The organism is Elusimicrobia bacterium HGW-Elusimicrobia-1, assembly GCA_002841695.1.
Lineage (GTDB): Bacteria > Elusimicrobiota > Endomicrobiia > PHAN01 > PHAN01 > PHAN01.
This window is the reverse complement of sequence record PHAN01000010.1, coordinates 1-50,011: the sequence shown is the minus strand read 5'-3', so window position 1 is coordinate 50,011 and position 50,011 is coordinate 1. Positions and strand designations below refer to the sequence as shown.

Below are 50,011 nucleotides of genomic sequence, written 5' to 3'. Positions count from 1 at the left end.
CGCTTTTTCCGACGAACTCAAAGGTTTCAAGTTTCATTGACACTATTATACTTTAGTGCCAAATCTTTTACAATCACCTTGTTTTTTATATGGTCATACAGAACTTTATTTTCCTTGAATCCCTGGTCTGATTTTACAACATTCATTATATAATCTGCCGCCTTCTCGTACTCTTTAGCCAGAAGATAAGATATTGTCTTTGAAGGTACAGAATAGTCTTTTTTAGTGTTTTTGCTTTTCCAATAATTACAGATTAATTTCAACTTATCGGACGGCACAATGCCGACAATAGGCATGACTGTGGGATCTTTACCGAGGATTACAAAACAGTAAAAGAAACATTTATCACAGATTGAATCATTAAGGCCGAGAAAATAATTATTAACTTTCAGCCCTTTAACATCGAATTTTAGGGTTTCTTTACTTTGTGTATAAACTAATATGTCTACGGCCTTTGCATTTCCTAAAGTAATTACAGCATTGAGTTCTAATCTGTGCAATTGTGAGTAAACAAAAAATTCGGCAGATTGACTTGTGTGGTATCGTGTTGAACCCATCATCATCCTCCTTCTTGCCCATACCCCGAGATTACTTTTGCAGATTCTTCAAGCTTTCTTTTATTTGTTTCTGCGCATTGCTTATAACTGCCATTAACTCGGCAGTCGCTTTTGTCGGACAAATCGGGTGCACTCTCGTCCTTTAGGGCTTTTTTCTTTCATCCGATTGAGCACAGCAGAGCAGTGCTGCTACGCTGCATTGATTTGTATTTGGAGTTCATAGTGGAGAATGAATACCAGTGTACAATGTAACCGAATCTTGCCCCCGTTGTAATCGAAAACTGACCCCGCCCGGCCATTGACGATTATAGCAGAATCAAATGCCGTTTCAAGCCGGGCTGACTCTCGTGTTTTAGCTGCCCAAATTCCTGTATCCTATCCATCCTTCCTCCCGCCGCACGTATTGCCGCTTCAATCGGGAGTATTTTACTCCATGGGTAAGGGCAACTTTACCTTCAGGGAGGCAGTTTTCAATTACATTTTACAGTCGGCTGGAACACGTTGTTAGCACCCGATTTTTGCGGGCGATTTCGCGTAAACGACGAAATGCTGGGAGAGTATTTCTACCGCGCGTCGCTGGATGTTGAACATTCTCAACTGGCGCCACGTTCCATTTCCAACTGGTTTCAGTTGACCAGAACCGATTATCATGCATTACAGCACCGAAAACCTTATGAATTCTCTCGCCGCAAGTTATGATAAGGTTCGGAGAAATTATGGCAACCTGTCGCCGAATGAAAGCACGATCATGCCAAGCATGAAGGCCAATGCCAGCATAATCCGCCTTGCCTGAACCGCTAAATTTCTTAAGATTCATTATCGCGATCCGCCGAATTTGAACCTGCGACTTGCTGGGGCTCAAGACGTGATATCTTGATGAGCCATCCAGAAGCATTTGAGTCCAAAGCCCAAGATTCCGTGTTAAGGGTTTGTTAAGTTTTTCCTCCCCAAAGACTTTTCGAAGATCAGCGCCTCGATAACGAACGAAGCGACCGCCGGTGCTATTGGGTTCGGCAAGAACGAAAAGGATACGGTTAGGTTGCCGTGCGAACTCCCTCTCGGCAATAATTCCATCTCGATGAAATCCGTCGTGGGCCGTTTGCGGATAGGTCCGTATCCATCTAGTGAATAGCCGATTCAAAGCTTGTGTCTTCGTTTCCATTGGAGTTACTAACGATAGAACTCGCCTGTCCAAACCGCTTGCGATTTTGCTCGGGTGCAGTAATTGGTTAACCTATTCTTTCTCTTTAATCTTTTCCAGAATACGATTGCAACGATTTATTATCGTCTTGGGTATTGTGAAAGTCGGATCCGTGGGGTTTATTTTCTTTTCCATTCGGGCCTTCAGTGCTTGGACTGGCAATTCTGCTTTGCTGCCAAAAGTTGCAAGAAGATATTGAGCAGCTTCGGCTTTCTGTGGGGTCTGGTGAGTTTCCAAGACAGTAATGCATTTTGCAATGGCATCTGACGTAGATAACTTTTTGCATTGAAGCGTAAGCACTGTATGTTGAGCACCATATGTATTGACATCCGCTAATGCGCTAATAACATCATCGCCCTCGAACCTGCTGAGTTCTCTTCCTGCTGCGTTGATAACGCTGTGTGTGTGCTTTGTCTTGTTACCAGTTTCCGTGGCGATGGCAAGCAGGGCTTTCTTTTGGCTGTCCGGAGTTTTATTTTCAATGAGAATGATTGCGACGCCAAACTCGCCGGATGGCATACATGCAAAGCGAGAGTAGTGTTCGTCGTATTCCCGAAGGTTCGCCAAGGATTCTCTTGCACCAAGTCGTCCCAACTTGAGTGCAACATCCGTCTTGATGAAGAGGTGTGAATCTCTAAGGAGTTTTAGCAGGCCATTTACGTCTTTTTTAATGTACAACTCCTCGGCCATGGCAAGTTGTCTATCTTGCACATCGGGATCAAGTTCTTCAAGATCCGCTTTGGCGTTTACGGCTATAAACATCGCCGTAATGACGGCAAGCATAAAGTGACCGGGGTTCAGTTTCATATTTTTCCCGAGACTAACGTTGCGGATCAGGCGCGGCTATTTGCCGTCGCCTGCATCCGGTTTGTTAGGCGTTCCCTTTTTCTGCTCTTTCACGACAGCGCCAATTTCGTCAACGACGTCAGCAAGAGGCGTTCCCATCATCTCGAAACGGTTCTCACCACCCTTGAACCACTGAACCTGATCTTTTGCAATTGAGCGAATACCAAGATGCCAGTTAGAGCCCACCCAGAACCCTTTTTCCCTCCGGAGGAAGAGGATGAATCGTCCCGCCTCATAACGACACTGGGCACAGATGAAAGTTTCCATCCCGTAGATTTCGATCTCTCCTTTTGCATTCCCCTTCAGGCAACGCTCCACGGTGCCTAATACTTTCTGGCGGTATGTCCAGTGATTCCCCTTCTTTTCTGTCTCTTGTACCTTTGTGATATTGACGATGGCAATGACTTCGGCTTTCTGTATCATCTCCTTCTTTCCAGCATAGTACGCCTTGGCAAAACATGGGGTTGCGACACCGATGAGCAAGATAGACAACAGAATTCTTTTCATTATTAGTATCCCGAACGTTTGACATGAGCGGCAGACCGCGGCTTGCCGCGGGCTGTCCGCTCGATGGAAGGGTTAGGCGTATCTTTCACTTGGCACGCCCTCAGATGCGTTCGTCAATCTTGTGCATGAGCAGACTTGCCAAGCAGATCATATGTAACGCCTTCGAGCTATCTGGATTCAGGTTTTCGTGAGCCTTCGGATTGCGGATGCCCGTCATGGACCCGGCCATTATCTGCATGTATCCCTGTTGGATGCCGCGGTCCGTCTCGGTCAATAGCTCCGTAAGGCGAATGACCGGATTCTGTGGCGAGAAGGCTGTGCTCATTAGACTGGCGCCGTCCAACTCTCGTCCATCGGACTCGCGGACAATGCGCTTCACGGCGTCATTGACCTCCTTGAACGACGCTTCGACTGCGTCGCCGAAGAACCCGGCCTCATATCGTGGACGCGCGAGAGCGCATATTCTTGGATGCACGAACTGCCAGAACCACTGTGTTGGGCTAGGCGGGCTCTCAATGTCGGATACCGCGAGCAGTCTGCGTGCCTCTGGAATGACGAACCCCTTGATACGGCCCAAGGACTCAACGGCGTTACATTGAAGCGGTGTCATACCTTGCATATGGGCCACAAGTTCGGACCAGCCCAGTGTTTGGCAGAACGCGCGCAGGCTGTTGATCTTGCCCGAGAGAACGCTGTCGTAAACGCCTTGGGGTTCGGCATCGCCGTAGTAGGCGTTTAGGTCAAGTTCAAAGGCTGCAAGATCGTCAAGTATCTCACGCAAGGCTTCAGCTCTGGTGTTCGGCACACTGGCTCCTTGATACGCCTAACATATATTATGCAGTCCGTATAAGAAGTAAAAGCGGACTACGAAAGCCCAATCTTGATCGTTTGCATTGCGAAGATCATTTATATTACCGATAAATAAATTGGTATTTGGAAGTTGGATCATATTTTAAGTGATTTTTAATAATATTTTCTCAAAATTATTTTTTCAAGTTTTCAAATCTAAAAATGTAAAGCGTTCCCATTTTCCCCTTTATCTTTAGGCACCAATATTTCATTGAGGTTAATACCAATTCCAAAGAAGTTGGGTTGTAATATTAAGTTTCTTGCAGCAAATTTTTTCAAGCGAATAATCAACGTATCATTTCCATATTTACCACAAATAAAATCTAATAGCAAGGAACGAAAATCATTTGTCATCATCTGAAAATATGGAATGACTATTCGTAAATTTGCTAATTTCTTCTCGGTTTGGACAGCAATATTTTTGTCCTTATTTGTTAAAGCCACATCAACAAAGTACGATAAATAATCAATCTTTAAATTCTCTTCTAATTTATCGTACTTAATTTCATTAAGTACTTTTAATGCACTTTTTTGTTCTTCCAATTTCAAAAATACTTTTACAAGGTCTAATTGGTATTCATCTCTTTTATCTAATGCTAGTGACTTTAAAATAGATTCTTTGGCTTTATCAAGTTTTTTTAAACTAGTATATGCTTGCCCTATTGCATGGTATTGAGATGCTAAAAATTTCTTATCTTCCCGATATCTTAGAATATTCTGCTCACATATCTCTATTAGACTTCGATAGTATTTATCATCATTAAGAATTATGGCAACCATTTGGTATGTATCGGGCAATAAAGCATACACTTCTCGTGAATTACTTATATCCGCAGATGAAATTTTCCGTAATTCTTTTAAGAGTTGTTCAGCGCTTGTTTTAGCCAAATTAGTATCATTATGCATGAAAGCAATCCTTGCCTTTTGAGTTAAAAAATATAACATAGAGTAATAGTCTTCAGCTACTCTGAGTAATTTATCTAATATTTTGAAAGAAGTGACAGCTGGTAATCTCAAATGTAAAAAATACAAATAAAACACTAATGACTTTATACCGAGATACGTCAATGGTATTTCATCAAGTTCTTTGTTTAAATATCCATCCATAATTAGTACTGCTTTATCATTCATTTTGTCATAATCAAGCCAATATGCCCTTTGCGTATCAATATAAAAACGATATACAGAGTTATCAATAATATCAACTAAGTTCTCATATAAATGGTGTATTTCTTTGATTTTATTTTGCCGATACAATGCTTTAACAAGAAAATCAGCAATTTCATTGATTGCATCAATATCGATTAGATAGATATCTTTTGCGGCCTCAGGTTCTTCTTTATAAAAAGGTTTTGTTTGCTCGTTATACCATATTATATATTGCGTTAAATGTGCTCTAAAATATAGTTCTGCCTCAGCATATTGTTTCTTATTTAAGTATTTAATAGCTAAATCATCATAATCAGGAGTTTTGGAAATATTTTTTTGTCTTTCATCAATATACGGCTCACAGCATTTTTTATATTTCTTGCCACTCCCACATAAGCAGGGCTGATTACGCTCAACAGAATATTTTTGAACATATTTTTTCATTTGTTTTATATCAACCATAACAAATCTTCCTTTGCTTTATATGTTATTTGCGCAATCAGACTTAACTTTTTTTCTTCTCTTGCTTACCAATTATCGCCCACAAAACATATTTTATCCTGCTACAATTTTTTTCATCTTCGGTTATGTCGTATAATTTATAAACCATCTGGTCAATTTGGTGTTCGTATTTTTTAACTTTTACCTGTTTTTCTGGGCTTTGTAGAAAATCCCTCGCTTGTCCCTCTTTATTAAAGGGGGAATGAGGGGGGATTTGAGATGGCAAGGATTTTCCCAAATGATTCGTCCGTTACAAGGGCAAAATCAGGCCTATTCCCGGCGGCTACAATGGCATACGCAATCGGGCATAACGCTTTGGAAATATTCGAATAGTGTAAATAATCTATTTCTTTTTTCTTGGTGCGTGGAAACTGGCGACTCTGCCGAATTTCCCTTTCGAGATTATTATGCCCATTTTTTTGGCTTTTCTTTTAAGAGCTGCGTGACCTTTAATTGACCTTCCAAGTTTTGCCATTTCTTCCACCTCCGCCTTAGATTCTTTCACACATCAGAGCAAATCCTCAAGTTTCGTCGCCGTTTTGAAAGTCACGCCGGGGAGTTCTTTGAAGTGCGCCGCGCCGCATTTGATTTTGAGGTTTTCTCCGCCGCGAAGGTCTATTTTGTCGAGCGAGCCCTTGGTCTCGGCGACGAAGTAGAGTTTCTTTTCGTTTTTGAAAATCAACGCCCAGTCGGGGGTGTAATCGCCGAGCGGCGTCTTTATTTTGAAGCCGCGCGGAAGTTTGAAGAAAAACTCCACGTTTTCGGTGTTCTCGCAGTCCTCGGCAAACTTTCTTTCTATTTCCGACATAGAACTGATTTCTATGTGGTCGGCGATGGTCTTGTCTTGATTCTTGACTTTGTAAAGATTTCCTATGTAACTTTCTATTTCGACGTCCTTGAATAACATCATCGAGTATTCCTGACCGCCGATTTTCTCGTATTTGATGCCGTCGACCATCATTTCGTTGAGAATGTTTTTGATTTCGGCGACGGTCATATCGAGAAACAACTGCGGGTTTTTGAGCGCGTCGCCGAGGCGTCCGGATTTTTTCAAAATATCGAGTATCGTCGAGCGCGTGAGGTCGGTTTTACCCTGAATATATCCGAGAATGTCGGGCACCTCGATACTTGTGTCGTACGCTTCTCTTATGCTTATGCCGACCTGCTTTCCGCCGACACCTTCACGAAGCATCTCCAAATGTGTTTTAACACTTTTTATGACGGGAGCGCGCGCCGCCGGCATCTTGTTTATCGCCGACGAAGCCCTCTTAATCAGTTCGGCGGTTTCATATTCGACATTATAAGTCGTCTTGTGCTTGATTTTGTTCCAGAGTTCGATAAACCTTGCGTCGGCTTCGTAACCCTTCCGCAGCGAAACCTTTTTTCTGTCACGCTTGTCTTTCAATCTGCCGGTAAACTCCACGCCGCAATCTTCCTGGATTTCCTTCTGGAGTTTGGACGCGAAGTCGTCGTAACTTTCGTTCGCCACTACGGTCAGAATGTTGACGTTCTTGTCGAGTATCCTGTCGCCGTTCTGGTTGACACAGAGCCGCAAACCGCGGCCGATTTCCTGACGTTTTTTTAGCTCCGAGCGGGTTTCGTTGAGCGTGCAAATCTGAAATACATTCGGGTTGTCCCAGCCCTCTCTCAATGCCGAGTGACTGAATATGAACCTCAAAGAATTAGCGGGGTCGAGGAGTTTTTCTTTGTCCTTCATTATCAAATGATAGGCGTTGTCGTCGGCCTGCGTTTCGCGGTTTTCCGACGAGTCCTTGAAAATCCCCTTTTTGTCCTGGGCGAAATATCCGTTATGGACTTTGCCGGCGTCAAATGGAATCACACCCTTGAACGCTTCTTTTTCGGCGAGCGCCTTGTATATTTCTTCAAACCATAGCGCGAACTTTCCCTTTTGAGAATTGCCGGCGTCGTCGTAGGCGCGGTAGTTTGCCACGCGGTCTATAAAGAAAAGCGAAAGTACCTTGACACCTTTTTCTTTGTACTTTCTTTCCTTCTGAAAATGCTCTTCGACGGTCTTTCGCATCTGCTCTTTCATCACTTCGTCGCGCAGACCGCCGCGCGAGTCGCCCACGCGAAGCATATCGCCGCTCGAAAAGGTTACGCATTGATTGGAAACATCTATTTCGTTGACGATATAGCCGGTTTTGTAGTTCTCTCTTTTGTTCGATAATTCATAAAGGTCGTCGCCGACTTTTGCGGTCACGATTTTTCGCTCAACGCCTTTTTTGCCGTTAATGTCTATGCGTATTTTCGCCGATGTCCTGGTTTTCGTCGAGGAGACGCTTTCAAGTTGAACGAACGCACGATTGAAATCATTCTCCGTCAGAACCGAGTCCACCTCGATTTGTTTGACGAGACCCATATCGTAGGCGTTGACGGGATTCAAACTGTAAACGAGATTGTAAAGATTGGTGTGCGTGGCCGAATAGCGGAGAGTGCAGCAAGGGTTCAGGTTCGCTATGGCGGCCTTTCTTATTTGGGTCTCCATATTCTGCGGCTCGTCCACGATGACGACAGGCCGGACCGACTGTAGAAACTCCACGGGTTTTCTTCCGTTGAGTTTATCGTTGGGGCGGTTCATTATGTTTATATCTTTGGCGAATGAATCGATGTTTATGACGAGAATCTGAACGGAATTGCTGAGCGCGAAGTTTCTTATGCCCGACACCTTGGCGGCGTCGTAGACCTCGTAATTGGCCGGGGTTTTGCCGTAGAGAGAGCGGAAGTGTTCCTCGGTGATTTCAAGGTTTTTGAGCGCGCCCTCCCTAATGGCGACGCTCGGCACGACTATTATGAACTTCTTGAAGCCGTAGTTTTTATTTAGTTCGTAAATGGTTCTCAGATAGACGTATGTCTTGCCGGTTCCGGTTTCCATCTCGACGGAAAAGTTCATCCCGTCGAGTTCCTTCGACTGCCTGATGCCGTTTTTTGCCTGAACGACACGGAGGTTTTCGAGAATCTGTTTTTCGGAGAGAATAAGGTTGTTGCCGACGCCGTTTTCGCCGAAGAAAAGTCCGCCCGCGGCGGGTTTGAGCGAAAACTCAAAATCGCTCTTGTTTAGCGGCTGGCCCTCGAAGATGTCGACGACAGAGTTTATCGCCTCAATCTGGTATCGCTGGTTCGGGTCGAAGTGGAGTTTCATTCTTGCGTCTCACTAAATATTAACAAAACTATTTGCGTCTCATTCTGAGCCAAAAGCGAGACGCAAGATTGGTTGCGGTTCACTTATTGAAATGCAAAATTGCCCCTTTAATGCCCCTTTGGTGCCCCTTTTGCCCCTTTAGTGCCCCTTAGGGTGTAAAATGTCCCTCTGCCGGTTTTACCGAAACGACTTAGTATTTCTTTTTTCTCAAGTTCATTAAGGTCATTTGTCGCCTGTCGTTTACTGACCGTCAAAACTCGTTGATACTCGGTATTCGTGATGCGCCCATTTTGCTTGACATACTTGACCGCTTTCAACTGCCGCTCGTTCAAACCCATCCGCGACAAAGCGTCTTCCGTGAATAAATCCCTTGCCAAAATGGTTTTAAACTCAAGATTCCGCACCGACACGAACTGCGGCTCGGGAAGGCCGTGCTCTTTGCATTGCTTGAGCATCTCCAAAGTCCCGGAGCCCGCCTGCTGAATGTAGTCGGCAAGATACATCGCCGAAGCGAATAGCGGGTTTGACGGGTGAGAGCCGTGCGGTTTTTTGAGGTCGTCTATTTTAAGGTGAATGGGCAATGAGCCGGAATTCCAGATTTCCACACGGTCGAGAAAGACCATAACCTGAACCGACGATTTGGCGTTATAGTCGCGGTGGGCGACGGCGTTGACTATCGCCTCGCGGATCGCAAAAACCGGTATTTCGCGGGGACGGGCGACCGCCGTAGTGTGCTCCTGCTGAATCACGGGGAACTTGAGAATGTCCAGCACGAAGCCGACGGCTTTGTCCACCTGCTCAAAAAGATTCCCGTCGTAAATCTGATATGACACGAAAGGTTTTTCGACCTCGGTGCTCGGCAACTGAATACATTTGACGTTGGCCTGATCGAAAAACTTCCTCGGCTCTTTGCCGAACAGCAAAACCGCGGCGTTGGTGAGTTTGCCGTCCTTGAAAAGTTTCAGATGAGTGAAAACTTCCTGCGTAGTGGAGTTCAACCCCAGCGGGAAATTCCTCATCCGGCGGGCGACATTCAAAAACCATTTGACTTTTTCATCGTCTATATCGGCAAATCCGGCGCCGTCACAGATGCGGCGGTCGAACTCGGCGCGGCCAATGTCGCCTTTTTCCTTTAAGAAGTTAATCAAACTTTCGTAAACAAGCCCTGTCAGTTCTTCGACGGAATCAAACCGGCGATAACAATATCCCGCCGCGGGATTCTTGATTTCTTTGATAAGTTTCTGTACGCCCAATTCGCGGTTCTTGTCCTTGGCGCCCGCGCCTTTGATATAAATGAGTATGTCTTTGTCGCCGGCTTTTGCCGCGTGAAACTCCGTTTCCGTCGGAGAGATTTTATTCTTGCCGGCGGCGCCGTATCTGTCGCCGAGAATGCCGATATAAATATCGCTCTTGCGGACTTCGTCGAGATATGCCGTCTCGTCCGGGCGGCCCTTCGCCGGAGCGTCTTCGAACAGGAAGACGTCGAAATATTCGGAAAGAAGAACATCGCCGAGGATGGAATCCTTCACCGCCCGCCGCTCCGCGCCGAGTTCCTTCTGTGAGCCACTGATGAAGATGTGGTGTTTGGCCATTCTATGTTTTTATTATTTTACTGTTTAGGTCGGAATGGAGTTTCATAAATTATACTTTTAATTTAGACTTTTCTTTCTTGAGCAATAGTCGAATAGTGGCGTGGTAAGTCGCTAAATAGAAATGGAATATCCATGAGTACCAAATCGTATGGTCATAGTTTGTTTTTTGTAGCGAATTGTGGTGGCGAATACCAAAATTGTTTGCAATGTTAAATATCATCGATTCATCCTTTATCTTCAATACACTGCCGAGATTTTGGGTATCTTTGAGCCACTCAAACACATCGGCAAGTTCTTGTATGGCGTTCTTTTTTTCTGACAGGGACAAATGGCGGTTCCGCCATTTTGAAATTGCATTTCGAACCTTGCTATCAACATTTATCTCATCGTAAGGAATGATTTCTGCATCCAATATATGTTGAAGTCCGCCTGTTCCCAACGCCAAAACAATGCCGTCTTTGGTCAACTCAAATCCGGTCTTGTAGTCGGCGAGAAACGCATTGACCTTATCCCTGAATTCTTTTTGCCCTGCTTCGTCATCATAATCACCGTAATCGCGGTAGTTATATCCTGTGTCCGTCGTCATATCAGTCAATTCCCCTGGTTTGGAAGCATAGTCATAGAGGAATTCAAGGGTGTCAAAAATATGGTCTTCTGTGATGTCATCCGATGACCACTTTGCAATAGGGAATGGTTGAAAAGTAAGGGCGACCGCCGCTTCGTGTTGAATTGTATCGGGAAAATGAAACTCTGTGATACCGGCTTTCTTTTTGAAATAATCCTTATTGCGAAACATGAGATACAGATTCTGAATCTTGCGGTAGAGTTCCTCAAGGGTGATGCTCCCGGGTTTGGTTCTTAAGCTGTAATAGCGGCGGACCATTTCTCCTCACTTGTTTCTATGTTATTCACACCACCCGAAACTCCACACTCACGTCTTTAAGTATGCAGAAAATAGGAACCGCTCTATGGAAGCATCAAAACCGCTCTCGAATATTCTATCGAATTGTTATAAATACTTATCCAAAATTGTCAGACACATATAGCACCATTCAAGCGTATAGTTTTTAGCTACCCGCGCATACTCTTTGTCTGAAAAAAGCCTGTGTCCGGATTTATCTGAAAGCAACCCATAAAGTTTACTACATAAATCAATTTCTTTTTGTGCGAGGAAATTGACTCCATTTTTAACCAAATAGTTTAATGCTTCTTGATTTCTATTTTTGGTTCCTATAGAAGGTGGAACTTTAGTTTTTATGGATATCTTCTCAGCCAACTCCACATTAAAATTCTCCAACAAGCTTCTAATTAAATCGCACGAATGCTTGAAATCGAATTTAGTGCCAAGGCTATTTATTCGTTTTTCAATTTCCTTTAATGCCTCAGTAAAATCTTTTTTAAATTTGTACTTTTCAAAATAAGACAACACTTTTTCTGCATCTTTGACTATTTCATAGTTTTCATCTTCTACCAAGAAATGAATAATTCTAAAATGTTCTATCTGATCTATGACAAGCCCCAAAATCCGTAGCGATTCCTTCAATTTTACGTCTGCTATATTGTTTCTTTTGTTTATATATTTAGCCAATATCTTCAGAAATTTATCTGGTAACTTATTGTGCTCAAACCTTACAATGAACACCAAATCGTTGATAGCTTGAACATCTAAATTATTATGTTTTTTATTGAGTATTTTGCTTAAAACCAAATCGCAAAAATGGTTTCGAATTAAAAATGCCAAGAGCAACTTATGATAACCAGTTGCCACATCAAAATTTAAACTGGCCTCTAAATATTTAATAATAACGTTTTTTTGTCTTTCATTAACTTGCGAATATAATTTATTCAATCCCTCATAATTACAACCTATGGGATTATATTGCTGAGGATTTTCTTGTATTTTAGGCGTTCCGTGAAAACTGATGGTAAACTCGTACAGGGGCTTATATTTTTTAGAATACTCATCAAAAGTACCATAATCAAAACTTCTGTATCTTAATTCATCTGTTAAAAGACGACTTAAAATTTTTTTAATGTCTTTCACTTTCATTTTTGCCACTCAATATTGCTATTTGTAAGGATTTGTTTCACACCACCCTAAACTCAATCTCCGCATCCTTTAGTTGCAGAGCCGTGTTGGTCTTGAGTTGGTCATTGTCGTCGAAGGATGTGTCGAGGGTGATGAGTTTTTTCGGGGTTTGTTTTATGATTTCTTTTACGGTTTTGGCGTCGAGTTTGTCGAGGGCGATTATGGTTTCTCCGTCGGCTATGGAGTAGTAGGGTTTGCCGTCGGCGGTTTTCTTTTTTTCGATTCTGGTTGTGAGGTCGTAGCCGGATTTGATTATGAGTTCCCAGAGGATGTTCGTTTGGACGGCTGCGGGCTTGACGGGATATTTGAAGTTGTCTAATTGCTTTTCGAGATCGGCGCCGTTTTCGATTGTGTCGCCGCGCCAGAGTTTAAAGTTTGAGGGCTGGAGTTTGAATACTTTGAAGCCCAAATCCAGTTCTTTCTTGTCGAGTTTCAATTGCTTTTCTTCTTCTTTTATTTTTTTGATGACTCGGCGGATGCGCTCTTTGGATATGTCGGCGATAGTTTTGTAGCCGGCTTTGTATGCTTCCGAGTCCTCGTCGGTTTTTTCGGGGAGTTGAACGCAGATGAACTTTCTGTTTCCTCCGTCTTCTTTGTTCAGGTCGAGAACTGCGTGGGCGGTGGTGCCAGAGCCTGCAAAGAAGTCGAGGATAAGTTCTTCATTTTTTGATCCCACTTTTATTAAATATTTAAGATATCTCGTAGATTTGGGGTTATTAAAAACATCTTTATCAAATAAATCTTTTATCTCTTCTGTTCCGATATTGGATATACCCACAATATCTTTGGGGACTAAAGATGTAGGCGCCCCAGTGCCATCGCCCAAATATTTTTTAATGTAAATGTTATACCTTGCTTTATTGTCATTTTTATCTATTAGAGGGCTTGTGTTAGTTTCTTTAAAAACAACCATGTCTTTTTTCAACGCTGCTTCAAATGTTTCTTTTATAAATCTAAATAAATAACCTTCCTTAGGTTTTGCCATACTTCCATCCGGACAAGTAATGAAATATTTTTGATTGGGGTTATTCCCTTCATTTCTCCACGCGAAATCTTTTTCTCGGTAAATGCCTTTTTTATCCTTTTTGTTGTACTGTTTGACGGCTTCTAACGATAATTCAGCATAAAACATCGGCAAATTATCTATATTCTTTGCATAACAAACGGAGTATTCGTGACTCTGATTAACATACTTACTTCTTATTCCACCACCGGTTGATGAATTCCATATAAACTGAGATATAAAATTCTCCTCGCCGAAAATCTCGTTCATCATTAGGCGGAGGTTGTGGACTTCGTTGTCGTCTATGGAGACGAATATTACGCCGTCGTCGCGCAGGAGATTGCGGGCGAGGAAAAGCCGCGGGTAGAGCATCGAGAGCCAGTTCGAGTGATAATGACCGTTTTCTTTGGAGTTCTTGCGGAAGAACCCTTCTTTTAAGAGATAGCCGGACTCGTCTTTGTCTTCTATCCGTTTGAGATATTCGTCTTTTGACTCGGAAAATTTGTCGGGATAAATGAAACTGTCGTTGCCTGTGTTGTAGGGCGGGTCTATGTAAATCATCTTGATTTTGCCGTGGTAGGATTTCTGGAGGGTTTTGAGGACTTCGAGGTTTTCTCCCTCGATAAAAACATTTTGAGTGGCGTCGAAGTTGACGGACTCTTCGGGGGCGGGCGCGAGGGTGGCGGATGTGGGCGTCTGTATGGCTCTGAATGCCTCGGACTTGCCCGCCCAGTCGAGGTGGTAGCGCTCATCGTCGGTGTCGAGCGAGTCGCCGAGTGCAAGTTTGAGTTTGTCTGGGTCTACTTTGTCTTCGGAGAATATTTCGGGGAGGATTTGTTTTAATTGAGAGATTTTTTCGGTTTTAATGTCGGGAGAGAGGCCGTTCATCGCGGAACGGTTTTTCTTGGTGCTTTTTTTGTCGCTCATAAGGTCCCGCCTTTTGGTTTTTGTGGTGAGTGGATGGGTCAAGGGTAGTATACAAAAAAATACCGGTTTTTTTCTAAGGAACACAAAGACGGAAAATCAGAGGTGTGCCGCCGTGTTTCGGGCGGTTAAATATGTGACACTTCCCCATATTTAACCTATCTCGTCTCCGACTCAATCCACCCCTCAAAAGCGGCGTTCGCCCGGACCGGGATTTTCATTATGCATGGCGTCTCGTAGGGATGGAGTTTCTCGACGGCGGATTTTACTTTCGGCCAGTTGGAGGTTTTCGTCTTGACGATGGCGACGACTTCGCGGGCGGTTTCGATTTTTCCTTTCCACCAATAGGAACTTTCTATCGGAAAGAAGTTGGCGCAGGCGATGAGTCGTTTCTTGAGGAGGTGTGAGGCGATTTTCTTGGAGGTTTTCACGTCGGGGTTGGTGATATAAATTATTATGAAGCCCATAAGATATTCTACCGGGCTATTTTAACCAACTTCTGTTCTCCCTGCCTCATTCCCGCCCCTCCATCATTTTCCTCGTCTTTTCAATCTCTTCGGCGAGAAGTTTTTCATCGGGCAGTGTCATTTTGTATTCGGCAGCGAGGACTTTGTTGGGCAAGTCCTTGAGAGAATATTTTGCCACCGCTTCGTCTTTCTGGGCGCAGAGTATGAGACCCACCGGAGGATTTTCGCCGGGGTTAGCCCAGTGCTCGCTGGCGTAGTTCAGATACATATGCATCTGACCGGCATCGGCGTGGGTGAATTTGCCGATTTTCAAGTCGACTATCACAAGACACCGCAGTTTACGATGAAAGAAAATCAGGTCGACCCTGTACCATTCGTTGCCGATTCTAAGACGCTTCTGCCTGCCGACGAAAGCGAAGTCCCCGCCGAGTTCAAGCAGAAACTTTTCGAGATGCCGGATTAGCGCCTCTTCAAGGTCGCTCTCGGAATATTCGTCTTTCAGATTCAGAAACTCCAACACGCAGGGGTCTTTTATTTCTTCTTCGGGAGTTACGGTATCTTCGGATTTTGCGGTTGCGCCTTTTTTAAGCATCTCCGCTTTTTTCTTAGAGAGCGCCATGCGCTCGTAAAACATCGAGTTTATCTGCCTGTCCAGTTGACGGACGGACCAGCCGCCGCGCAGGGCCTCTTTTTCGTAGAAGTCGCGGGCGAGTTCCTCTTTTACCGCCAGGAGCCGGACATATGCCGACCATGGCAATGAAAAACACAGGGATATTTGATGCAGCGAAAGTGAGAGCGACTTTCTTGTTCCATCAGATATACGCGACGGCGTCGCGGATTTTTCCGGCAAAAACTTCTCTTCGGCGGATTTACGCGACAGTGTCGCGTAAATTTTATCTGACGGGTAGAATAGATAGAAAGCGCGCATCCTTTGAAGGTTATCCGCGCCGAAGCCCCTGCCGAACCGCTTGGTCAAATCGTCCGCAAGTTTGCTCAGCAACTCCTCGCCGTAGCCAGCCCGCTCTTTTCCGCCCTGCTCCAACTCGACGATTCTTCTGCCTATCTCCCAGTATGTGGCGGTCATAACGGCGTTGACCGACCTGGCGGCGAACCTTCTGGCCTCGCCGATAAGCGCGGCGATATCCTTAAGAGCCGCGCCGTAATCCGCGGCCGGATTGTTTTTCATTATTTCCTTGTCCATTGGTTGTCCCCCGGTCTGTTCGAAAGCCCGTTTCCCGAGTGAGGCGCAGGCGTTTAATTGTATAAAATTAGATATGCCGCGGCAAGGATTATTCCCTCTTTTCTTTAACTATAAACAATACTCCGACGAGTGGCAAAATTATTTTTTCAAATTATCTTTCAGCGATTCCGGCTCTCTTTCCAAATTGCTCGTCGTATTGTCGCCGGGAACACTCATGACATCTGAACTCCGGCCTCTTATCATTCGTCCTGTCGTAGTTGTACGCCTTTACAAGTCGATAGCCCCTATCGGCGGGTTTTCCGCAATCCACACAGACAATGTCCTGTTGAACTTCCCAAACCTCTCCTTTGAGGATATTCGTCTTCCTGAATATCCATCTGTCAACCCAGAAGAATATCAGCCCGCCTATAATATTGGCGATTACCGAAGCGAGGGTCGTTCCAAAGGCGGCAAACCATACAATGCAAAATGCCAGAATCGGCGTCGAGAGTTGCCAGCGCACGAGATAAAGCAAATATTTTTTCAAGAAAACTTTCATTGTGGATATTCTCCTGTATTATTTCCCGCCGGAGTGCGGGCGGCAAAATGTCTTGTCTCGGATTTTATCCGCGCCTCGAAGGCGGCGTTCGCGCGGACGGGGATTTTTTTCGTAGAAATGGAGTTTTTCGACGCTCGAACCGGCCATTTCCGGACTATTCATAAACCCCTTTGCGGAGTTTTATTTTCGTATCCCGTCTGTTGCGCAAGGAGAGTTTTTCTTTTTTAGGCCTGATGACTTTTTCGACGGGGATGCGCTTCCATTTTTTGCGGAATTTCACCTTGCCCGGTTTTATCGTCAGGTTCTTTTTCATGGCAATTGCCATAAGCGCTTTTGTATTTTAAGCGTTTTTTTCGAAAAGGAGAAGTGCACAATGGGATACCATCTTTCGGTATGTAACTTATATGTTACGTATACAACTCGGTTGGAGATGAGTTCAAATCAAGACGGTATGAGGGCGTGCTTCATTGGGTGCCCGCCGTTCACTGAAGTTTAGCAACAAATCATCAATTGCTGGCCGCACTTCTTCCGTCTTACTAATCGGTTTATTATAGTTATACTACGCTTTTTGTGATAGTATAACGCTAATTGTGGCGCGTTATTGAAAAGATATTTTTCACCGTTTTTCGAATAGTGCTTGCCCAAAGTAAACTAATGAAAAATACCGGATCACTAAAAGCCTCGTCGTACACGTTTAGGCAACGAGCATTGGGGGCATGTCTGCTTTTATAGAGGTGAGTTGTAATTCTATAAAATTCTAACGAGCGGGCAAATGAAAAATATCAAATCATCCGAATATAATCCGTCACTTGACAACGCCCGAGATATTTAGGTAGAATCACCGGCAGATGCGGATTGAAAAGCAATCGCATCGCCGCAGGCGCCCGGATTTGCGAGGCGCGGCGGTCGCAAGTAACGCAGTGATATCGCCCCAAGTGCTTGTGGGGGATGCCCAAGGCACTTATTGGTCAAGTTTTAAGCTTGACCGGTAAGTGCCTTTTTTAGTTTATGCGAGAGGGGCGGAAAAGCCCGGCCCGGCAGAGATATACCCGATGAGCGACCGGATGAGCGTCGTGAAGAAAAACGTCTTTAATCTGTTCCTGAAACCACGGGAGAAGGAATTTAAAAACGCGTTGATCCGGTTTTGCGGGCGCGGGCTCATGGGCAATGTTTTGGCGAAACTGACTTGCGGAAATATCGTCTATATAGAGACGACGAAAAAAGTCCTGCCTTACAGTGTGCCCGAGGCAAAAGAAGAGATGTCCATCGAAACTTATCTCGAGTTCGTCGGGAGTTTTCTGGGCGCGGATTTTTTCGGTGAAATAGTCGTCAATATTCTCTACGGTAAAATAACCGGAATCAAAGTGAAAAAAATGTACAAGCCGGACGATATCATGGAATGTCTTGACGCTCCGGGAAAATAAAACGATGGAAAAACGACTGTTCAATATAGACGAAGCCGCCGAATACACGGGATTGAAAAAGAACACTCTCTACTCATGGGTGTGTCAGCGGAGGGTACCGTTTGTCAAGTGCGGACGGCGGACGCTCTTCGACATAAAAGATTTGGAGCGATGGATTGAAGATAAAAAGATTCCGGAAAACAGTAAAATTGATTTATCGAGCGACATTTTGTAGAATATGTTCGAGGAGCGGCACAAATGGGACTCACGAGGAAAGACGGTAACTGGTTTATAGATTATTATGTCCGGGGCCGTCGCAAAAGGGAGAAAATCGGCGCGAGCAAAAAACTTGCCGATCAGGTTCTGGCGAAAAGAAAAGTGGAAATCGCCGAGAACAAATATCTGGACGTGCGAAGTCAGCCCAGAATCCGCTTCGAGGAAATGGCCGAAGAATATCTCGGACGCTACTCCAAAGTAAACAAAAAATCATGGGAGCGCGATGTCGTTTCTGTGAAAAGGCTTAACTGCCTTTTTGAGGGGAAATATCTTTCGGAAATAAAACCCCGGATGATAGAGGATTATAAAGCAAAGCGTTTGGACGACGGCGTCACGCCGTGCACGGTCAACCACGAACTCGCTTGTATGAAGGGTATGTTTACAAAAGCGATAGAGTGGGGCAAAGCGACGGAAAATCCGGTGAAGAAAGTGAAGTTTTTCAAAGAGAACAATCAGCGGGTGCGGTTTCTGGAGAAGGATGAGTTGAAACTTCTTTTGGACGGATGCCGTGAGCCGGTCAAATCAATAATCATTTTTGCGGTGAACACCGGTATGCGACTGAGCGAAATAACAAATCTTGAATGGGCCGACGTTGACCTCGCAAGAAAGTTAGTCACCGTAAAGAATACGAAAAACGGCGAGATGCGCTATATCCCGGTAAGCGATGCGCTGGCGGATGTCCTGAAAAATCGGCGAGCGCGAAACAGCGACAACTACCCGTATGTTTTCGGCAATTTAAGCGGCGAAAGATACCGGAGATTTACTATTTCTCACTGGTTTTCTCAACTCGTCAAAAAAGCGGGCATAAATAATTTCCGGTTCCACGATTTGCGTCATACTTTCGCAAGTCACCTTGTTATGGCGGGCGCAGACATTATGACGGTCAAAGAACTTTTGGGGCATAAGACCCTGACGATGACTTTGAGGTATTCTCACCTGTCGCCCAACTTCAAGCGGCAGGCGATTGAACTTTTAAATAAGCAGTTGGACACTTTTTGGACACCGGCGCTCGAAACCACCCCCAAAAACGAGGGGTTAAACGAAGCGGTTTTGTCGTCGGAAAACAGCGTAAAAAACGGTGGCTATAGCTCAATGGTTAGAGCACTGGACTGTGGATCCAGATGTTGCGGGTTCGAGTCCCGTTAGCCACCCCATTTTCCCCCCGCACACAATGCACCACATCCTCCGAAGTATTCCCCGCGTATAATTTTATATACTGTACGGCGCGGGAGCACAAAAAAATCAATGAACGAAACGCGAGCCGTCAAAATAGTAATTTTCACCGTGCCCGGCGGTTTCACGTCGGAATCCGTTCCTATCGGCGTGTCCAGAGTCATCGAGGGACTGGATCCGTCGCTGGGATGCGACACAACGTTTATCAACCTTGAAACCGAATTTCTCGGTTTCGACGAAATAAAAAACAGGATCGACGCCGTCAAACCGCGCATCATCGGTTTCAGCGCGGTTCTGACACACTCGTACGCCTACCTGAAAAAACTTTCGATTTTTCTTAAAAAATATTTTCCGGACATCGCGCAGGTTCTGGGCGGACAGATGTCGGCCATAGCATCTATCGTCGCGCAGCGCACGAAAATAGATTTTTGCGTAACGGGCGAATCCGAACCGACATTCAGCGAGTTGATAGCCAAACTCAAAGAGACGGATTTCAAATTGACGGATATGCGGGTTTTCGCGGGAATCAAGGGGCTTGTTTTTCTATCGGACGGAATACCTTATTTCACCGGCTATGCCGAGGGCGGCAAGAACGAACTCCTGCAAATGAATTATGAACTTATGTCTAAATTCATCGACGTAGAGGCGCTGTTTCCCAAAATAACCGAATACCGCAATATTACCGCCTCCGTCAACAAATACGAGCTGCCCGGCTTCTTCGGATTGTTCTTTCCCGGAAATGTCGAAAAAAGAAAAGCGGACATAGCGGCAAGCAAGGGCTGCGTCGGAAAATGCACCTTCTGTCACAGATTTATAAGAGGATACAAATCATTCGATCCGCAAAGCGTCATAGAACATATCGAATATCTTCTGAAAAATCGCGACATCGGGCTCATTAATTTCTACGGAGAAAACTTCGGGTCGGACAAAAAAGCGGCCGGCATCATCGTCGACTATCTGAAAAACCGCAGAGTAAACTGGTCGCTGGGCGGCGCAAGGGTGGATATCATTGACGAAGACGTCATAAAAAAATGGAAGGACGCGGGATGTGTGTCCATCAGTTTGGGCATAGAATCCTGCTCTCAAAAAATGCTCGACGTGATGGAAAAAAGAACCACCGTCGAGAAAAATCTCAACGCCATAAATTTGTGCTTCAGACACGGTATACTCACGACAATGCTGCTTCTTATAGGAATGCCGGGAGAAACAGAGGAAACAATTGCGGAAACTATCGGAAACCTCGCAAAGGTCATACCCGACGACACCAATATGCCCTACGAGATATGCATAAATTATTTTCAGGCCGTTCCGGGAACGCCGGGTTATGAATACGCAAGAAGCGCGGGACTTATCGGCTCGTCTCTCGACGATGAGGAAAGATATATCGAGGGATTATACGGGGTGGACGCCAACAATATAAAACATTATTTGAATTTTACCGACTATCAAAAAGAAGAAACCGCTTACTGGAAGCATTACATTTTTCTTGAATTGATCGTCGCATACATCAAAAAACACGGGTTGATAAGGACATTGCGGCGCAAAAAAGCCAACCGTTACAAATACGCGGCGATATATATGCTTTTGCCGGCGCGCGTAAGAAAATTTATTCTGAAGTACACCATAATGCTTTCCACTTTCGGATTATCAGGAACACTCGCGACGATTTACAGGAAGCTATTCAAACCGAGAAAAGAATTTTTCTCGAAGGTGAGCGAATCACTGCGGCAAATCAACAAACGTTCGCCAATGCCGGTGAGGCCCGACGACGTTTACACACATATACTTCGACTGGGAAGATAATCCGCAGAGAGATGCTTCACGGACGGCCCCGCGACACGCGGCACATCCACCCGGACGGCCGGTCGTTTCAATAATTACTCCATCCTCCGAACATCTATTTTAATCTGTATCTTACTCCCAGACCGCCCTGAAATCTGAAATCCGGCCCGAAGGCAGGCGCCACCTCTATGAATATGCCCAGAGGATTCGTTTCAAACAGATATTCAAGCCCGATTTTGCCTTGCGCGAAAAGACCTTTTTCCGTTATCAGAACGCCGACGCCGTAAAAAAAAGGCATGGATCCTTCGTTCACTTTGAACGCTTCAAAATCGTGCCATAGATAGTCCGCGTGCAAGGACATGCCTCTGTCCAAACCCACGACGACGTCCACGGCATTTTTGTCCGACAAAAAAAACTTGCCGGAGAACCCCGACGGATTGCCCAAAACAACACCCGCCTCGCCGCGGTCTTTGGCGTAAGCGCCGACCGACAGAGCGCAAATTACAAAACAAAAAGCCGCAAACTTCAGCGGGTTTTTCATACAACCTCCCGTTACAACATTATTTACCGACGCACGCGCAAGGGCTGATTCTTTTGATAATCCGCGATGCTTTGCGAAACGCCCGCGCGCGGTGCGACACTTTATTTTTTGCGGCCAGGGTCATCCGCGCGAAGGTTTTTTTCGAGGGCGGGTGATAAAAAACAGGGTCATAGCCGAAACCGTTTTTACCGTCGACGGACAGGGAAATCTTTCCCGCGCAGCGGCCCTCGGCGAAATAGATTTTGCCGTCGGGCGAAGCGACGCAGACGACCGTCCTGAAAGCCGCTTTTCGTTTGCCCGACGGAACTCCGCGCATAAGCCGCAGGAGTTTTTTTACATTGTCGGAGTATGTGGCGCGGGGACCGGCAAAGCGCGCGGAGCGCACGCCAGGACGTCCTTTAAGCGACGGAACTTCCAGGCCGGTATCGTCGGCGATGGCCCACTTTTTTGCGGCGCGGGCGGCCGCCTTCGCCTTTATGGCGGCATTCGCCGCGAGGGTTTTGCCGGTTTCGGCCGGGGATCGTCCGCCATAGGCCGACAACCTCAGCGGCAGGGCCGCCAAAAGTTTTCGGATTTCGCGGACTTTGTCGGGGTTTTTAGTGGCTACCACTATTTCAAGCATATTCCGCGGCCTTTGAGCGCCCGTTTCTGCGCGGCGATTATTTTTTTGACGCCGCCGGAGGCCATCTTAAGAAGCGCGGAAAACTCCGCCTTGGAAAACGCCCGTCCTTCGGCCGAGCCCTGCACCTCGACGTATTTGCCGGAGGCCGTCATAACTACATTGATGTCGGAATCGGCGTTGTTATCGTCCTTGGCCGACAGATCCAGCACTTTCCGCCCGCCGGTAATGCCGACGGAAACCGCGGCGACGAAATTCTTAAGCGGAATCCGCGGGTACACGCCCGCTTTGACGAGTTCGTTGAAAAGAATCATCGCCGAGACGAAACCGCCGTTTATCGCGGCTGTGCGCGTGCCGCCGTCGGCTTGAATTACGTCGCAGTCGACGGTTATCGTGTGCGGCGCGATTTTTTTAAGGTCGAAGGCCGCGCGCAGCGAGCGCCCGATTATCCTGGATATTTCCTTGGTGCGGCCCGCAGAGTTCGAACGCTGACGCGATGTGCGCTTTCCGCCGGCATTGGGCAGGAATCCGTATTCGCCGGAAAGCCATCCGGTGCCGTCGCCTTCGCAGTGGGGCGGAACTTTGTTTTGCTCGATAGCGGCTACGCAGAGAACCTTTGTGTTACCCATCGAAATCATTACCGCCGTGGGCACTTTTTTAAGAAATCCCGTCTCAAATTTGATGGGGCGTATTTTATTCATGGGCGCGTCTCCTGCGACCCGCGACAACGGATCGTTTTTCAACCGAGATATTTGATATTGACCTTGAGTTTTTCTATTTTCGAGGAGAAGTCGGACAGTTTGGCGCGGGAACCCTCGACTTCCGAGGGCGGGGCCTTGGACAAAAACTTTTCGTTTGCCATTTTCGCCGAAAGCGCACGCGCTATGCCCTCGATTTTTGAGAGCTCGGCGGTCAGGCGCGCTTTTTCCTTGTCTACATCTATTACGCCTTCCAGAGGCACGAATATCTCGGCGCTTCCGACGACCGCGCAGGCGCAAGCGCGGGGCTGTGTCGAGACACCCGTTTCGATTTTGCCGACGCGCGCAAGCTTTTCGATATAAGCGGAACTGCTTTTGAAGCGCTCGGCAGCGGCGCCGTCTGACGCGCGGACAAGAAGATCTATTTTCTGAGCGGCGGATACTTTCATTTCTTCCCGCAACTGCCGCACCGCCGTAACTACCTCGACGATAAAATCCACGTTAACGGCGGCATTAGGTAGGGACAGGTCGCGACCTGTCCCTACTTCCGACGGAGCCGTCGCGGAAGGGTAGGTTGCATCCATTATGCTTTGAGGAAATTTTTTCGATATTTCGGCGGAATCCGCGCCCGAAAGCCGCTCTCTTAAATTGCGCCAGAGAGATTCCGTGACGAACGGCATTATGGGGTGAATTATTTTCAGAATGTCGGCGAGCACCCTGACAAGAACCTTGAGGGCCGTCGCCCTTGCGGCTTCGTCGTTTCCGTAAAGCCGCTCCTTGCTGAACTCGATATACCAGTCGCAAAATTTATTCCACGTGAAGTCATAGACGGCGCGGGCGACCTTGTCGAGCTCGTACGTCTCGTAGCTTCCGCGCGACAGACGGGCCGCAGCGGCGCACTCGCTTAATATCCATTTATCGGTTTCCTCGAGCCGCGACCCGTCGAGCGAAATGCCGTCGAGCGGATACTTTTCGAGGTTCATCAGAATATACCGCGAAGCGTTGTAGAGTTTGTTGGCGAAGTTGCGCGCGCCCACGAAAGAATCGTCGGAAAGTTGAATGTCCCTGCCGGCCGTGGCCGATGAAATCATCGCAAAGCGCAAAGCGTCGGCGCCGTACTTTTTGATGATATCGAGCGGGTCAATGACGTTGCCGAGCGACTTCGACATTTTTTTGCCGTGCTTGTCGCGCACTATGCCGTGGATATACACGTCGGAAAACGGCTCGGCTCCCATAAATTCAAGGCCGAACTGAACCATCCGCGCCACCCATAAATAAAGTATTTCGTGGCCCGTGACAAGAACCGCGGTGGGGTAATAGTATTTCAAGTCGGGCGTCTCGTCGGGCCATCCGAAAACCGAGAAAGGCCACAACGCCGACGAAAACCACGTGTCGAGCACATCGGTATCCTGCCGGATTTTCGCGCCGCCGCAATGCGGACATTTTACCGGCTGCTCGACCGACGCAAACGGCGGACAAGCGGATTTTTCTTCGGATGAATCATTTTTGCAGTAGTAAACAGGTATGCGATGTCCCCACCATATCTGACGGGAAATGCACCAGTCGCGCAGATTTTCCAGCCACAGGACGTATGGTTTTTCCCACGAGGCGGGATAGAATTTCACTTTGCCGGCGCGCGACGCCTCGACGGCCCGGCGCGACATTTCGCCGACTTTCATAAACCATTGCTCGGAAATCAGCGGCTCTATCGTCGTGGCGCAGCGGTAGCACGCGCCGACGGAATGCGGGTGGGCGGCGGTTTCCATAAGAAGCCCTTCGGCTTCAAGATCTTTGAGTATCTCTTTTCGCGCGGCGTAGCGGTCGAGCCCCGCGTATTTTCCCGCCGCGCCGGTCATTTTTCCGTCGAAACCTATGACCACTATTTTTTCAAGACCGTGCCGCGCGCCTATTTCAAAGTCCGTGGGGTCGTGAGCGGGCGTGACCTTGACCGCGCCGGTGCCGAAAGCCGCGTCGACGGCTTCGTCGGTCACTATTTTTATTTCCCGCCCCGCAAGCGGAAGTTTTATCGTCTTGCCGACGAGCTTTTTGTATCTCTCGTCGGCGGGATTAACCGCCACGGCGGTGTCGCCGAGCATCGTTTCCGGCCGTGTCGTTGCCACTATCAGAAATTCCGCGCCGGACGAAAGCGGATATTTTATGTGCCAGAGTTTGCCTATTTCTTCCTCGTGTTCCACCTCAATATCCGAGAGCGCGGTCATACAACGCGGACACCAGTTGACAAGGCGTTTCCCTCTGTAAATCAGCCCCTTGTCGAAAAGCCGCGCAAACGCGTGTCGCACCGCGCGGGAGCAGTCCTCGTCCATTGTAAATCTCGTTCTATCAAAGTCGAGCGAGCAGCCGAGTTTTTTGAGTTGTTCGAGAATCGTGTCGCCGGTGGATCCTCTCCATTTCCACATCTTTTCAATGAACTTTTCCCTGCCTAAATCGTTCTTGCTTTTTCCCTCGGCAAGAAGCAGTTTTTCGACGACGTTTTGCGTGGCGATGCCGCCGTGGTCGGTGCCGGGAACCCAGCAAGTGTTAAATCCCGCCAGGCGCTTGTACCTTATGAGGGCGTCCTGCAAAGTGTTGTTTAGCGCGTGTCCCATATGCAGGGAACCGGTGACATTGGGAGGAGGGATGACGATAGTAAACGGCTTTTTCGAGGAGTCGGGGCGGGAAGAAAAATATTTTCCGTCGAGCCAAAACCCGTAAATCGCGTCTTCCACCCCCGAGGATTCGTACGCCTTAGGCATTTCCATATCGCGGATAATTTTATCAAATTGATATAATTTTCACGAGATGTTCTCAAAATATCGACAAGGAATCTTTATTATGAACATATTTTCAAGAGCATATTTCCGTCTCAAAGAAGACGTCCGGACAGTATTCCGCAAAGACCCCGCGGCCAGGGGCGTCGTCGAAGTCCTGACTTGCTACCCGGGGCTTCACGCCATTCTTCTGCACCGCTTCGCGCACTTTCTGTGGCGGCACGGACTTAAATTCCCCGCGCGGCTGGTATCCCACATATCGCGATTTTTGACCGGCATAGAGATACACCCGGGCGCGACGATAGGACGGAGATTTTTCATAGACCACGGAATGGGCGTTGTAATAGGCGAGACATCCGAAATAGGCGACGACGTTTTGCTGTATCAGGGCGTGGTGCTGGGCGGCACGTCGCTTGAAAAAAAGAAACGTCATCCCACCGTCGGCAATCACGTGGTCATAGGGGCGGGCGCGATTGTTCTTGGAGCCATCAACATAGGTGAAAACGCCATGATAGGCGCGGGTTCCGTCGTCGTAAGAGACGTACCCGCCAAGGCCACCGCCGTAGGCGTGCCGGCGCGGGTGGGCGTGGGATTTTCTCCCGAAGAATTGGACATGCTCCAGCACGGGCAACTCCCCGACCCCATCGCGGAAGCGCTCAGAATCATCGCCAAAGAACAGGAAAATCTTTCCGAGCGGCTGGCGAAGATTGAAGATAAAAAATAGACCTCCGACGGTTATTTAATAAACGAAACCATTACGGGGATAAAACGTTGGCTGAAATGTCATTTCAAAATATCAAAATTATGGAGAAATATGTATGAGCAAAACGCTCAAGGTAACTGCGATTGTGCTGGGAATTATTATTGCCGTTGCGGCGGCGGGTTTCATAGGGTTTCGCATTCGCTACAACAAAATGACGGCGAACGTGCTGGCCGAATACAACAAAATAACCAAAACCAATCTCGCCAAAATTCCCGACGGAGTTTACGAGGGCTCGTTCAAGGATTTTCTGGTCAATGTCAGGGTAGCCGTCGAGATAAAAAAACACCGCATCAAGAGTGTTACGATTAAAGAACAATTTGCCGGCAAGGGCTATGAGGCGCCTGATACCACGGAACGCATTGTAAAAGCCCAGAATCCCAAAGTGGACACAGTGACGGGAGCGACCGGCTCGAGTATGGGTATAATGATAGCTGTAAACCGGGCTTTGACGAAGCAAGAGTAATCCACAAATCATTTACTATTCTTAACCTTCCTTTGTAAAAAGGGGAAATGGACGAAAAGTTTTTATCCTCAATTCTGCCTGACGAGTGGGAAGAGTACCGTCCGCGGGAAATAAATTTTGATACCCTGACTATATGGCTGGGGCATAAAAACCGCTACCCGCCCCTGCTCGCATTAACGCCTGATGACCCAAACTTTTCGGAGGACATCTCAAATCCTCAAACTGCAAAATATGATTATCGGGCTGATTTGCAAATCACTGAATACCCAAATGGACAGATTGCAAAACAATCTCTGGATAATTACCATCACACATCAGAGCAACCACAACAAGTTATTGCCCCAGACACACTACTATCATCCTCGCTCTTTTTAACCGAGAGCAAAAAAATATTAAGAAATATGGGTTGCGCCACCGCCAAAGGCGAATTTCTCGGAGAAAATGCAATATTTTTTATAAACCAAAATAAAGAAAAAATCTGCCTCGCTACCCAGATAAATGATTTTGTATTAACGGGTGATATCTTTAATTATTCCGCTCTACCTGCGGCAAACACACCAATCCACTCTGCAATTTGCGAAGTAACAAGAAGAAATCACAGCCGCATCATACATTACTGCAAATGCCAGTATTGCAGACCACACTCTCCTTGCTCAACCATTGAAAAAGAAGGACTGATTTATCCTGAGAAAGTTCATTCGTTACTGGAGTATATTTTTTCTGAATTCAAGAAACAGCTGCCTTCAAAAAATCCGACGCAAATAGCAGAATATCTCGTCGGTAAGCCCTACTCCAAATACGATTGTTCTAAAACAACTCAAACAATATACCCTTTTTTGCCACGCACGGCACAAGAACAGTATAATTATTTTGAAAAACGCGCCGCTATAATTCCATTGCGATATGATTTGAAGGAAGGTGATCTGATATTTTTTAAGGATAACACAGACGCCATTAAACATGTCGGATATATAGTTACCAACAAAAACGGAAATATTGAATTCATAGATTCCACTTTCAAAAAGGGGGTAAAACCCGCATATATGAATACTGACGGCAGAGAGGGAAGTAAAAACATGTATGGCGAATGGCATTTCGCAGGGGGCGGCAGACCATGAAAAAAAAATTCCTTACAACTATACTGTTATCAATGTTAACCGCGCTGTATGCCACAGAAGATAAGCAACTATTAATGGTCTATGAAAAAGGAGAAGGCTTCATCTGGATAAATTTTTACAACAAAGAAATTAAATCCAAATATCTTTGCGAAGGATACCATCCACAAATATCTCCAAACGGAGATAAAGTGGCGTTTACCTGCGATAGTCCCAAAGATTACCCTTCTATGGGCAGAAAAATTGGCATTGTTGACATAAAAACAGGAGAAATTAAAATTTTAACCTCCATCCCCGGTAATAATAATTACGGACCTACATGGTCGCCGGACGGCAGACAAATAGCGTTTAATCACTGGAATAATAACCGCTGGCACATCGGAATAGCAACCAGTCAGGATAGCGATTTTTATATACTCACAAAAGAAATAAAAGCACATCGCACCATTTTCCGCTCTCCTGTGTGGGCGCCTGACGGAAAACACATTTATTTCCACGATATGGAATATCTATATAAAATAAATCTTAATGGCGAAGTGACGACCGGACAAAAAATCACTGACATTCTGAATTCTAAATACTCCATCAGCGGCGCGACAAAATTTTTGCCGTCAAAAGACGAAAGATATTTGTTAATAGATCCTCCCGACGTAAGCGGGAAAGGAATGGAAGGTCTCACAGAACAGCTGACTGTGATAGTTCTGTATGACACAAAATCAGGAAACCTGCGGCACATATCGCCTGATAACCTTTATGCGCAAAACCCCCGCTGGATGAATGAAAGAGAAATTATTTTTGAAGGCGTGACAGAGGAAGAAACACGGATAAACGGGGATAACGCCCCGCTTAATATATACAAAATCTCAATTGACACCAAAGAGTTAAAGCTACTGTTAAAAAATGGCAAAAGTCCCACAGTTCCTTATAGTGGCGGTGTGGTAAAATAGATTTTGCTTTCCTTTTTATATATAATATTCCCCTGACGGGGGGGCAGTCGGAAAATACGCGTTTGTTACATCCAACAGGAGGGACGTGCATATGGTAGGCATTTTCGGCGGTTTGACAAGTTTGTGGGTATCTCTCATAGTGGCGGCATCGGGGCTCGTTTTTGTGGGTTATCTTTCCAAAAAGATACTCTCCAAGGACGAGGGAACCGACAGAATGAAAGAGATCTCCGGCGAGATTCACAAAGGCGCGATGGCATTCCTCTCAAGGGAATACAAGTCCATCGCGTTTTTTGTTTTTCTGGTGGCGATGATTCTGTTTATATTCGTGGCCAAGAAGACGGCTCTTGCTTTTATCGTCGGAGCCGTATGTTCCATTCTGGCCGGATGGATAGGAATGCAGATAGCCACAAGGTCCAACGCGCGTACCGCGCAGGCGGCTTCCAAAAGCTTCAACGAAGCGCTCGGCGTGGCGTTTCCCGGCGGCGCGGTAATGGGCATTTCCGTAGTCAGCGTGGGTCTTTTCGGATTTTTATCGGTTCTTCTTTACTTTATATTTCTCTCGGGCAAGGCGGATCTTGCCGCTAAAATAACCGAAGCGGTGCAGTCCATAGTCGGATTTTCTCTTGGCGCGTCGTCTGTGGCTTTGTTTGCGCGCGTGGGCGGAGGAATCTACACAAAGGCCGCCGACGTCGGAGCCGACCTCGTCGGTAAAGTCGAGGCCGGAATACCCGAAGACGACCCCCGCAATCCCGCCGTCATCGCCGACAACGTGGGCGATAACGTAGGCGACGTGGCCGGAATGGGCGCGGATCTTTTTGAGTCATACATCGGCGCCATAATATCGGCTCTTGTAATAGCCGTAGCGCCGAATCCTCTTATAGACATAAACGGAGGACTACTGGCGATTCTTATCTCGGCGTGGGGCATAATCGCGGCGGCGGTCGGAGTTTATTTTGTCCGCACCGACGAGAAAACGGATCCGCAGGCGGCTCTTCGCACCGGCATGTTAGTCACCGCCGCGCTGCTTCTGGTCGGAGCGTTCTTCCTGACAAAAGTGTGGTACGGAAATATCTTCGCGTTTTGGGCGACCCTCGTGGGACTTGTGGCGGGACTCATAGTGGGCTTTGCCGCCGAATATTATACCTCGGGCAAAGTAGTGCAGGAAATAGCCAAGGCCGCAACGACGGGCGCGGCGACCTGTATAATACACGGTTTCGCAGTGTCTCTGAAATCCACCGCGATTCCCGTTATTGCCATAGCCGCAGCAACGGTGCTGGCGTATAAGTTCGCCGGCATCTTCGGCGTGGCTCTGTCGGCCATAGGCATGCTTTCCATCACGGGAATGACTGTCGCCGTCGACGCTTACGGCCCCATAGCCGACAACGCGGCGGGAATAGCCGAGATGGCTCATATGGGCAGCGAAGTCCGCAAACGCGCGGAACGGCTTGATGCCGTCGGAAATACTACGGCGGCCATAGGAAAAGGTTTCGCCATCGGCTCGGCGGCGCTGACTGCGCTGGCGCTTTTTACGGCGTACTCGCAGACCGTCGGAATCAACATAATCAACGCCCTGTCGGCGAAGGTCGTCGCGGGGATGTTCATAGGCGGCATGGTGCCGTTTGTCTTCTGCGCCTACACAATGCTCGCAGTGGGCCGAGCGGCCTTCTCCGTGGTGGAGGAAGTCCGCAGACAGTTCAAGGAAATTCCCGGACTGATGGAAGGAAAAGTAATGCCCGATTCCGCCAAGTGCGTCGACATAACCACGAAAGGCGCGCTGAAAGAAATGATACTGCCCGGCGTAATGGCGGTGGCTCTTCCGATAATCGTGGGTACGGCGCTTGGCGCAGACGGCCTGGGAGGGTTTCTGGTGGGATCTCTGGTGGCCGGAGTTCCTTTGGCGATTCTTCTTGCCAATGCCGGAGGCGCGTGGGACAACGCCAAGAAATACGTGGAAGAGGGCAACCTCGGCGGAAAAGGTTCCGACGTCCACAAAGCGACCGTCATCGGAGATACGATTGGCGATCCTTTCAAGGACACTTCGGGACCGTCCCTGAACATACTTCTGAAACTTATGTCTGTCGTCGCGCTGGTCTTCGCGCCGATAATAATAAAATTAAACGTTTACTTTCTGGGAATGTTAAAATAAAATCCGGCGCGTAAACGTAGTAATTAAGGGTTCCGCACGATGTCGTCGTGCGGAACCCTTTTTTTGTTTGGCGACTTGTTTTCCCCTGTCATCCTGAGCGTAGCGAAGGATCTTGTTTCTAAATTATGACGCCGATTCTTCAGAATGACAATTTGGCAATGTCGAGATTTTTCATCCTCTCTCTATCTGCGGGCGACCAAGGTCGCCACTACGTGGCTAAACCGCCTTTTCGACCCGACGAGCCACTATCCACCAACCACCACTTTTCTTTCTTGCTAAAATATAACACTTAACAACGCCAAGCGGCAAACTTTGGAAAATAATTTTTACTAAAACTTGACACGCGATGGTAAATTTTGTATAATTACGATACTAAACGAGAGAACTTGAAAGTAGGTGATAAAATATGGAAAGCACGCAGGCCCAACAGCATACTAAAGACATAAAAGAGATAATGGACATAAAGGAACTCTCCGAGTACCTCGGTATCGGAAAGTCCAAAATATACGCTTTGATACGCGCAAAAAAGATACCCGCCTCAAAAATAGGCAGGCAATACAGATTTTCAAAAGATGTTGTAGACAACTGGCTCAAAGAAAAAATAATAACGAAAAAAGAAGAAACCGATATATCGCTTTTCGCGAATAACAACCTCGAACAAAAATAAACGGACAGTCAAAAAAGTGAAAAACACGGAACCTAAAAAATCAGGAGAACCGATGGCTGAGACAGAAAAACCACCGAGTACGGCGTCCGATCAAAACGCCGCGTGGAAAGAACAGCTTAAAAAAAGAATTACCTCTCTGGACGAAGTTTCCAAGTACATCAATCTGAGCGTCTCGGAAAAAAGAGCCATTGGTTATTCCAAAGGGCGGCTGAAAATGGCGATTACTCCGTATTTCGCCGGCCTGATGGACAAAAACAATCCGAACTGCCCCATAAGAAAACAGGCCATCCCCGCCGTCGAAGAATTCCAGACCAGCGTGCACGAATTGTCGGATCCGTGCGGCGAAGAGCACGACACGGTCGCTCCGGGTCTGGTTCACAGATATCCCGACAGAGTTTTGTTTCTCGTTACCGACGCCTGCGCGATGTACTGCCGTCACTGCACCAGAAGAAGAATTGTCGGCGCGTCGGAAGCCTCGCTTACCGATGAAAATCTCGAAACCGCAATCGCGTACATAAAAGAGCACACGGAAGTCCGCGACGTGCTGATTTCCGGCGGCGACCCGCTTCTTTTAAGCGACGAACGGCTCGACGCCATAATATCGCGCATACGTTCCGTGCCTCACGTTGAAATAGTAAGAATAGGAACACGGGCGCCGGTGACCATCCCCCAGCGGATAACAAAAAATCTCTGCGACACACTCAAAAAACATCATCCGCTTTTTATGAGCATACACTTCAATCATCCCAAAGAAATCACTCCCGAAGTGCGCGACGCCTGCGCAATGCTTGCGGAAGCCGGCATTCCCCTCGGCTCGCAGACAGTTCTTCTTAAAGGTATAAACGACAAACCGGCTATTATGACGGAACTGATGCACAAACTTCTGTCCATCCGCGTGCGTCCGTACTACATTTACCAGTGCGACCTTGCGCCCGGAACGGATCATTTCCGCACGCCGCTACAGTCGGGTCTTCGCATCATAGAGGCGATGAGAGGCCACACCACAGGTTACGCAGTTCCGTCGTTCGTCATAGACGCTCCGGGCGGCGGCGGCAAAATTCCCGTGGCCCCCGATTACGTAATATCCAAAAACAAAAGAGCCGTCATATTGAAAAACTACCAGGGCAGGGTGTTTGTGTATCCCCAGCAGTCGGGGCCCGTGCCGACGGAAGAAGAAATCAATCAAGAACTTAAACTCGCGAAAAAAGGAGGTGAGTAAAGAATGGCAGAATTAATCGCAAAAGTAGGTGTCAAAAGAGCAGAGGGTTTCCTCTATTACATTGACAAAAGAGGCGACGTAGCCAGAGCCAAAATGGCCAGAGGCGGCAAAAAGGGCGGCAAGCCCGAACTCGTCGAGAAAGTCGGCGTGAAAAAAGACCCGGGCTACCTCTATTTCCTCGACAAAAAAGGCAACGTTTCCAGAGCCAAAATGGTAAGAAGAGGAAAGAAAGGCAAAAAAAAATAAGCAGTTTGCGAAAACTCTTTCGCAAAGCAACAAATAAAAAGTCCCCCGTTTATTTCGGGGGGCTTTTTATTTGTAACCGTAACAAAAACCGTTGTCATTGCAAGCTTCCCGCTCGCTTTTGTCATTCTGAATCCTTCGGCGAGCGTCATTCTGAGCGTAGCGAAGAATCTCTGTCGCCTCAGGATAAACTCCGCGAAGAATCTCAGTTTTTCGAATCTCGTTACAAGTTACGTGACCCTTCAGGAAGTTGGAGCAGGAAACCGAGACCCTTCGCTTCGCTCAGGGTGACAGACGGCGACGGGCTTGCAATGACCAAATAAGTATCTTGCGATATTCTACTTCCAAATAATCAGTCCGGGCGCATAGCGAATGTGCGGCCTATCCGAATTAGGCATAATACGCAGGGCATACCCGCAATGGCCTATACGGTCGGCGCGGACTTTTATTTTGTAGACAATCTGGTCGCCGGATTTTCCCTCCGCTGTCATAACGTTGACCCTCGGCGCGTCGAACCCGCCTCTGGAATCGACATATCCCCAAAGGGCCTCGACCCGCAGATCTTCCGGTTTCAGAGATCCCGCCCGGACTCGTGCGGTTATCTCGAACTCGTCGCCGATTTTTAGTTCTCCGTTAATAGTGTCCTCGGCCGCGGATATGGACACGTCCTTCCAATAACGATGAACTCCGGCAAGCCATCCGGCGCGCGCCTTGGCCGCGGAGTAACCGCCGGCGGCAAGATCGACATAATCCAAATGCGCGTTGATGTAGAACCTCTCGGTGTATTCTTTAAGCATTCTGTTGGTGTTGAACACCGGACAGATGGATCTCATGGAGTCCTTCATTTTCCTGATCCATCCTCTTGGCAGCCCTCCGTGACCGCGGGTGTAGAAAAGAGGGGCGAGTTCTTTTTCAAATAAATCATAAACCGCCTTGCTCTCCACTTCGTCCTGCGCTTCGGGGTCCTCGTAATCTTCGCCGCGGCCGATGGCCCAGCCGTTGTTGCCGTCGTAACCTTCGCACCACCATCCGTCGAGAATACTCAAATTGAGCACTCCGTTTACGGCGGCTTTCATTCCGCTCGTGCCCGACGCCTCCAGCGGACGGCGGGGGTTGTTCAGCCATACGTCGACGCCCTGAACAAGGTAGTGCGCCACGTTCATATCGTAATCTTCGATAAAAACTATCCTGCCCCTGAGGTCGGGGTCGCGCGCAAGATGTATAAGCTGCTTTATGAGTTCCTTGCCTTCGGCGTCGCGCGGATGCGCTTTTCCGGCGACAATCAACTGCACCGGCATATCCTTGCGGTTGAAAATTTGTTTAAGCCGCTCGATGTCGCGGAATATGAGAGTCGCCCTTTTATATGTGGCGAATCTCCGCGCAAACCCGATGGTAAGTGCCTCGGGGTCGAGGACTTCATCGGCGGCCTGTACTTCTCTTTGGGAAACTCCCCGCCGCTCAAGCTGTTTTTTAAGACGGGCGCGCACAAATTCCACAAGGCGTTCGCGGCGTCGCTCGTGACTTCTCCATATTTCGGCGTCGGGGATTTCCGAGACACTCTCCCATATCTTCATATTCGCCGGCTCGTCTTTCCAGACGGAACCGATGTATCGGTCGAACAGCGAAGCCATTTCGTAAGATATCCAGGTGTTGGCGTGGATACCATTTGTTATATGTGTTATCGGAACTTCGGCGCGATTAAGGCCCGGCCAGATGGCCTGCCACATTTTGCGGGACACCGCGCCGTGCAGGCGCGAAACGCCGTTGGCAAAAGCCGACAGCCGCAGCGCGAGAGCCGGCATGGAGAAACCTTCCTTGGCGTCCGACGGATTCACGCGTCCGAGCGACATGAAACTGTCTTTGGACATGCCAAGATTTTCGTAGTACGGCTCAAGATATTTTTCTATCAGTTCCTGCGGGAAGAGATCGTTTCCCGCCGGAACGGGTGTGTGCGTGGTAAACACGTTGGAAGACGCCACGGCCTCGCGGGCGGCGGCGTAATCCAGACCGTTATCCCGCATCAACATGGCTATGCGCTCGACGGAGAGAAAAGCGGCGTGGCCTTCATTCATATGATAAACCGTGGGTTTGTATCCCATGGCCGCCAGCGCTCTGACTCCGCCTATACCCAGCAATATTTCCTGCGAAATTCTCATTTCAAGATCGCCGCCGTAGAGTTCGTACGTGAGTTTGCGGCCTTCGGGCGTGTTGCCGTCGAAATCAGTGTCAAGAAGTATGAGTTCCGCGCGGCCGACTTTAACGCGCCACAGTTGCGCGCGGACTTCGCCCGACGGGAGTTCAACCGAAATTTTCAGCTGTTTGCCGTCGGAACCGCGGACCCGCTCGGTGGCCATCTTGGTGAAATGGTTTTCAACCATTTCTTCCTGCTGCCATCCGTCGATATTTAAGTACTGATGAAAATAACCGTAGCGGTACAGAAGACCCACGCCCACAAGGGGTATACCCAGGTCGCCCGAAGATTTCAGGTGGTCGCCCGACAGAATTCCCAGACCGCCCGCGTATATCGGGAGGGATTCGCACAAACCGAATTCCGCCGAAAAATACGCAACTAAAAAATCCGACGCTTTCGGATAAGCGCTCCGGAACCAAGTATCGAGTTTCATGTAACGCGTGTAATCGGTGTGCGCGCGCTCCATATGCGATATAAAACTATTATCGGAGGCAAGCGTCTGAAGCTTGTCCTGAGAAATCATACCGAGGAGTTTTATGGGATTGTGATAAACTTTTTCCCAGAGATCGCGGTCCATGCGGCGGAAAAGCTCCACGGCCTGCGAGTTCCATACCCACCAAAGATTCGACGAGAGCTCGGCCAGCGGCAGAAGTTTCTCGGGAAGATTGGGCGTTACCGTGCAATCGCGGTATGTTTTTACTTTAAGACGCTCATCGGCTTCATTGAAGATGTCAACCATTGTTCCTCCAGTAAGATAAGTGAATAGTGACTAGTGGATAGAGGTTAGTATCTTTTTACTATTCACTAACCACTATACACTATACACTGTCTTTATTACTGCCGACTTCTACATTTTATCCGGCGCTTCGACTCCCAAAACAGACAGCCCCAGTTTTATTGCCCGCCGCGCCGCCGACAACAGGTCCAGACGCGACGCGGCCATATCTTTGTCGTCGGAAAGCACACGGCATTTTTCATAAAAATTATGAAGACGACGGGCGATTTCAAGAAGATGCGCCGTTATGTGATGCGCGGTGTATTCGCGCGCGCAAAGCTCGAATGTGTCGCCGAGTGTCGCTATGGATTTGGCAAGATCGCGCTCGGCCTCGTCGCCGCTCAAACAGGCAAGGTCGATTGTTTTTCCCTCCGCCGGCACGCGGTATCCGCGTCGGGCGGCTTCTGCAAAAACCGACGAGATCCGCGCGTGGGCGTATTGCACGTAAAAAACCGGATTCTCCGACGAGTGCTTTTTTGCCAAGTCCACGTCGAACTCCACCGGTGACGCCGGAGCCCTTGCCAAAAGAAAAAATCTGGCCGCGTCGGCGCCGACTTCCCCGACTATCTCCCTGAGAGTGACGAACTCGCCGGCGCGCGTCGACATAGCCACTTTCTTGCCGGCGCGTTTCAGAGAAACCAGCTGATAGAGAATAATTTTCAGTTTCGACGCGTCGAGCCCGAGCGCCTTGACGGAATTTTTGATTCTTGCCACGTAACCGTGATGGTCGGCTCCCCACACGTCGATGATTTCGTCGTATCCGCGCGAATATTTGTCGGCGTGGTAGGCGATGTCCGACGCGAAATAAGTGAGCTCGCCCGTGCGCTTTCTTAAAACCCGTTCCTCTTTTTCCCCGTCGACTTCGGCCGATGTTTCCGAAAGCGCGGAAAACCAGAGAGCCCCGTCGTTTTCGTATGCCAGACCGCGCGAAATAAAGTCGCGCAGCATTGCATCTACCCTGGGCAGCAGCGACGTCTCGCTGAAATAAGTGTCCATCTTTACTCTAAATCCCGCAAGGTCGTCGCGGGTTTCTTCCATTATGATATCGCGGGCAAAAATTCCCGGGTCTACGACTCCCGCCGCGACGGCCTTTCGCGCTATGTCATAGATATATTCGCCTTTGTATCCATTTTCCGGAAAATCCGAAGGCGAACCGCGACCGTCGAGTTCACGAATACGGGCCGCGACCGACGCTGAGAGTATTTTAATCTGATTGCCCGCGTCGTTTACATAATATTCCCGTTCGACTTTAGCGCCCAGGTACTCGTAAAGCCGCGCAAGAGAATCGCCTATGGCCGCGCAGCGGCCGTGGCCTATGTGCAGCGGCCCCGTAGGATTGGACGAGACGAACTCTATCAATATTCTTTTCGGCTCTGACGGCGAGGGCTCATCGAAACGGCCGACAACTCCGAATAAATAGTCGTTTTCAATTTCAATATTAACGAAACCGCCGAGCGCGGACGCCCGCTTTATTTCCGGCAGCGACGAAAGCTCGACGGCTATGTCCGCGGCAAGCTGCTTTGGATTGACTCCGGCTTTCTTGGCCAGTATCATAGGCAGATTCACCGCATAATCCCCGCCCACGCCGGAAGGCGGAGTGGAGACGGCGAATTCCGGCAGGACGCCGTATTTATCCGCGAGGCGCCGCGATATTTTTTCTTTCAGATCTTTTTTTAACATTCTTTTTGTTGGCTTTCGCCTTAGGCATTTTTTTTGCCGGCGGCTCGCGCCGGACTATTTTCTTTGCGTCCGCATACAGTTTCTCCAAAGCCACTTCGGCGCGATATTTTCCGGACATAATATGAAGTATAACGCCGCCGAAGTCCGCCGCCGTCCATGAACCGGCCGTCTTCCCCTCGACACGAAGCGCCTTAATGCCGTCGGCGGCAAGGACTCTTTCCACTTCGTCGAGAAGGGCTCGGCCATGAGTGTCCGAAGTCGCGGTAGCCACCACGAAATATTCCGCCACGATTGTAAATCTCGAAACATTGAACACCGCCGTGTCGACGGCTTTTTTTGAATCGAGTATTTCGGCTATTTTTCCGGCAAGGGTTGTAGATTTCATGCGTTTTCCTCCGAGTAAAATATTTGACATCCGTCATTGCGACTCATAATCTTCACCGATAATGACGGATACATCTACGTTTCTGGCAGCGTCGTAGCGGTTGATTATATCGCCGCAGCCCAAAGCGTTGCGGGCCACAAGCCCCGCCGACACTTCCTCGCACATATTTTTTATGACCGTTCGCTGCTGATAGACGGAATAATTTCCCCATTCGATTACGTTGAATCCGGATTTTATAAGCGCATCGCGGGCGGCGCGGGCGGCCCCGGGTTTGCCGGAGGCGTTCCAAACATCCGCCAGGTATGTGGTCTGCCTCGGCGCGTGCGTTCCTATGACCCGAAATATTTGCTCTTCGGCGGATTGCGGGTCGTACTGCCAGTAATACGAATAAAATTTGCCCGGCAGCGTGAAAAATCTGATATTCGCCGTGTCAAAACTTCTGAACTCGAACATTAAGCTCGATACGCCCCATAATCCTATGTTTGTGTTGGTGCCGCGCCTGAAGGCCGATATTATGTTTGGAAATCTTACAAGAACCAGCGGCTTTCTGGCGCTTTTGAGCCAATCTATGAGAAATTTTTGCTGCCGCGAAATTCTTCTTATGTCGCTGCCTTTCCCGCGGTATCTTATGTATTTGAGAGCGTCTTTTCCGTCGAGATGATGTATTCCCGTGGAAAAATCTATATGCAGTTTGCCGGCAAAATCGTCGTACTTCATCGGCTCGGTTATTTCCACGCGTATTTTGCCCAGCATATCCACAAGGCGCGTAAAAAATTCATAATCGACCTGAACGTAATGCCGGATTTCGAGCCGTCCGCGAAAAAGATTATTGTTGACGAAGTTCAAAAACTCGGCGGCCGCCTCCGCGTCGGTGGAAGTTTTTTTGCGGATCATCGGATATACTTCGTTAATCCTTCTGGCGCGGCCGCCTTCGTATCTTACCAGGGTATCGCGCGGAATGGATATAACATTGAGCATTTGCTCCCTGACGGAATAATTCAGGAGCATCAGCGTATCGGTATGTTTCGACGATTCCACCGCGTCCATACCCATAAGAAGAATATTAATCCGCTTATCGCCCCTCAACGCAAGCGCGAGCGCGACGGGATCCCGCCCGGTCATTATTATGGAAACACCCATGATGAGGGCAAAAAACGCCAGGGCATAGCGGGAAAGGTTTTGTCTCATTTTTTTATTTTTTTAAGACGGGAGTTGTAAACCGCAACACCCTCCGGCGCAAGATATTTTTCTTTTTTCAGCACATAGCCGAGTTTCATCAACGCGCAAAGAAATACGGCGCGGCTCAAATCGCCGAACGCCTCGCGGCGAAGGCGCGCGACGCCCTGAAATCTTCTGTCCGGAGCCACGGCGTCGGCGACGTAGATTATATCGTCGTAAACGGTCGACGACTTCGACGGACAACCAAGAGTGTGATGAGCGGCCGCGTTAAGAACTACTCTGTCTTTGATGCCGAATATTTTCTGCGCCAGTCGCGCCGAAACGAAAGAATGAAGAAGAAACGGATTCGCCGCTGCCGTTTCCGCCGACGGCATTCCGGCCGGGCGCGGCGCTGGCGCTAAGTACGACGGATATTTCGCCGACGGCATCACGCGTCCCATATCGTGTATGAGCGCGGCCAGCCGCGCGCGTCGGGGGTCGGCGCCGTGTTTTGCCGCCAATGCGACGGCTGTCGCGGCCACGCCCAGAGTGTGCCGGTATTTGGCGTTGTCAAGCCGCTTTTTAAGATAAGCCGCGACGGCTTCGTCGACATATAAATAGTTGTCGAGAATAATCCGCGCGACGGCCGCGGGAACTTTTCCGGACAAAAATCCGCCGGTAAACGGCGCGGCGCGGCGGATGGCCGTCGACGATACGGCCGGCGGCCTGACTTTAAGTTTGACGGCCTTGTCGATAAGCGCGGCGACGCCGCTTTGCGGCCGTAAGGCGACGGCGAAACGGCACATATCGGGAAGTTGCGCGCCTTTTTTCCAGCGAGGGATGTCGGCGAGGGAATCGGAGCCCAGCACAAAAAAGACCTCCGCGCGCGGAAAGCGTTTCCGAAACCGTTTTATCGTCTCATAGGTGTACGTCGGACCGCGTCGGCGCAGTTCATAATCGTCGATGTAAAATCTCTCGTCGCGCCTTGATAGTTCGCGGAGCATTTTCATCCTGATGTCCGGCGGGGTCAGTGTCTTGGATATGGCGTGGGGAGGCGCAAGCGCGGGCACGAAAAACAGTTTGTCCAGCGATAGTTCGTCGGCGGCGGCAATGGCGACTCGCAAGTGTCCGTTGTGCGGAGGGTCGAACGAACCCCCGAAAATTCCTATCCTCATCTGACCGTTCATTCCCTGATATTGCCGTTGCCGTAAACCAGAAATTTCGTTGTCGTCAATTCGCGCGCGCCCATTGTTCCGCGCGCGTGCAATTTCTGAGTGGATATGCCGATTTCAGCGCCCAATCCGAACACGCTTCCGTCGTGCAGTCGCGTGGATGCGTTATGAAAGACCGCTGCGGCGTCGACTTCGGCGAGAAATTTTTTGGCGGCGGCCTCGTCGGAGGTTATTATCGCCTCGGAATGTCCGGAGCCGTAAACGTTTATATGCGCTATGGCCGCTTCAAGAGAATCCACGACTTTTACCGACACTTTCAAATCCAGATATTCCGTGGACCAATCCTCGTCGGTCGCTTTCACCGCGTCGGGAAATATCGACGACGTTACGGCGCAGCCGCGAACCTCGACTCCGGCCTTGGAATAATTCTCGCAAATCCCGGGTAAAAAATCCCTGGCGATGTCCTTATGCACAAGCAGCGTTTCCATAGCGTTACAAACTCCGGGGCGCTGACATTTGGCGTTGAATGCGATTTTGGCGGCCATAGCCAAATCCGCCGCTTTATCGACGTAGGTGTGACACAAACCCTTGCCGTGCGCGAGCACCGGAACCACGGCGTGCTCCCTGACGAATCTTATCATCTGTTCGGAACCGCGCGGTATTATCAAGTCCACAAGGCCGTCGAGTTTTATGAGTTCCAGAACCGCGGCGCGGTCGGCGGTTTCCACGAATTGCACGGCGCCTTCGGGCAGACCGGCATCGTATCCCGCCTTTAAAATTGTGCGCACTATCGCGTGGTTCGAGTTTATCGCTTCGGAACCGCCGCGGAGTATAACGGAGTTGCCGGATTTCAGGCACAGCGCCGCGGCGTCGGCCGTCACGTTGGGTCGGGATTCGTATATCATTCCCACCACGCCCAAAGGAACGCGGACTTTTTTTATTCTTATGCCCGACGGGCGCGTCCATTCGGATATTACTTCGCCCACGGGGTCGCCCAAAGCGGCGATTTCTCTTATGGATGAAGCCAGAGCGGATATTCTTTTGTCGTCTAATCTGAGGCGGTCTATAAGCGCTTTCGACAGCCCCGCTTCGCCGGCGGCGTCGACGTCTATGGAATTCTCGAAGAGTATCTCGTCTTTTTCTTTTTCGACGGCAGAAGCCATCGCCGCAAGAATTTCTTTTTTTCTCGACGAGGACATACCCGCCATAATTCTCGACGCGTCTTTGGCGGCGCGCGCCATAGATACTATCTCTTTTTTTATGTCCATAACTTCACTCCTTAAAAAAACAAAAGCCGCCTCCCGGATTCGAACCGGGGACCTACGGTTTACAAAACCGTTGCTCTACCGCTGAGCTAAGGCGGCGGATGATTTACCCTTCCATCGGATATACTACTGTTTTCTTTCTTACAATGCGCAGCCGCGATATCGCTTCGAGCGCCGAATAAAGAGCGGCCTCGTTGGCCTTGTGCGTAATTATTATTATCGCAGCTCCGCCCGGGTTTTTGCCGGACGGCGCCTCGTTCTGATATACGGAAGCGATAGAAACCCCGCGCGCCGCCAAAGCTGCCGCGATTTTTGCAAGAACTCCGGGTTTATCCGAGACGGTAAACCGCAGATAGTAGTAACCTTCGCGCGCGGACGACGTCAATATGCGTACTTTTTTCGACGGGTCATACTCTACGTACGGCATAACGCCGGCGCTTTTGCTGACTATCTGGCGAGACAGGAAAATAATGTCGCTGACAACCGCGGAAGCCGCGGGAAGACGTCCCGCGCCTTTGCCGTAAAACATAAGGTCTCCGGCGGAATCCCCGCTTATAAGCGCGGCATTATATTCCCAGTTCACGTTTCCGAAAGGATGCGTCGGCGATATTACTCTCGGACGAACCGTGATGTCCACGCCGCCGTCGGGCATTATGACGGTCTTTCCGATAAGTTTTATTACCCGTCCGAATTCATTTTTCAGACACGCTACGTCGACGGCCGACACGCCTTCTATGCCTTCCACGGACACATCCCGCAACTTTACCTGCGCGCCGAGGGCTATCGAGGTAAGTATCGCCAGTTTGTTGGCGGTGTCGATGCCTTTGACGTCGCACGAAGGATCCGCCTCGGCAAAGCCGGCGGCCTGCGCGTTTTTAAGCGCCGCCGCGAACGATATCCCGTCGGTGTGCATGGCGCTGAGCATATAGTTCGACGTGCCGTTTAAGATGCCTGAAATTGAAGTTATCCTGTTGGCGGCCAGCCCCTCGTTAATGGCCTGCACCACGGGAATGGCTCCGCCGACGGCGGCCTCAAAATACACAAGCTTGGAGTTCCGCCGCGCGGCCGAAAAAACATCGCCCCAGCGGGCGGCAAGCACCGCTTTATTGGCGGTGACCACGCTTTTACCCGACGACAATGATTTAAGAATTATCGTGGCGGCGGGTTCGTATCCGCCTATAAGCTCGACGACAAGGTCGATGCCGGGGTCCGCGACTATCTTGCGCCAATCGGCGACAAAAACTTTTCTGTAAGCCGCCGGCACATTGCGCGGGGAGACATCGCATACGGCGGCGATTTTCGCTTTTGCGCCTATCCTTCGCGATATGGATGCGGAATGTTTGGAAAATATTTCGAGCACTCCTCCGCCTACAACGCCCGACCCGATAAGTCCTATGGATATTTTTTTCATTTTTTTACCCCGAAGGTTCCGCCCGCTCTCCGCCGGCAATCCGGCGCGGCGAAAAATTAGAATCCCGTTTTCAGAACTTTTTTGAAACGCAGCAAGGCGTCGTGAAAACGGTTGCTGTGCGTCACAAGAGCCATACGCACATAACCTTCTCCGTGTTTCCCGAATCCCACGCCCGGAGCCAGCACCACGCCGGTCTGCCTTAAGAGTTTGCCGCAAAACTCCAAAGAGCCCATCGACCTGAAACCTTCGGGCAGCCGCATCCAGAGATACATAGTGGCATTGGGCGATTCGACCGGCCAGCCGATTTTGTTGAGTCCCTCGACCATCTTGTCGCGTCTGGCCTGATAAATCCCGCACTGCTTTCTGACCGCATCCTGCGACGACTCAAGCGCGCAGGCGGCCGCCAATTGCACGAAAGTCGGAACGCCGTAGTCCAGAAACGACTTGAATTTTTCCAGCGGCTTTATAAGTTTTTCGTCGCCGACGCCCCAGCCGACGCGCCATCCGGCCATATTGAAAGTTTTGGAGAACGAATGAAATTCCACCGCGGCGCCGCGAGCGCCGGGTATCTGAAATATGGACGGCGCGACGTATCCGTCGAAAGTTATCTCCGAATATGCGTTGTCGTAAACCAGAAGGATGTTGTTTTTGGCGCAAAACTTCACGGCCTCCCTGAGAAACTCTTCGGGAGCGACGGCGCCCGTCGGGTTGTTGGGATAATTAAGAAACATTATCTTGGAGCGCGCAAGAACTTTTTTGGGAATCTTGCCGAAATCCGGCAGATAAGCGTTTTCTTCAAGAAGCGGCATTGCGTGAATCTTGCCGCGCGCCAGCATCACACCGTTGAAATGAACCATATAGGCGGGGTCGCAAACCAACGCGACATCGCCCGGGTCGAGGTACGCCATGCAGAGGTGCGCTATGGCTTCTTTGGAGCCGATAAGCGCCAGGACTTCGGTGGCCGGATTAAAACGCTCGCCGAATCTGTTTTCCATCCACCCCGAAACCGCCCGACGGAAACGCGGCATGCCTTTGGCCTGCGGATAGCGGTGTGTATTGGGATGGTTTCGCACGGAATCACACAAACGCTCCACAATATGCGCGGGCGTCGGCAAGTCGGGATTGCCCATGCCTAGGTCGATTACATCGAGTTTCTTGGCTATGGCCTCCAGCTTAATCTCGTTTATCCTTGCGAAAAGATACGGAGGAAGCTCAGAGAGAATTTTAGACGGTTTCACTTTTATCATAAGCGCCTCTTATGACTTCACGGCTTCCGATTTCGCTCCCGGAGATATGTCCGGAGTTTTTACGGAGGAAGCGACGGCATAAAGAAAATATCCGAAAGCCGCGCAGAATAATCCGTAGGTCAACTCGAAACCGCCCCATCTGAGCCACTGTTCGTAGGTCACGAACTGCCATTTCTCGGCGGAAAACATATTCGCCTCCGGCTCGCCGGCAACCATGTCGTAAATTCCCTTGAGGGCGGCTACGGCGCCCCAAACCTTAAAAACAACGGAAGAAACTTTCAGATTATACGAGACCAAATTTACGTTCATAAAAATATTTTTGTCATTGCGAGACCGCTCTCGCCCATTTGTCATTGCGAGGAGTCATCAAGTGCTTGCACTTGATGAACGACGAAGCAATCTCGCTTATTGTAAGATTGCCACGGTCAAGGGCAAGCCCTTGACCTCGCAATGACAAGAGTGGGGCAGCGCTCGCAATGACGACCAAAGGGGACTTTTTCAACAATCTCATAATGTCACTGTATGGCTTTTTTAAGAAGTTTTGTGGGACGGAAATAGACCTTCTTTCCCGCCGGCACGGAGATGACTTCGTTGGTCTTAAGATTCCTGGCCGGGCGCGCCTTGCGCGATTTGACTCTGAACGACCCCAATCCCGACAGAGAAACGACTTCGCCTTTTTTAAGATTATCGACGAGCGCCGAGACGAAATTTTTTATTATTCTGTCCGTTTTGCCCGCGGGCTCCTGCGACCGCTCCGCGATGTCCTTGATAAACCGGTTCTTCTTCATTTTCTTCCTCCATACGACTTCAAAAATCCCGCGGCGCGCTTTATGGTGCGTTTTGCCGGCTCGACCGCCGACAATAATTCGGAGGCGGTTTTTCCGAAAACCGGCAGTTTCCGCCGGCCCGTCAATTCCGCGAGCGGATGGAGCACAAAATCTCTCTGGATCATCCGCGGATGCGGCACTTCAAGTTTCTTCGACGATATGCGCGCGTCCGCGTAAAAAAGTATGTCCAGGTCTATGGGACGAGGGCGGCCACGGCGGCGCGACTTCCTGCGACCGAGCTTTTTTTCTATCGCCTTAAAAATTCTCAGTAGCCCCGTCGGCGACGCCGATACTCCAAGCGCGGCGACAGCGTTGTAATAAGGTCTCTGTTTGTCGCCGGTAAATTCGCGCGTTTCGTACACGCGCGACACTTTCAAAATCTTTATGCCGCGCGCGGACAATTCCGCGGCGGCGCGCTCAAGATTTTTCATGCGGTCGCCGACATTGGAGCCGAGCGCCGCCCAGACAACGCTCACCACTTAATTTTGGCCATCCGTTCAAGCGCCTCTTTTATGCGCGGGACCGGCACCGTCAGCGCAAAGCGCACGTATCCCTCGCCGGAAGCGCCCAGACCGTTGCCGGGCGTGGTCACTATGGCGGCTTCGTCGAGAAGTTTGGCAACGACAGCGCCGGATTTATACGTCGGCGGCACTTTCGCCCAGACGTAAAAAGTCGCCGACGGCGGCTTTACCGCCCAGCCGAGTTTTCTTAATCCGTCGACCAGCGTATCGCGTCGCTCCGCGTAGGTCTTGCGGGCATCGTCGACGCATTTCTGCGACGACGACAAAGCGCACACGCCGGCCTCCTGAACCGCCTGAAAAACTCCCGAATCATAATTGTCCTTAACGGACGCAAGACCCTTTATCACGTCGGCGTTGCCGGCCGCCCAGCCCAGACGCCAGCCGGTCATATTGTAGGTTTTCGACAACGAATGAAACTCGACGCCGACCTCTTTGGCGCCGTCGATTTCAAGAAAACTGATCGGCGGCGAATCGTAAAATATTTCGGAATACGCGGCGTCCGCGGCGATAATTATCGAATATTTTTTGGCCAGTTCGATGGCCGACTCGTAAAACTTTCTATCGGCGACGGCGGCGGTCGGGTTGTTGGGATAATTCAAAAACATCAGCTTCGCGCGTTGCAGTTTCTCCTCGCTGATGGCGGAAAAATCCGGAAGAAAGCCGTTTTTTTCAAGGAGCGGCATAAAACACGGCTCGCCTCCGGCGAAAATCGTTCCGGTGTTGTAGACGGGATAACCCGGCTCCGGAATCAGCACGACATCGCCCGGATTAACGAAAGCAAGATGAATGTGCCCTATTCCTTCTTTGGAGCCGATGAGCGAGTGAATTTCGTTGGCGGGATTCAGTTCAACGCCGAAACGCGAACGGTACCAGCGCGCCACCGCTTCGCGAAAAGTCATAAGACCGGAGCCGAAAGGGTATTGGTGATTCTTTGGATTTTCGAGCGCGAGTTTTCCCGCCTCGACTATGTGCCGGGGCGTCGGCATGTCCGGATCGCCCACGCCAAAAGATATTATGTCGGCGCCGCGATCAATGGCGGCCTTTTTCCGTCGATCAATTTCAACAAAGAGATAAGGCGGAAGCGCCTTTAATTTTTCCGAATATTCGGGTTTCATCCGTTGCTATCCTTTCCGGCGGGCGCGGAATCCCGTCTGAGAGTTTTCAAATACACTCTGCGGCAAAGTTCGATAAAAATCAAAGTAAACGCAAGAGCGACGATGTTCTCCGGCCATCCGTCGAACACGCCCATTTCAAACGGGTATCCTTCGTAACCGAAATCGGCGATTGTTTTCGACGTGAAAAGCGCCCGGAGAGCCGGGATGATTTTTATGAATATCCCGCCTTTATAAACGATAAGCGTCCATAAAAGCCAGAAAAATATATTGATGAAAAACAGAGTCAGCACGACGTTGCCGGCCAGATATACCCAGTAATCCTTGTCGGATTCTTCCGGAGCGGTCGGGATAATTTTATCGAAGATAGATTTGATTTTTTCGGTAATGTTCATATTTACTTATTAAATCCCCCTCTTTCCCCCTTTATAAAGGGGGCACAGGGGGATTTTATTTTTCAAGCATTCCGCGTCTATTCTCCCGACCATTCCGCCGTTTCCACCCTTGGCGAAATCCGCCATAAGCGTGATTGGCGTACCGACCGAAGCAATCTCGCAATCATCGCGTTTTTTTCAAATGCCCAAAACGTCTCGCATCGTATAAAGACCGGCTTTGCGTCCGCTCAACCACTTGGCCGCCGAAATCGCGCCGGCGGCGAAACAATCCCGCGAGTGCGCGCGATGGGTTATCTCGACACGCTCGCCGGGTCCGGCAAAATACACAGTGTGCTCGCCGACTATATCGCCGGCTCTTACGGCGTGCACGCCCAGCTCGTCTTTGGAACGCGCGCCGGTAAGCCCCTGGCGGCCGTGTATTAATTTCTTCGCCGCGACGGACATCACCGATTCCGCAAGTTTCGCGGCCGTGCCGGAGGGAGCGTCTTTTTTCTGGTTATGGTGGAGTTCGACAATCTCCGCATCGTAATCTTTCAGGACCGAAGCCACTTCCGAGACAATTTTAAAAAGCAGATTCACTCCTACGGACATATTCGGAGAAAAAACAATCGGGACGGATACGGACGCGGCTTTGATTTTTTCCGCGGCTGCGGCATCAAAGCCGGTGGTGCCCAGCACTACCGCTTTTTTGGACGTTACGGCGGCGGCAATATTGGCCAGAGACGATGCCGGCGACGTAAAATCTATGAGGGCATCCGCGCCCGCGATGGCCGCGGCGGCGGAATTTCCTATGACGAGTTTTTTTGAGCGGAAATCCACCGTGGCTCCGACGGCGGAATTGGCCGCGGCCTCGAACACTCCCGTAACATCGACGGCGGAATCCGCTTCGGCCAGAGCAAGTATCCTGGCGCCCATCTTGCCCTTTACGCCCGCTATGGCGATCTTCAGCATTTTTTTCCTCTCTTAAAATCAATAAGGGAAAGTCCGGCGGAGCTCTTTTTTTTGGCAATCCCTCCGGCGAGAATTTCCTGTACTACACATTCAATGGTAATATAAACTCCGCCGCCGCCACGCAGACAGCCGACGAGCATCTTTCCCTTCTTGCCGGTAGCCGTGTGAAGATGTATCGCCGGTTTGCCGTCGAGCCGAAAAAGCGTGCCGAAGCCCAAAACTTCCCATTCTCCGGAAGCCGCCGCCCAATCAGGTATATTTTTGCCGCGCGACATTTTTGAGCCGACCACCAGTTTCTGTCCGGTGAGCGCTCCCAAAAGATTGAAACTCGCCGCCTTAATTTTTTCCTTTTCGGCCAGACGTTTGATGCCTTCAAGCAGGTCATCGCCTTCGTCGAATCTGGCTACGAATATCCTGCCGATTTTACCCTCGGTGTATCTCATATTATGCCGCGCCCGTCCGGCGAATTACCCGCGAACAAGTCCGTAATCCGACACGGCTTTTTTGAGTTTTTCCCTGTTAGCGTCCGACATAGGCGTCATAGGCAGCCGCAGCGAACCGCCGCAAAGTCCCATCATTTCCATGGCCGTTTTTACCGGTATCGGATTGGTCTCTATGAAAAGCGACTTTACCAGCGGGAACATTTTATAGTGTATCTCGCGCGCTTTTTTAACATCGCCCGCAAGAAAACTTTTTACCAGCGCGGCGGTATCGGCGGGAATTATATTTGCCGCCACCGACACCACCCCCACGCCGCCTATCGACAGCACAGGCAGGGTAAGGGCATCGTCGCCCGAAAGTAATTCCAGACGGCCGGAGAGCATCTTGATTTTACTCATCTGTTCAAGAGAACCAGACGCCTCTTTTATTCCGACGACATTGGAGTTGTCGGCGACTATCGCCTCGACCGTTTCCGGCTCGATATTTACACCCGTGCGCGACTGAATATTATAGAGCATTATCGGGAACTTCACGGCCGATGCAACCGCCTTGAAATGCGCGCGCAAACCCGCCTGAGTCGGCTTGTTGTAATAGGGAGAGATGAGAAGCGCGGCATCCGCGCCGATTTTTTCGGCGAACTTCGTAAGGCGCACGCTCTCGGCGGTGTTGTTGGAGCCGGTGCCGGCCACCACCTTTATTTTCCCTTTGGCGGCTTTAACCACCGCCTCTATTACGGCTTCGTGTTCCTCGTGCGAAAGCGTGGCGGATTCGCCGGTCGTCCCGCAGGGAAGTATCCACGACGTGGAATTGGCGATATGAAAATCGACGAGTTTTTTGATGGTGTCAAAATCGACGGAATCGTTCTTAAACGGCGTCACTATTGCTACGCAACTTCCCTCAAACATAAAAACCTCCGGAACGCGGAATTAAATGAGATTGTTAAAAAAATCCGTAATTTGTCATTGCGAGCCCTTCGGCAAGCGTCATTCTGAGTCCTTCGGCAAGCGTCATTCTGAGCGAAGCGAAGAATCTCATAATGCCTCAGGATAAACTCCGCGAAGAATCTCATACTC

Annotated in this window: 46 protein-coding genes, 2 tRNA genes and 1 pseudogene; 13 read left to right on the top strand and 36 right to left on the bottom strand. The window is 49.2% G+C overall.

The genetic code is table 11. The features are described 5' to 3' along the window. Positions 1-26: 26 nt before the first annotated feature. The 15 genes from CVU77_06465 to CVU77_06395 all read right to left on the bottom strand — a co-directional run bounded on the left by CVU77_06465 (position 27) and on the right by CVU77_06395 (position 16,584). Complete coding sequence (locus tag CVU77_06465) at positions 27-557, bottom strand: hypothetical protein (protein PKN01222.1); 531 nt, start codon at positions 555-557, stop codon at positions 27-29. Positions 558-1,038: 481 nt separating this feature from the next. Next, complete coding sequence (locus tag CVU77_06460) at positions 1,039-1,719, bottom strand: hypothetical protein (GenBank protein PKN01221.1); 681 nt, start codon at positions 1,717-1,719, stop codon at positions 1,039-1,041. Positions 1,720-1,791: 72 nt separating this feature from the next. After that, positions 1,792-2,565: a hypothetical protein gene (locus CVU77_06455; GenBank protein PKN01220.1), complete on the bottom strand. Its 774-nt coding sequence runs from the start codon at positions 2,563-2,565 to the stop codon at positions 1,792-1,794. A 36-nt stretch (positions 2,566-2,601) separates the two neighbouring features. Next, positions 2,602-3,111: a hypothetical protein gene (locus CVU77_06450; GenBank protein ID PKN01219.1), complete on the bottom strand. Its 510-nt coding sequence runs from the start codon at positions 3,109-3,111 to the stop codon at positions 2,602-2,604. Between the two features lie 100 nt (positions 3,112-3,211). After that, on the bottom strand, positions 3,212-3,916 hold the full coding sequence (locus CVU77_06445) for a TIGR02391 family protein (GenBank protein ID PKN01218.1): 705 nt from the start codon (positions 3,914-3,916) through the stop codon (positions 3,212-3,214). 200 nt (positions 3,917-4,116) lie between these two features. Further along, on the bottom strand, positions 4,117-5,571 hold the full coding sequence (locus CVU77_06440; protein ID PKN01217.1) for a hypothetical protein: 1,455 nt from the start codon (positions 5,569-5,571) through the stop codon (positions 4,117-4,119). Positions 5,572-5,614: 43 nt separating this feature from the next. Then, positions 5,615-5,848, bottom strand: coding sequence for a hypothetical protein (locus CVU77_06435; protein PKN01216.1), 234 nt, complete (start codon positions 5,846-5,848; stop codon positions 5,615-5,617). A 270-nt stretch (positions 5,849-6,118) separates the two neighbouring features. Continuing rightward, complete coding sequence (locus tag CVU77_06430) at positions 6,119-8,770, bottom strand: DEAD/DEAH box helicase (GenBank protein PKN01215.1); 2,652 nt, start codon at positions 8,768-8,770, stop codon at positions 6,119-6,121. A 107-nt stretch (positions 8,771-8,877) separates the two neighbouring features. Next, entirely contained in the window at positions 8,878-10,362 is a 1,485-nt protein-coding gene (locus CVU77_06425; GenBank protein PKN01214.1) for a transcriptional regulator, read from the bottom strand. A gap of 49 nt (positions 10,363-10,411) precedes the next feature. Then, on the bottom strand, positions 10,412-11,245 hold the full coding sequence (locus CVU77_06420; GenBank protein ID PKN01213.1) for a hypothetical protein: 834 nt from the start codon (positions 11,243-11,245) through the stop codon (positions 10,412-10,414). Between the two features lie 126 nt (positions 11,246-11,371). After that, complete coding sequence (locus CVU77_06415) at positions 11,372-12,412, bottom strand: hypothetical protein (GenBank protein ID PKN01212.1); 1,041 nt, start codon at positions 12,410-12,412, stop codon at positions 11,372-11,374. Between the two features lie 37 nt (positions 12,413-12,449). Continuing rightward, positions 12,450-14,342, bottom strand: a complete 1,893-nt coding sequence (locus CVU77_06410; protein PKN01224.1) for a site-specific DNA-methyltransferase — start codon at positions 14,340-14,342, stop codon at positions 12,450-12,452. Between the two features lie 194 nt (positions 14,343-14,536). Continuing rightward, positions 14,537-14,845 carry a divalent-cation tolerance protein CutA gene (locus CVU77_06405; GenBank protein ID PKN01211.1) on the bottom strand — a complete coding sequence of 103 codons (309 nt, stop codon included), beginning with the start codon at positions 14,843-14,845 and terminating at the stop codon, positions 14,537-14,539. A gap of 46 nt (positions 14,846-14,891) precedes the next feature. Further along, positions 14,892-16,031 (bottom strand): DUF1016 domain-containing protein, encoded by a 1,140-nt coding sequence (locus CVU77_06400; GenBank protein ID PKN01223.1) that lies wholly within the window; start codon positions 16,029-16,031, stop codon positions 14,892-14,894. A gap of 166 nt (positions 16,032-16,197) precedes the next feature. Further along, positions 16,198-16,584 (bottom strand): hypothetical protein, encoded by a 387-nt coding sequence (locus CVU77_06395; protein PKN01210.1) that lies wholly within the window; start codon positions 16,582-16,584, stop codon positions 16,198-16,200. Positions 16,585-17,636: 1,052 nt separating this feature from the next. Between CVU77_06395 and CVU77_06390 the strand changes: the two genes are divergently transcribed. The 5 genes and pseudogenes from CVU77_06390 (at position 17,637) to CVU77_06370 (ending at position 21,239) form a co-directional block, all read left to right on the top strand. Beyond that, positions 17,637-18,008 carry a hypothetical protein gene (locus CVU77_06390; GenBank protein ID PKN01209.1) on the top strand — a complete coding sequence of 124 codons (372 nt, stop codon included), beginning with the start codon at positions 17,637-17,639 and terminating at the stop codon, positions 18,006-18,008. A gap of 4 nt (positions 18,009-18,012) precedes the next feature. After that, complete coding sequence (locus CVU77_06385) at positions 18,013-18,222, top strand: excisionase (GenBank protein PKN01208.1); 210 nt, start codon at positions 18,013-18,015, stop codon at positions 18,220-18,222. 23 nt (positions 18,223-18,245) lie between these two features. After that, positions 18,246-19,205 (top strand): annotated as a pseudogene (locus CVU77_06380) (hypothetical protein). Positions 19,206-19,341: 136 nt separating this feature from the next. After that, positions 19,342-19,417, top strand: a tRNA-His gene (locus CVU77_06375). Between the two features lie 91 nt (positions 19,418-19,508). Then, positions 19,509-21,239, top strand: coding sequence for a hypothetical protein (locus CVU77_06370; GenBank protein ID PKN01207.1), 1,731 nt, complete (start codon positions 19,509-19,511; stop codon positions 21,237-21,239). A gap of 94 nt (positions 21,240-21,333) precedes the next feature. On the opposite strand, the gene CVU77_06365 is transcribed toward CVU77_06370, so the two are convergent. The 4 genes from CVU77_06365 to CVU77_06350 are packed head-to-tail and all read right to left on the bottom strand — an operon-like array spanning position 21,334 to position 25,844. Continuing rightward, positions 21,334-21,759 (bottom strand): hypothetical protein, encoded by a 426-nt coding sequence (locus tag CVU77_06365; GenBank protein PKN01206.1) that lies wholly within the window; start codon positions 21,757-21,759, stop codon positions 21,334-21,336. A 19-nt stretch (positions 21,760-21,778) separates the two neighbouring features. Beyond that, complete coding sequence (gene rdgB, locus CVU77_06360) at positions 21,779-22,381, bottom strand: non-canonical purine NTP pyrophosphatase, RdgB/HAM1 family (protein PKN01205.1); 603 nt, start codon at positions 22,379-22,381, stop codon at positions 21,779-21,781. After that, entirely contained in the window at positions 22,369-23,121 is a 753-nt protein-coding gene (locus CVU77_06355; GenBank protein PKN01204.1) for a ribonuclease PH, read from the bottom strand. Before CVU77_06355 ends, rdgB begins: the two co-directional genes overlap by 13 nt. Next, complete coding sequence (locus CVU77_06350; GenBank protein PKN01203.1) at positions 23,118-25,844, bottom strand: valine--tRNA ligase; 2,727 nt, start codon at positions 25,842-25,844, stop codon at positions 23,118-23,120. The genes CVU77_06355 and CVU77_06350 overlap by 4 nt, the downstream gene beginning before the upstream one ends. 64 nt (positions 25,845-25,908) lie before the next feature. On the opposite strand from CVU77_06350, the gene cysE reads away from it, so the two are divergent. From cysE to CVU77_06310, 8 genes are all read left to right on the top strand, one after another. Further along, a complete protein-coding gene (gene cysE, locus CVU77_06345; protein ID PKN01202.1) occupies positions 25,909-26,568 on the top strand; it encodes a serine O-acetyltransferase in 660 nt (219 codons plus the stop codon). Between the two features lie 94 nt (positions 26,569-26,662). Then, positions 26,663-27,070, top strand: coding sequence for a hypothetical protein (locus tag CVU77_06340; GenBank protein ID PKN01201.1), 408 nt, complete (start codon positions 26,663-26,665; stop codon positions 27,068-27,070). Between the two features lie 401 nt (positions 27,071-27,471). Next, positions 27,472-28,188 (top strand): hypothetical protein, encoded by a 717-nt coding sequence (locus CVU77_06335; GenBank protein PKN01200.1) that lies wholly within the window; start codon positions 27,472-27,474, stop codon positions 28,186-28,188. Then, positions 28,158-29,132, top strand: coding sequence for a hypothetical protein (locus CVU77_06330; GenBank protein PKN01199.1), 975 nt, complete (start codon positions 28,158-28,160; stop codon positions 29,130-29,132). Before CVU77_06335 ends, CVU77_06330 begins: the two co-directional genes overlap by 31 nt. Positions 29,133-29,223: 91 nt before the next feature. After that, on the top strand, positions 29,224-31,278 hold the full coding sequence (locus CVU77_06325; GenBank protein PKN01198.1) for a sodium-translocating pyrophosphatase: 2,055 nt from the start codon (positions 29,224-29,226) through the stop codon (positions 31,276-31,278). Positions 31,279-31,684: 406 nt separating this feature from the next. After that, positions 31,685-31,945, top strand: coding sequence for a DNA-binding protein (locus CVU77_06320; GenBank protein PKN01197.1), 261 nt, complete (start codon positions 31,685-31,687; stop codon positions 31,943-31,945). A gap of 52 nt (positions 31,946-31,997) precedes the next feature. Then, positions 31,998-33,164 carry a lysine 2,3-aminomutase gene (locus CVU77_06315; GenBank protein ID PKN01196.1) on the top strand — a complete coding sequence of 389 codons (1,167 nt, stop codon included), beginning with the start codon at positions 31,998-32,000 and terminating at the stop codon, positions 33,162-33,164. Between the two features lie 3 nt (positions 33,165-33,167). Continuing rightward, complete coding sequence (locus tag CVU77_06310) at positions 33,168-33,410, top strand: hypothetical protein (GenBank protein ID PKN01195.1); 243 nt, start codon at positions 33,168-33,170, stop codon at positions 33,408-33,410. A gap of 335 nt (positions 33,411-33,745) precedes the next feature. Here CVU77_06310 and CVU77_06305 read toward each other — a convergent pair whose 3' ends face one another. From CVU77_06305 to CVU77_06225, 17 genes are all read right to left on the bottom strand, one after another. Then, complete coding sequence (locus CVU77_06305; protein ID PKN01194.1) at positions 33,746-36,337, bottom strand: alpha-glucan phosphorylase; 2,592 nt, start codon at positions 36,335-36,337, stop codon at positions 33,746-33,748. 108 nt (positions 36,338-36,445) lie between these two features. Further along, positions 36,446-38,053 (bottom strand): arginine--tRNA ligase, encoded by a 1,608-nt coding sequence (locus CVU77_06300; GenBank protein PKN01193.1) that lies wholly within the window; start codon positions 38,051-38,053, stop codon positions 36,446-36,448. Continuing rightward, positions 38,004-38,468, bottom strand: coding sequence for a ribosome silencing factor (gene rsfS / locus CVU77_06295; GenBank protein ID PKN01192.1), 465 nt, complete (start codon positions 38,466-38,468; stop codon positions 38,004-38,006). Before rsfS ends, CVU77_06300 begins: the two co-directional genes overlap by 50 nt. 3 nt (positions 38,469-38,471) lie before the next feature. Next, positions 38,472-39,626: a hypothetical protein gene (locus tag CVU77_06290; GenBank protein PKN01191.1), complete on the bottom strand. Its 1,155-nt coding sequence runs from the start codon at positions 39,624-39,626 to the stop codon at positions 38,472-38,474. Beyond that, positions 39,623-40,783, bottom strand: a complete 1,161-nt coding sequence (nadD, locus tag CVU77_06285) for a nicotinate (nicotinamide) nucleotide adenylyltransferase (protein ID PKN01190.1) — start codon at positions 40,781-40,783, stop codon at positions 39,623-39,625. Before nadD ends, CVU77_06290 begins: the two co-directional genes overlap by 4 nt. Next, a complete protein-coding gene (locus CVU77_06280; protein PKN01189.1) occupies positions 40,780-42,036 on the bottom strand; it encodes a glutamate-5-semialdehyde dehydrogenase in 1,257 nt (418 codons plus the stop codon). The genes nadD and CVU77_06280 overlap by 4 nt, the downstream gene beginning before the upstream one ends. 24 nt (positions 42,037-42,060) lie before the next feature. Continuing rightward, positions 42,061-42,132 (bottom strand) — tRNA-Thr (locus CVU77_06275). A gap of 7 nt (positions 42,133-42,139) precedes the next feature. Continuing rightward, positions 42,140-43,444, bottom strand: a complete 1,305-nt coding sequence (locus CVU77_06270) for a homoserine dehydrogenase (protein PKN01188.1) — start codon at positions 43,442-43,444, stop codon at positions 42,140-42,142. Between the two features lie 56 nt (positions 43,445-43,500). Further along, positions 43,501-44,691: an LL-diaminopimelate aminotransferase gene (locus CVU77_06265; protein PKN01187.1), complete on the bottom strand. Its 1,191-nt coding sequence runs from the start codon at positions 44,689-44,691 to the stop codon at positions 43,501-43,503. 9 nt (positions 44,692-44,700) lie between these two features. Then, complete coding sequence (locus CVU77_06260) at positions 44,701-45,000, bottom strand: hypothetical protein (protein ID PKN01186.1); 300 nt, start codon at positions 44,998-45,000, stop codon at positions 44,701-44,703. Positions 45,001-45,206: 206 nt separating this feature from the next. Next, a complete protein-coding gene (locus tag CVU77_06255; GenBank protein PKN01185.1) occupies positions 45,207-45,479 on the bottom strand; it encodes a hypothetical protein in 273 nt (90 codons plus the stop codon). Further along, positions 45,476-45,997: a 2-amino-4-hydroxy-6-hydroxymethyldihydropteridine diphosphokinase gene (gene folK / locus CVU77_06250; GenBank protein ID PKN01184.1), complete on the bottom strand. Its 522-nt coding sequence runs from the start codon at positions 45,995-45,997 to the stop codon at positions 45,476-45,478. The genes CVU77_06255 and folK overlap by 4 nt, the downstream gene beginning before the upstream one ends. Next, positions 45,991-47,154 carry an LL-diaminopimelate aminotransferase gene (locus CVU77_06245; protein ID PKN01183.1) on the bottom strand — a complete coding sequence of 388 codons (1,164 nt, stop codon included), beginning with the start codon at positions 47,152-47,154 and terminating at the stop codon, positions 45,991-45,993. Before CVU77_06245 ends, folK begins: the two co-directional genes overlap by 7 nt. Beyond that, the gene (locus CVU77_06240) at positions 47,151-47,546 is read right to left on the bottom strand and encodes a hypothetical protein (GenBank protein ID PKN01182.1); all 396 of its coding nucleotides are present in this window, start codon (positions 47,544-47,546) and stop codon (positions 47,151-47,153) included. Before CVU77_06240 ends, CVU77_06245 begins: the two co-directional genes overlap by 4 nt. Before the next feature lie 177 nt (positions 47,547-47,723). After that, positions 47,724-48,497 carry a 4-hydroxy-tetrahydrodipicolinate reductase gene (locus CVU77_06235; GenBank protein PKN01181.1) on the bottom strand — a complete coding sequence of 258 codons (774 nt, stop codon included), beginning with the start codon at positions 48,495-48,497 and terminating at the stop codon, positions 47,724-47,726. Then, the gene (locus CVU77_06230) at positions 48,491-48,940 is read right to left on the bottom strand and encodes a DNA-binding protein (protein ID PKN01180.1); all 450 of its coding nucleotides are present in this window, start codon (positions 48,938-48,940) and stop codon (positions 48,491-48,493) included. Before CVU77_06230 ends, CVU77_06235 begins: the two co-directional genes overlap by 7 nt. Positions 48,941-48,964: 24 nt before the next feature. Then, positions 48,965-49,843 (bottom strand): 4-hydroxy-tetrahydrodipicolinate synthase, encoded by an 879-nt coding sequence (locus tag CVU77_06225; protein ID PKN01179.1) that lies wholly within the window; start codon positions 49,841-49,843, stop codon positions 48,965-48,967. Between the last annotated feature and the right edge of the window lie 168 nt (positions 49,844-50,011).

Coding starts and splice junctions, on each gene's coding strand:
- CVU77_06465 (PKN01222.1), bottom strand. CDS start 557: ATGGGTTCAACACGATACCACACAAGTCAATCTGCCGAATTTTTTGTT.
- CVU77_06460 (PKN01221.1), bottom strand. CDS start 1,719: ATGGAAACGAAGACACAAGCTTTGAATCGGCTATTCACTAGATGGATA.
- CVU77_06455 (PKN01220.1), bottom strand. CDS start 2,565: ATGAAACTGAACCCCGGTCACTTTATGCTTGCCGTCATTACGGCGATG.
- CVU77_06450 (PKN01219.1), bottom strand. CDS start 3,111: ATGAAAAGAATTCTGTTGTCTATCTTGCTCATCGGTGTCGCAACCCCA.
- CVU77_06440 (PKN01217.1), bottom strand. CDS start 5,571: ATGGTTGATATAAAACAAATGAAAAAATATGTTCAAAAATATTCTGTT.
- CVU77_06430 (PKN01215.1), bottom strand. CDS start 8,770: ATGAAACTCCACTTCGACCCGAACCAGCGATACCAGATTGAGGCGATA.
- CVU77_06425 (PKN01214.1), bottom strand. CDS start 10,362: ATGGCCAAACACCACATCTTCATCAGTGGCTCACAGAAGGAACTCGGC.
- CVU77_06420 (PKN01213.1), bottom strand. CDS start 11,245: ATGGTCCGCCGCTATTACAGCTTAAGAACCAAACCCGGGAGCATCACC.
- CVU77_06415 (PKN01212.1), bottom strand. CDS start 12,412: ATGAAAGTGAAAGACATTAAAAAAATTTTAAGTCGTCTTTTAACAGAT.
- CVU77_06410 (PKN01224.1), bottom strand. CDS start 14,342: ATGAACGGCCTCTCTCCCGACATTAAAACCGAAAAAATCTCTCAATTA.
- CVU77_06405 (PKN01211.1), bottom strand. CDS start 14,845: ATGGGCTTCATAATAATTTATATCACCAACCCCGACGTGAAAACCTCC.
- CVU77_06400 (PKN01223.1), bottom strand. CDS start 16,031: ATGAAAAACAATCCGGCCGCGGATTACGGCGCGGCTCTTAAGGATATC.
- CVU77_06395 (PKN01210.1), bottom strand. CDS start 16,584: ATGAAAGTTTTCTTGAAAAAATATTTGCTTTATCTCGTGCGCTGGCAA.
- CVU77_06390 (PKN01209.1), top strand. CDS start 17,637: ATGAGCGACCGGATGAGCGTCGTGAAGAAAAACGTCTTTAATCTGTTC.
- CVU77_06385 (PKN01208.1), top strand. CDS start 18,013: ATGGAAAAACGACTGTTCAATATAGACGAAGCCGCCGAATACACGGGA.
- CVU77_06370 (PKN01207.1), top strand. CDS start 19,509: ATGAACGAAACGCGAGCCGTCAAAATAGTAATTTTCACCGTGCCCGGC.
- CVU77_06365 (PKN01206.1), bottom strand. CDS start 21,759: ATGAAAAACCCGCTGAAGTTTGCGGCTTTTTGTTTTGTAATTTGCGCT.
- rdgB (PKN01205.1), bottom strand. CDS start 22,381: ATGCTTGAAATAGTGGTAGCCACTAAAAACCCCGACAAAGTCCGCGAA.
- cysE (PKN01202.1), top strand. CDS start 25,909: ATGAACATATTTTCAAGAGCATATTTCCGTCTCAAAGAAGACGTCCGG.
- CVU77_06340 (PKN01201.1), top strand. CDS start 26,663: ATGAGCAAAACGCTCAAGGTAACTGCGATTGTGCTGGGAATTATTATT.
- CVU77_06335 (PKN01200.1), top strand. CDS start 27,472: ATGGGTTGCGCCACCGCCAAAGGCGAATTTCTCGGAGAAAATGCAATA.
- CVU77_06330 (PKN01199.1), top strand. CDS start 28,158: ATGGCATTTCGCAGGGGGCGGCAGACCATGAAAAAAAAATTCCTTACA.
- CVU77_06325 (PKN01198.1), top strand. CDS start 29,224: ATGGTAGGCATTTTCGGCGGTTTGACAAGTTTGTGGGTATCTCTCATA.
- CVU77_06320 (PKN01197.1), top strand. CDS start 31,685: ATGGAAAGCACGCAGGCCCAACAGCATACTAAAGACATAAAAGAGATA.
- CVU77_06315 (PKN01196.1), top strand. CDS start 31,998: ATGGCTGAGACAGAAAAACCACCGAGTACGGCGTCCGATCAAAACGCC.
- CVU77_06310 (PKN01195.1), top strand. CDS start 33,168: ATGGCAGAATTAATCGCAAAAGTAGGTGTCAAAAGAGCAGAGGGTTTC.
- CVU77_06305 (PKN01194.1), bottom strand. CDS start 36,337: ATGGTTGACATCTTCAATGAAGCCGATGAGCGTCTTAAAGTAAAAACA.
- CVU77_06300 (PKN01193.1), bottom strand. CDS start 38,053: ATGTTAAAAAAAGATCTGAAAGAAAAAATATCGCGGCGCCTCGCGGAT.
- rsfS (PKN01192.1), bottom strand. CDS start 38,468: ATGTCAAATATTTTACTCGGAGGAAAACGCATGAAATCTACAACCCTT.
- CVU77_06290 (PKN01191.1), bottom strand. CDS start 39,626: ATGAGACAAAACCTTTCCCGCTATGCCCTGGCGTTTTTTGCCCTCATC.
- nadD (PKN01190.1), bottom strand. CDS start 40,783: ATGAACGGTCAGATGAGGATAGGAATTTTCGGGGGTTCGTTCGACCCT.
- CVU77_06280 (PKN01189.1), bottom strand. CDS start 42,036: ATGGACATAAAAAAAGAGATAGTATCTATGGCGCGCGCCGCCAAAGAC.
- CVU77_06270 (PKN01188.1), bottom strand. CDS start 43,444: ATGAAAAAAATATCCATAGGACTTATCGGGTCGGGCGTTGTAGGCGGA.
- CVU77_06265 (PKN01187.1), bottom strand. CDS start 44,691: ATGATAAAAGTGAAACCGTCTAAAATTCTCTCTGAGCTTCCTCCGTAT.
- CVU77_06260 (PKN01186.1), bottom strand. CDS start 45,000: ATGAACGTAAATTTGGTCTCGTATAATCTGAAAGTTTCTTCCGTTGTT.
- CVU77_06255 (PKN01185.1), bottom strand. CDS start 45,479: ATGAAGAAGAACCGGTTTATCAAGGACATCGCGGAGCGGTCGCAGGAG.
- CVU77_06245 (PKN01183.1), bottom strand. CDS start 47,154: ATGAAACCCGAATATTCGGAAAAATTAAAGGCGCTTCCGCCTTATCTC.
- CVU77_06240 (PKN01182.1), bottom strand. CDS start 47,546: ATGAACATTACCGAAAAAATCAAATCTATCTTCGATAAAATTATCCCG.
- CVU77_06235 (PKN01181.1), bottom strand. CDS start 48,497: ATGCTGAAGATCGCCATAGCGGGCGTAAAGGGCAAGATGGGCGCCAGG.
- CVU77_06230 (PKN01180.1), bottom strand. CDS start 48,940: ATGAGATACACCGAGGGTAAAATCGGCAGGATATTCGTAGCCAGATTC.
- CVU77_06225 (PKN01179.1), bottom strand. CDS start 49,843: ATGTTTGAGGGAAGTTGCGTAGCAATAGTGACGCCGTTTAAGAACGAT.